Annotated in this window: 59 protein-coding genes, 1 rRNA gene and 1 pseudogene (1 of these 61 running past the window's edge); 20 read left to right on the top strand and 41 right to left on the bottom strand. The window is 39.6% G+C overall.

Annotated elements, in window-relative coordinates; all coding sequences use genetic code 11:
- The 4 genes in view from I6F44_RS12885 to speA are tightly spaced (at most 60 nt apart) and all read right to left on the bottom strand, a layout consistent with a single transcriptional unit that may run on beyond the window.
- A protein-coding gene (locus I6F44_RS12885) for a mechanosensitive ion channel family protein (RefSeq protein ID WP_121955064.1) crosses the window boundary here: on the bottom strand, positions 1-536 show its start. It extends 721 nt beyond the left edge of the window; 536 of the gene's 1,257 nt are visible here — the first part of the coding sequence; the start codon lies at positions 534-536; its stop codon lies off the left edge, out of view.
- Positions 533-1,453 carry an acetyltransferase gene (locus I6F44_RS12880; RefSeq protein WP_197173909.1) on the bottom strand — a complete coding sequence of 307 codons (921 nt, stop codon included), beginning with the start codon at positions 1,451-1,453 and terminating at the stop codon, positions 533-535. Before I6F44_RS12880 ends, I6F44_RS12885 begins: the two co-directional genes overlap by 4 nt.
- Before the next feature lie 25 nt (positions 1,454-1,478).
- Entirely contained in the window at positions 1,479-2,357 is an 879-nt protein-coding gene (locus I6F44_RS12875) for an acyltransferase (RefSeq protein ID WP_007584592.1), read from the bottom strand.
- Positions 2,358-2,417: 60 nt separating this feature from the next.
- Positions 2,418-4,298 (bottom strand): biosynthetic arginine decarboxylase, encoded by a 1,881-nt coding sequence (gene speA / locus I6F44_RS12870; protein ID WP_007584591.1) that lies wholly within the window; start codon positions 4,296-4,298, stop codon positions 2,418-2,420.
- A 198-nt stretch (positions 4,299-4,496) separates the two neighbouring features.
- Here speA and speE point away from each other — a divergent pair, with 198 nt between their 5' ends.
- Positions 4,497-5,360: a polyamine aminopropyltransferase gene (gene speE, locus I6F44_RS12865; protein WP_007584590.1), complete on the top strand. Its 864-nt coding sequence runs from the start codon at positions 4,497-4,499 to the stop codon at positions 5,358-5,360.
- Between the two features lie 221 nt (positions 5,361-5,581).
- Here speE and I6F44_RS12860 read toward each other — a convergent pair whose 3' ends face one another.
- Entirely contained in the window at positions 5,582-6,814 is a 1,233-nt protein-coding gene (locus I6F44_RS12860) for a hypothetical protein (protein ID WP_197173908.1), read from the bottom strand.
- Positions 6,804-7,427: a methylamine utilization protein gene (locus I6F44_RS12855; protein ID WP_197173907.1), complete on the bottom strand. Its 624-nt coding sequence runs from the start codon at positions 7,425-7,427 to the stop codon at positions 6,804-6,806. The genes I6F44_RS12860 and I6F44_RS12855 overlap by 11 nt, the downstream gene beginning before the upstream one ends.
- Before the next feature lie 158 nt (positions 7,428-7,585).
- Here I6F44_RS12855 and I6F44_RS12850 point away from each other — a divergent pair, with 158 nt between their 5' ends.
- Positions 7,586-9,628, top strand: a complete 2,043-nt coding sequence (locus tag I6F44_RS12850; RefSeq protein WP_197173906.1) for a glycoside hydrolase family 97 protein — start codon at positions 7,586-7,588, stop codon at positions 9,626-9,628.
- Between the two features lie 22 nt (positions 9,629-9,650).
- On the opposite strand, the gene envZ is transcribed toward I6F44_RS12850, so the two are convergent.
- Both envZ and ompR read right to left on the bottom strand, forming a co-directional pair.
- Complete coding sequence (envZ, locus tag I6F44_RS12845) at positions 9,651-10,964, bottom strand: two-component system sensor histidine kinase EnvZ (RefSeq protein ID WP_024607434.1); 1,314 nt, start codon at positions 10,962-10,964, stop codon at positions 9,651-9,653.
- Positions 10,965-10,969: 5 nt separating this feature from the next.
- Positions 10,970-11,689 carry an osmolarity response regulator transcription factor OmpR gene (ompR, locus tag I6F44_RS12840; protein ID WP_002959552.1) on the bottom strand — a complete coding sequence of 240 codons (720 nt, stop codon included), beginning with the start codon at positions 11,687-11,689 and terminating at the stop codon, positions 10,970-10,972.
- A gap of 195 nt (positions 11,690-11,884) precedes the next feature.
- On the opposite strand from ompR, the gene greB reads away from it, so the two are divergent.
- From greB to I6F44_RS12820, 4 genes are all read left to right on the top strand, one after another.
- The gene (gene greB, locus I6F44_RS12835; RefSeq protein WP_076925836.1) at positions 11,885-12,364 is read left to right on the top strand and encodes a transcription elongation factor GreB; all 480 of its coding nucleotides are present in this window, start codon (positions 11,885-11,887) and stop codon (positions 12,362-12,364) included.
- Positions 12,365-12,480: 116 nt separating this feature from the next.
- Positions 12,481-12,792 (top strand): hypothetical protein, encoded by a 312-nt coding sequence (locus tag I6F44_RS12830; RefSeq protein ID WP_170072830.1) that lies wholly within the window; start codon positions 12,481-12,483, stop codon positions 12,790-12,792.
- Positions 12,793-12,842: 50 nt separating this feature from the next.
- Positions 12,843-13,424 carry a CBS domain-containing protein gene (locus I6F44_RS12825; RefSeq protein WP_024599663.1) on the top strand — a complete coding sequence of 194 codons (582 nt, stop codon included), beginning with the start codon at positions 12,843-12,845 and terminating at the stop codon, positions 13,422-13,424.
- Positions 13,425-13,592: 168 nt separating this feature from the next.
- Positions 13,593-15,920, top strand: coding sequence for a Tex family protein (locus I6F44_RS12820; RefSeq protein ID WP_121955225.1), 2,328 nt, complete (start codon positions 13,593-13,595; stop codon positions 15,918-15,920).
- Between the two features lie 70 nt (positions 15,921-15,990).
- Here I6F44_RS12820 and I6F44_RS12815 read toward each other — a convergent pair whose 3' ends face one another.
- From I6F44_RS12815 to bioH, 3 genes are all read right to left on the bottom strand, one after another.
- The gene (locus I6F44_RS12815; protein WP_197173905.1) at positions 15,991-16,851 is read right to left on the bottom strand and encodes a putative metalloprotease CJM1_0395 family protein; all 861 of its coding nucleotides are present in this window, start codon (positions 16,849-16,851) and stop codon (positions 15,991-15,993) included.
- A gap of 4 nt (positions 16,852-16,855) precedes the next feature.
- Positions 16,856-17,164 carry a hypothetical protein gene (locus tag I6F44_RS12810; protein ID WP_149594701.1) on the bottom strand — a complete coding sequence of 103 codons (309 nt, stop codon included), beginning with the start codon at positions 17,162-17,164 and terminating at the stop codon, positions 16,856-16,858.
- A 90-nt stretch (positions 17,165-17,254) separates the two neighbouring features.
- Positions 17,255-17,992: a pimeloyl-ACP methyl ester esterase BioH gene (bioH, locus tag I6F44_RS12805; RefSeq protein WP_010554945.1), complete on the bottom strand. Its 738-nt coding sequence runs from the start codon at positions 17,990-17,992 to the stop codon at positions 17,255-17,257.
- A gap of 74 nt (positions 17,993-18,066) precedes the next feature.
- Between bioH and I6F44_RS12800 the strand changes: the two genes are divergently transcribed.
- Positions 18,067-18,744, top strand: a complete 678-nt coding sequence (locus I6F44_RS12800; protein WP_197173904.1) for a ComF family protein — start codon at positions 18,067-18,069, stop codon at positions 18,742-18,744.
- 223 nt (positions 18,745-18,967) lie between these two features.
- Here the strand turns inward: I6F44_RS12800 and I6F44_RS12795 are convergent, their stop codons facing one another.
- Positions 18,968-21,517, bottom strand: a complete 2,550-nt coding sequence (locus I6F44_RS12795) for a M14 family zinc carboxypeptidase (RefSeq protein ID WP_197173903.1) — start codon at positions 21,515-21,517, stop codon at positions 18,968-18,970.
- A gap of 146 nt (positions 21,518-21,663) precedes the next feature.
- Between I6F44_RS12795 and nfuA the strand changes: the two genes are divergently transcribed.
- A complete protein-coding gene (nfuA, locus tag I6F44_RS12790) occupies positions 21,664-22,239 on the top strand; it encodes a Fe-S biogenesis protein NfuA (protein WP_007584966.1) in 576 nt (191 codons plus the stop codon).
- A 9-nt stretch (positions 22,240-22,248) separates the two neighbouring features.
- Positions 22,249-22,518 (top strand): hypothetical protein, encoded by a 270-nt coding sequence (locus tag I6F44_RS12785; protein WP_002959572.1) that lies wholly within the window; start codon positions 22,249-22,251, stop codon positions 22,516-22,518.
- A gap of 14 nt (positions 22,519-22,532) precedes the next feature.
- On the opposite strand, the gene I6F44_RS12780 is transcribed toward I6F44_RS12785, so the two are convergent.
- Positions 22,533-23,804 carry an MATE family efflux transporter gene (locus tag I6F44_RS12780; protein WP_024591683.1) on the bottom strand — a complete coding sequence of 424 codons (1,272 nt, stop codon included), beginning with the start codon at positions 23,802-23,804 and terminating at the stop codon, positions 22,533-22,535.
- 42 nt (positions 23,805-23,846) lie between these two features.
- Between I6F44_RS12780 and I6F44_RS12775 the strand changes: the two genes are divergently transcribed.
- Positions 23,847-24,884, top strand: coding sequence for a polysaccharide deacetylase family protein (locus I6F44_RS12775; protein WP_197173902.1), 1,038 nt, complete (start codon positions 23,847-23,849; stop codon positions 24,882-24,884).
- Here I6F44_RS12775 and I6F44_RS12770 read toward each other — a convergent pair.
- From I6F44_RS12770 to I6F44_RS12710, 13 genes are all read right to left on the bottom strand, one after another.
- Positions 24,874-25,905 (bottom strand): protein-glutamate methylesterase/protein-glutamine glutaminase, encoded by a 1,032-nt coding sequence (locus I6F44_RS12770; RefSeq protein WP_197173901.1) that lies wholly within the window; start codon positions 25,903-25,905, stop codon positions 24,874-24,876. The two genes, I6F44_RS12775 and I6F44_RS12770, sit on opposite strands and share 11 nt — an antisense overlap.
- An 8-nt stretch (positions 25,906-25,913) precedes the next feature.
- Positions 25,914-26,531 (bottom strand): chemoreceptor glutamine deamidase CheD, encoded by a 618-nt coding sequence (gene cheD / locus I6F44_RS12765; protein WP_197173900.1) that lies wholly within the window; start codon positions 26,529-26,531, stop codon positions 25,914-25,916.
- Positions 26,515-27,345 (bottom strand): CheR family methyltransferase, encoded by an 831-nt coding sequence (locus I6F44_RS12760; RefSeq protein ID WP_197173899.1) that lies wholly within the window; start codon positions 27,343-27,345, stop codon positions 26,515-26,517. Before I6F44_RS12760 ends, cheD begins: the two co-directional genes overlap by 17 nt.
- 80 nt (positions 27,346-27,425) lie before the next feature.
- The gene (locus tag I6F44_RS12755) at positions 27,426-29,732 is read right to left on the bottom strand and encodes a methyl-accepting chemotaxis protein (protein ID WP_197173898.1); all 2,307 of its coding nucleotides are present in this window, start codon (positions 29,730-29,732) and stop codon (positions 27,426-27,428) included.
- Between the two features lie 45 nt (positions 29,733-29,777).
- Positions 29,778-30,263, bottom strand: a complete 486-nt coding sequence (locus I6F44_RS12750; RefSeq protein WP_007584959.1) for a chemotaxis protein CheW — start codon at positions 30,261-30,263, stop codon at positions 29,778-29,780.
- The gene (locus I6F44_RS12745) at positions 30,260-32,350 is read right to left on the bottom strand and encodes a chemotaxis protein CheA (protein ID WP_197173897.1); all 2,091 of its coding nucleotides are present in this window, start codon (positions 32,348-32,350) and stop codon (positions 30,260-30,262) included. The genes I6F44_RS12750 and I6F44_RS12745 overlap by 4 nt, the downstream gene beginning before the upstream one ends.
- A gap of 10 nt (positions 32,351-32,360) precedes the next feature.
- The gene (locus I6F44_RS12740; protein WP_007584956.1) at positions 32,361-32,723 is read right to left on the bottom strand and encodes a response regulator; all 363 of its coding nucleotides are present in this window, start codon (positions 32,721-32,723) and stop codon (positions 32,361-32,363) included.
- A gap of 8 nt (positions 32,724-32,731) precedes the next feature.
- Positions 32,732-33,004 carry an STAS domain-containing protein gene (locus I6F44_RS12735; protein ID WP_002959595.1) on the bottom strand — a complete coding sequence of 91 codons (273 nt, stop codon included), beginning with the start codon at positions 33,002-33,004 and terminating at the stop codon, positions 32,732-32,734.
- A gap of 152 nt (positions 33,005-33,156) precedes the next feature.
- Positions 33,157-33,774 carry an SCO family protein gene (locus I6F44_RS12730; protein ID WP_197173896.1) on the bottom strand — a complete coding sequence of 206 codons (618 nt, stop codon included), beginning with the start codon at positions 33,772-33,774 and terminating at the stop codon, positions 33,157-33,159.
- Positions 33,771-34,700, bottom strand: coding sequence for a heme o synthase (gene cyoE / locus I6F44_RS12725; RefSeq protein ID WP_002959598.1), 930 nt, complete (start codon positions 34,698-34,700; stop codon positions 33,771-33,773). Before cyoE ends, I6F44_RS12730 begins: the two co-directional genes overlap by 4 nt.
- 12 nt (positions 34,701-34,712) lie before the next feature.
- Positions 34,713-35,702, bottom strand: a complete 990-nt coding sequence (locus I6F44_RS12720; RefSeq protein ID WP_197173895.1) for a COX15/CtaA family protein — start codon at positions 35,700-35,702, stop codon at positions 34,713-34,715.
- 28 nt (positions 35,703-35,730) lie between these two features.
- Positions 35,731-36,225 carry a hypothetical protein gene (locus I6F44_RS12715; RefSeq protein ID WP_007584950.1) on the bottom strand — a complete coding sequence of 165 codons (495 nt, stop codon included), beginning with the start codon at positions 36,223-36,225 and terminating at the stop codon, positions 35,731-35,733.
- On the bottom strand, positions 36,215-36,955 hold the full coding sequence (locus I6F44_RS12710; protein WP_197173894.1) for an SURF1 family protein: 741 nt from the start codon (positions 36,953-36,955) through the stop codon (positions 36,215-36,217). The genes I6F44_RS12715 and I6F44_RS12710 overlap by 11 nt, the downstream gene beginning before the upstream one ends.
- A gap of 14 nt (positions 36,956-36,969) precedes the next feature.
- Here I6F44_RS12710 and I6F44_RS19730 point away from each other — a divergent pair, with 14 nt between their 5' ends.
- Positions 36,970-37,278, top strand: coding sequence for a DUF2909 family protein (locus I6F44_RS19730; RefSeq protein WP_076916441.1), 309 nt, complete (start codon positions 36,970-36,972; stop codon positions 37,276-37,278).
- On the opposite strand, the gene I6F44_RS12700 is transcribed toward I6F44_RS19730, so the two are convergent.
- The 5 genes from I6F44_RS12700 to lexA form a co-directional block, all read right to left on the bottom strand.
- Positions 37,181-38,056 carry a cytochrome c oxidase subunit 3 gene (locus I6F44_RS12700; protein WP_024594298.1) on the bottom strand — a complete coding sequence of 292 codons (876 nt, stop codon included), beginning with the start codon at positions 38,054-38,056 and terminating at the stop codon, positions 37,181-37,183. The two genes, I6F44_RS19730 and I6F44_RS12700, sit on opposite strands and share 98 nt — an antisense overlap.
- A 35-nt stretch (positions 38,057-38,091) precedes the next feature.
- Entirely contained in the window at positions 38,092-38,622 is a 531-nt protein-coding gene (locus I6F44_RS12695) for a cytochrome c oxidase assembly protein (RefSeq protein WP_002959612.1), read from the bottom strand.
- The gene (gene ctaD, locus I6F44_RS12690; protein WP_007584944.1) at positions 38,622-40,214 is read right to left on the bottom strand and encodes a cytochrome c oxidase subunit I; all 1,593 of its coding nucleotides are present in this window, start codon (positions 40,212-40,214) and stop codon (positions 38,622-38,624) included. Before ctaD ends, I6F44_RS12695 begins: the two co-directional genes overlap by 1 nt.
- Positions 40,214-41,356 (bottom strand): cytochrome c oxidase subunit II, encoded by a 1,143-nt coding sequence (gene coxB, locus I6F44_RS12685; RefSeq protein WP_024591690.1) that lies wholly within the window; start codon positions 41,354-41,356, stop codon positions 40,214-40,216. Before coxB ends, ctaD begins: the two co-directional genes overlap by 1 nt.
- A 483-nt stretch (positions 41,357-41,839) precedes the next feature.
- Complete coding sequence (lexA, locus tag I6F44_RS12680; RefSeq protein ID WP_007584941.1) at positions 41,840-42,457, bottom strand: transcriptional repressor LexA; 618 nt, start codon at positions 42,455-42,457, stop codon at positions 41,840-41,842.
- 167 nt (positions 42,458-42,624) lie between these two features.
- Here lexA and I6F44_RS12675 point away from each other — a divergent pair, with 167 nt between their 5' ends.
- Positions 42,625-43,065, top strand: coding sequence for a PaaI family thioesterase (locus I6F44_RS12675; protein WP_007584940.1), 441 nt, complete (start codon positions 42,625-42,627; stop codon positions 43,063-43,065).
- Here the strand turns inward: I6F44_RS12675 and I6F44_RS12670 are convergent, their stop codons facing one another.
- Complete coding sequence (locus I6F44_RS12670) at positions 43,066-43,446, bottom strand: hypothetical protein (protein ID WP_008138697.1); 381 nt, start codon at positions 43,444-43,446, stop codon at positions 43,066-43,068.
- 313 nt (positions 43,447-43,759) lie between these two features.
- Here I6F44_RS12670 and I6F44_RS12665 point away from each other — a divergent pair, with 313 nt between their 5' ends.
- Positions 43,760-44,485 carry a hypothetical protein gene (locus I6F44_RS12665; RefSeq protein ID WP_165722799.1) on the top strand — a complete coding sequence of 242 codons (726 nt, stop codon included), beginning with the start codon at positions 43,760-43,762 and terminating at the stop codon, positions 44,483-44,485.
- A gap of 75 nt (positions 44,486-44,560) precedes the next feature.
- Here I6F44_RS12665 and I6F44_RS12660 read toward each other — a convergent pair whose 3' ends face one another.
- The gene (locus I6F44_RS12660) at positions 44,561-44,881 is read right to left on the bottom strand and encodes a chaperone modulator CbpM (RefSeq protein ID WP_007584937.1); all 321 of its coding nucleotides are present in this window, start codon (positions 44,879-44,881) and stop codon (positions 44,561-44,563) included.
- Positions 44,881-45,849, bottom strand: a complete 969-nt coding sequence (locus I6F44_RS12655; protein WP_007584935.1) for a DnaJ C-terminal domain-containing protein — start codon at positions 45,847-45,849, stop codon at positions 44,881-44,883. Before I6F44_RS12655 ends, I6F44_RS12660 begins: the two co-directional genes overlap by 1 nt.
- Before the next feature lie 231 nt (positions 45,850-46,080).
- On the opposite strand from I6F44_RS12655, the gene I6F44_RS12650 reads away from it, so the two are divergent.
- The 3 genes from I6F44_RS12650 (at position 46,081) to I6F44_RS12640 (ending at position 48,824) form a co-directional block, all read left to right on the top strand.
- Positions 46,081-46,734: an endonuclease gene (locus I6F44_RS12650; protein ID WP_029751433.1), complete on the top strand. Its 654-nt coding sequence runs from the start codon at positions 46,081-46,083 to the stop codon at positions 46,732-46,734.
- 99 nt (positions 46,735-46,833) lie between these two features.
- Complete coding sequence (locus tag I6F44_RS12645; RefSeq protein ID WP_101163181.1) at positions 46,834-48,453, top strand: S41 family peptidase; 1,620 nt, start codon at positions 46,834-46,836, stop codon at positions 48,451-48,453.
- A complete protein-coding gene (locus I6F44_RS12640; RefSeq protein ID WP_002959634.1) occupies positions 48,453-48,824 on the top strand; it encodes a hypothetical protein in 372 nt (123 codons plus the stop codon). The genes I6F44_RS12645 and I6F44_RS12640 overlap by 1 nt, the downstream gene beginning before the upstream one ends.
- A gap of 80 nt (positions 48,825-48,904) precedes the next feature.
- Here I6F44_RS12640 and hmpA read toward each other — a convergent pair whose 3' ends face one another.
- From hmpA to I6F44_RS12625, 3 genes are read right to left on the bottom strand one after another with little or no spacing between them, the layout of a single operon-like run.
- On the bottom strand, positions 48,905-50,086 hold the full coding sequence (gene hmpA / locus I6F44_RS12635; RefSeq protein ID WP_101163180.1) for an NO-inducible flavohemoprotein: 1,182 nt from the start codon (positions 50,084-50,086) through the stop codon (positions 48,905-48,907).
- A 20-nt stretch (positions 50,087-50,106) separates the two neighbouring features.
- Positions 50,107-51,339: an NnrS family protein gene (locus tag I6F44_RS12630; RefSeq protein ID WP_010555391.1), complete on the bottom strand. Its 1,233-nt coding sequence runs from the start codon at positions 51,337-51,339 to the stop codon at positions 50,107-50,109.
- A 17-nt stretch (positions 51,340-51,356) separates the two neighbouring features.
- Complete coding sequence (locus I6F44_RS12625; RefSeq protein ID WP_197173893.1) at positions 51,357-51,608, bottom strand: hypothetical protein; 252 nt, start codon at positions 51,606-51,608, stop codon at positions 51,357-51,359.
- A gap of 160 nt (positions 51,609-51,768) precedes the next feature.
- Here I6F44_RS12625 and norR point away from each other — a divergent pair, with 160 nt between their 5' ends.
- Positions 51,769-53,325 (top strand): nitric oxide reductase transcriptional regulator NorR, encoded by a 1,557-nt coding sequence (gene norR, locus I6F44_RS12620; RefSeq protein ID WP_197173892.1) that lies wholly within the window; start codon positions 51,769-51,771, stop codon positions 53,323-53,325.
- Between the two features lie 32 nt (positions 53,326-53,357).
- Here norR and I6F44_RS12615 read toward each other — a convergent pair whose 3' ends face one another.
- Entirely contained in the window at positions 53,358-54,257 is a 900-nt protein-coding gene (locus tag I6F44_RS12615) for a LysR family transcriptional regulator (protein WP_024591698.1), read from the bottom strand.
- 119 nt (positions 54,258-54,376) lie between these two features.
- Here I6F44_RS12615 and I6F44_RS12610 point away from each other — a divergent pair, with 119 nt between their 5' ends.
- Positions 54,377-54,943, top strand: coding sequence for an NADPH-dependent FMN reductase (locus I6F44_RS12610; protein WP_007584922.1), 567 nt, complete (start codon positions 54,377-54,379; stop codon positions 54,941-54,943).
- A gap of 21 nt (positions 54,944-54,964) precedes the next feature.
- Here I6F44_RS12610 and I6F44_RS12605 read toward each other — a convergent pair whose 3' ends face one another.
- Positions 54,965-55,405, bottom strand: coding sequence for a tellurite resistance TerB family protein (locus I6F44_RS12605; protein ID WP_101216100.1), 441 nt, complete (start codon positions 55,403-55,405; stop codon positions 54,965-54,967).
- Between the two features lie 99 nt (positions 55,406-55,504).
- Here I6F44_RS12605 and I6F44_RS12600 point away from each other — a divergent pair, with 99 nt between their 5' ends.
- On the top strand, positions 55,505-55,885 hold the full coding sequence (locus I6F44_RS12600; RefSeq protein WP_024591701.1) for a hypothetical protein: 381 nt from the start codon (positions 55,505-55,507) through the stop codon (positions 55,883-55,885).
- A 2-nt stretch (positions 55,886-55,887) separates the two neighbouring features.
- On the opposite strand, the gene I6F44_RS12595 is transcribed toward I6F44_RS12600, so the two are convergent.
- The gene (locus I6F44_RS12595) at positions 55,888-56,481 is read right to left on the bottom strand and encodes a hypothetical protein (protein ID WP_197173891.1); all 594 of its coding nucleotides are present in this window, start codon (positions 56,479-56,481) and stop codon (positions 55,888-55,890) included.
- A 189-nt stretch (positions 56,482-56,670) separates the two neighbouring features.
- On the opposite strand from I6F44_RS12595, the pseudogene I6F44_RS12590 reads away from it, so the two are divergent.
- Positions 56,671-56,961: pseudogene (locus I6F44_RS12590) on the top strand (DapH/DapD/GlmU-related protein); the annotation flags it as partial.
- A gap of 376 nt (positions 56,962-57,337) precedes the next feature.
- Here I6F44_RS12590 and rrf read toward each other — a convergent pair.
- Positions 57,338-57,452, bottom strand: a 5S ribosomal RNA gene (gene rrf, locus I6F44_RS12585).
- Between the last annotated feature and the right edge of the window lie 219 nt (positions 57,453-57,671).

Here is a 57,671-nt window from a genome sequence, read left to right as displayed (position 1 = left end):
GCACCAAAGCCAGAGAGAATATAAGTAGGTGACTTCTCAAGAAAAATGCTCACAATTAAAATTGCACACACAATAAAGGTTATTAGCTTAACAACCTGAATTAAGCCCTGAATAGGGACCTCGCGGGCAAACTCTAACTGGTTATAAATAGTACCCGCAATGCTCACAATACTGCTAAAAATAAAACCAGCATAAATAATAAGCAAAGCTTGTCCTATCGTTTTTAGTATTTCTCCTGCAATTTCATTAACTGGGTATACGCTATCAAACGTAGCTAAAAACAATACGCAGCACAGCATTCCGGCAATACGCTTATTTAGCTTATTAAGCATAGGAGAAAGCGCACCAATTCGCTCAGGAGAAAGCCTCGTCACTATTTTTTGAATGCCAGGTAACATTAATCTACGAGTAAATAAGTAAACAATTAATAAAGAGAATATTCCTATTGAGACTGCGGTAATTGAGCTAAGAAAATCCGCGTCGGGTACTTTTTCAAACCAAGGAGCAATTAATTCCTGAAGATGGGTGTTGGTCATAGTGTTTCAATTTCCTTACTGATTTGTTGTTCAGGTAAATCTTGTTGAGCATAAATGTCGGCAAGCTGCTGATCTTTAGCAACCCATAGCTCATTCACATAATGTTGAAAATTAACTTTAAATACGTCATCGCTTTGATAGCTGCCCTGCATATTGTCATTAATGGGCGTTACGTCTATTGAAACATAAATAGAATCTAGCTCACCTTTTAGCAAGTTACGACAAACGTGATCTGTCTTACCGCTATATACTAAACTTGTATTAAGCATGGCATCAAATTGATCGGCTAATACTTCAAGCGCAAAAGCAATGCCGCCCGCTTTGGGCTTTAATAAATATTTAAAAGGACTTTGTTGCAGATTATGTTTGGCTGGCGTATAGCGTGTACCTTCAACAAAATTAATGATGGTAGTAGGATGATGACGAAAATTACGACAGCTACGCTTCGTGCGCTCTACATCCAACCCTTTCAACTTTGGATTTTTAGCAAGCTGCGCTTTGCTTACCCGTTTCATAAACGGCATACCCATGGCCCACGCACCAGTGCCAATAAAAGGCATGTATTTTAACCCGTCTTTTAAAAAGAACTTAGGGGCAGGCAATGCATGTAATGAGCTAAGTACAGTTATATCTAACCAACTCGCGTGGTTACAAATAAGTAAATACCAACTTTTTGAGTTTAAGTCGCCACTTATATCAACCACAATGTTAGGGCAACCTAACCAAAGCCCTAAACGGTTGCCGTTACACCAACCTCGGTAAGCGCTGTGTAATATAGAGTTAACCACAGGCAAAGGCAGTAATAACTTAATAAGGCCCAGTACAAATACTAGCGAGCCAAAAAGCATTACATTAGAAAACAATACGCAGCCTACAATTAAGCCGTTAAGCCAATTTGGTAACCACTTTTTTAGCATAACTGTAAGCTCATATTTTTACCTTTTACTTATGGTTTTTTTCGAGCGATTGTAGTGTTTGCTCTTTGTTTTCCCATAAGCGGTTTAACTCGCTTTGAAAGCGAACTCTAAATTCAGAATCACCTGTGTAGTCACCAATAAGCTCTTCGCTTACCGGCCTTACTTCCACGTGTACGTTGATATTTTTTACCTTACCACCAGCAAAATCCATAAAAGTAGGAATACCATCTGGGTAATGAATGGTGACGTTAACCACTTTAGTAATTTGCTCGCCCATTGCTTGCATTACAAAAGCAATACCGCCCGCTTTTGGTTTTAATAAATGTGGGAACGGGCTATTTTGGCGCTCATGCTTTTGCGTAGTAAAACGAGTGCCTTCTACAAAGTTAACCACACTTACTGGCATCTCTTTAAATTTTTCGCAGGCTTTACGTGTGGTTTCTAAGTCTTTGCCACGCAGCTTTGGATTCTTTTTTAATTGGCTTTTACTCGTGCGAGTCATAAACGGAAAATCAAGCGCCCACCAACATAAACCTAAAATAGGCACGTAAATAAGCTCTTTTTTCAAAAAGAAGTTTAAAAATGGAATTTTACGATTAAACACGCGCTGTAATACTAAAATATCGACCCAGCTTTGGTGATTTGCAATTACTAGGTACCAATCTTTTAGTTTAAGGTCTTCAAGGCCAGTTACATTAAGTTTAGTTGGCGTAAATAACGCTTGATTTAAGCTATTAAAGGTAACCCAAATAGTTGCAAATTGCTTAGCTGCCCAGCTCATAAGCTTTTGTAGAGGCTTAATAGGGATAAGCTTTATAAGCCCACAAACAAAAATAGGCACAAACCAAAAAAGTGTGTTTATTGTGTAAAAAACAATACTAAATACACTGCGAATAACTGACATTACTTCCATTCCTTTAAACATTGCGCAGCCACTAATACTGCGCTTTCAGTTGCTTACAAATTAATCTTCAAAATAGGTATAGCCTTCAAGGCCTGCATTAAGCTCAGCTAAATAACCTTCTTTACACTGCGTCGATACATCAAGTTTATTAACTTGGTACGCAAAGTTGTCAGCTAAAATGGCGCTATCATAGTCAACAAACTTTAATACATCCTTAACGCTATCACCTTTTATGGCATTGGTTAACACGTAGCCATCGTCGTTAAGCTCTACGTGTACCGAATCAGTGTCACCAAATAGGTTATGTAAATCACCTAAAATCTCTTGATACGCGCCTACCATAAACATAGCGATGTGGTATTGCTCGCCATGCTTATATTCTGGTATTGGTAGGCTGGTTTCGATACCAGCGCCTTCAACGTATTCACGAATCTGCCCGTCAGAATCGCAGGTAATATCTTGAATAATCGCGCGCTGAGTAAGTGGCTGAGTTAAGTTTTCGATTGGCATAACCGGAAACAACTGCTGAATACCCCATACATCAGGCAACGACTGAAATAATGAAAAGTTAACAAAGAGTTTATCAGCAAGCTTTTCGTTTAAATCGTCGAGTACTTCACGGTGCGCGCGCGCATTATTACTAAGCGATGCACGTACACGATGTAAAATAGTAAAGTAAAGCTGCTCTATTTTCGCCCACTCTAGCATGCTTACTAAGCCATGCACGTACTGATCGTGCGCTTCGCTAAATAAGTGCATAGCGTCGTGATAAATCTCTAATGCCATACGCGGGTTTAAACGCTGTAAACACTGCCACATTTCATCAAGCACTAATGCGCTATTTTCAAGCGGTGGCTCTGGATTTAAATGATTAGGCGCTTTTTCTACGTCAATTACATCGGTAATTAATACCGCATGGTGAGCAGTTAAAGCACGCCCCGACTCGGTGATAATGGCCGGATGCGTAAGGTTATGCTGATCGCACACTTCTGCAAATGCATTCACTACGTTACGCGCATACTCTTCTACGGTGTAATTCATTGAACACGCACTACGCGAGCCAGAGCCCTCGTAATCAACGCCTAAGCCGCCGCCCACATCAACGGTATTTAACGGTACGTTTAATTGTGTAAGCTCAGCAAAGTGGCGTGCACATTCACGTAAAGCACGGTGAATATCACGAATGTTGGCAATTTGAGAACCAATATGAAAATGCACCATTTGCATTAAGTGCAGCTTATTATGCTTTTTAAGCACTTCAACAGCACTTAGTACTTGGCCTGCTGTTAAACCAAACTTGCCTTTTTCGCCGCCCGTGTTTTGCCACTTGCCTTTGCCTACTGAGTTTAGGCGAATGCGAATACCAATAGCCGGTTCAATGCCTAGGTTGTCTATTTCTTCAAGTAGTGTGGTCAGTTCTGAAAGCTTTTCTACCACAATTTTTACGCTGTGGCCCATTGCTTGACCAATACACGCTAGGCGTAAAAACTCACTGTCTTTATAGCCGTTACACACTATTGTGATTGGCTCTTTTGCTACACCCAAAATAGCCATAAGTTCTGGCTTTGAGCCTGCTTCTAGGCCAACAAGCCCGCTTGGATGCGCTAATAGTTTACTTACTACAGAACGTTGCTGATTTACTTTAATTGGGTAAACACAGGTGTATTTTCCGTTATATTCGCGATTTGCTCGCGCCTGCGTAAACGCGTTAGTAAGTGTGTCTACACGATTTTTTAAAATATCAGTAAAGCGTACTAAAACCGGCAACGTTAAACCTTGTTGCTTAAACTGCTCAGTTAATTGCGTTAAAGAAATGGCCGGTTTTGTTTGGTCGCCATCTGGGTAAGCCACCAGTTCGCCTTGTGCGTTAATATCAAAATAACCATCACTCCAATGAGCAACGTTATAAGTGGCGCGTGCTGTTTCTAAACCCCAGGTCATGGCAACTCTTCTTTAGTCAATTAGGTATAAAGGCGCATTTTAATACGTCACTATCCACTAGGCTAACAAAAATTGAACTTTCACTCATTCCTAACTAACTTTATTCGTCAAATCAGTTAAAATGTCATTGAGCAAAACGCCAAGCACTGGCAGAATTGCCCCTTTTTCATACTCAACCTAAAAAGTGTAATAGTAACTATGGCAAATTTAGATCAAAGTAAGTGGTTTACTGAAATTAGCGACCGCGATGGCAGCGCATTTTCATTACGTATTAATAAAAAGTTAGATGAAAAACAGTCTCCTTTTCAAAAGGTAGAAATGTTTGAAACCACAGACTTTGGTAATTTAATGATCATCGACGGGTGTACTATGGTAACAACCCGCGAAAACTTCTTTTATCATGAGATGATCAGCCACCCTGCACTTTTAGCGCATCCAAACCCTAAAAACGTCGTTATTATTGGCGGCGGCGACTGCGGTACTTTACGCGAAGTATTAAAACACCCAGGCGTAGAAACTGTAACGCAAATAGATATCGACGAAGTAGTAACGCAAATGTCGTTAAAATACTTCCCAGAGCTTTGTGAATCTAATAACGACGCCCGTGCAACTGTTATGTTTGACGACGGTATTAAATACATGCGCGAAGCCGCTGGCGAATCTATCGACGTAGTGATTGTTGATGGCACAGATCCGGTAGGTCCAGGTGAGGGTTTATTTAACCATGCGTTTTACACAAGCTGTTTAGATGCACTGCGCCCAGGTGGTATTTTAGTACAACAAAGTGAATCACCACTTATGCACATGCCACTATTAGTTGAAATGCGCGAAGCAATGTTAAGCGTAGGCTTTAACGATTTACAAACATTACCATTTCCACAACCAATTTACCCAAGCGGTTTATGGTCAGTAACACTTGCACGTAAATCACAAGCATTTGACGGTTTTAGAGAAGATGCAGCTGCAAATATTGCACAGCACAGCGAGTACTATAACAACGGTATTCACCATGGTGCACTCGCTACACCTAACTACATGAAACGCGCATTCGATAAAAAATAATACCAATCTGCTTATATATGGGGTCTATTTAACGTTAAGAAAATTACGCTAGAACTAGGCAAAAATTTTTGTATCTAGTTGTTCTAAATAAAAAATTTTTAACGACGTTATAGTGCAATTTAATTCGTTAAATTGATCAAAAATTTATGCAGGTTGGTATAATCTATACCAATTTTATAAAACTAAAAAGGGAGCATTTAAATGCTCCCTTTTTTATACTTTTAAAAACGCCATTGCGCATTTAGCATTATTTGCTGCTGCGAGATTCGTTCATTAAATCCAATTGGCTCTCTATTTTTTGCAACACTTTTAAGTGCAGAACCTTCAACCCCTATTTGTAGTTTATTAGTGAGCTGGTAGCGCCATGTTGCGGTTAAGCCTTCCCCATTACTTGCATTAGGGTCAAACGCGGTTGTGTCGTTGTCAGTAACTTTAAAATAATCATAACGTACTGAAACGCGATGTTTGCCTTCTTTATGGCTCAGCATTAAATAATGGCTATAAAAAGCATTATCAATTAATGCATTACTGCCCATTTCAGTCTTCCCATTGAGTGCCTGGGCAATAAAACGTGTTTTACTGTTAAATTTATAAAGCCAAGCGGCGCTCGTGAATCGAGTATTCCAAGCATATTGCCCAGAACTATAATTAACAGTATTTGGATCGCCATTATTATCATAATAGTAGATTCTAAATTGAGACTGCTTTAAGTAATCCCAATGTATACCGGCGTAATAACCAAAGCGCCCGTCTACTTCCTCAAACGGTAAAACCTGATTAGCTTGCCAGCGTAATTCGTATTCGTTTAACGCCGCTACAGGCGCAAATTGCACGCTTTCGTTAAACGTTGTTTGTCTATCGTGTAATGCAAAGCCACGCCATGCGAGTAAAGTACCTGCGGGGTCATTGCCTTTAAATGTCGCACCTACAAAGCTAAAGCTATGTCTGCTGTTAAAACGTTTTGCTGGGCGCTTAATAGTTACCTCTGCGCCAACAGTGCGTACTTCCTCGCCTATCCAGCTATTAATAGCTGAGTTTGTATAGTTATAAGGAGAAGTCCACCCTATATCAGGATTTTCAAGCGACATAAGTGGGTAAAAGCCCCCCACGCGCATGTGCCATTTATAGTTGCTGTTAGATAGCGGCTGATACTTTATATAAGCCTGTGTAAAACCAAGGCCAACATCAGGATCTTGATTCGCATTTAACACCCCATGAGCCGACCAACTAGATGCTAAATCAACATTAAAATCTAAAATACCTTGGGATAAAATAAGTTCGTCGCTTTTAGTATCGTGCCGATATAGCCCAAGGCCGCCCTCTTGGAAGCTACGTATATCGTCCCCCTGCACGGCTCTAATTTGTATCAAGCCTTTTACTTGTGCATACAATGCATTACTAAAACATAAAGCACCGGCTAAAAATGCCAGCCTCATTAAGCGATTAATAATCATCAAATTCATCCGTAGCAAAGTCAATTTGCTCCGCAATTTCCTGCTTTACTTTATAAGTGATAGGGTTAGTAGCCACAGTAATAGTTTGAGATTCAACCTTACTAATATCACTAAACCCAGAATGCCAAACACTTAACGTGTATTCGCCTGCATTGGCATTTAAATCAACATTCCCGTTTTCATCGGTGATTGCAAAAATAGTACTATCTACCACCACAATATAACCTAACATCCAATCATGAATATTACAGCCAAGCTCAACAACACCCGTTTGATCAAAAGTAATGGGCGCTTTTGGGTGCTCCTTATATAGCTTTAATTCGAACGTTTTGGCTTTAGAAAATGAATAAACATGATGCATGATTGAGTCCGCATTCGGAAACTCTACCTTTGCATTTTGTGGGACAACTAAAATACGCGGCTTAAATTCTCGATTTTGCTGGGTCATCGCATAAGGTGCTTCTGGAGGAATAACGCTAGAGAGGTCTCCTGCAGTTAGCCATACAACAGCATTAGGTAATGGGTCATTATTAGCATTTTTAATTGTAATATTTGCTGCAAAAACTCCAGTATTAACACTTAGTAAAAATACACAAAGTAAGCTTTTTATCATTTTCTTGTCGCTATTATCAATTTGTTTACATTATAGACCGATTAAGCCACCAAATTCTTTCTATTTTTTAAAACATTGAATACGTATGTAAGCAGTCGTATTAATCATCAACAGTCATTATCCTTAAATGTCACCACCGACTCATCTAAGGACACACCATGAGAATACCAGCACTTGTGCTTTTAGCCTTTGCTAGTAATAGCTACGGACAAACCGTAGAGCTAAAATCGCCAGACACACAAATAACAGTAAGCATCTCTGACGAAAACAACACGCCAAGCTACGCAATAAAATTTAAAAACAAAGCGGTTATAAACAAATCTTTACTGGGGTTTGAATTTAAAACACAAGCAGCTTTTAGCGACGGCTTTAAAATTAAAAGCATTGAACAACAAAGCGTTAACTCGCAGTGGCAACAACCTTGGGGCGAACGCCAAAACGTTGTTGACGAATATAACGAAGTAGCCGTTACCTTTACAAAAAATGAGCCAAATAAAGGTACCTACACCATTCGATTTAAAGCATTTGATAGTGGTGTAGGTTTTAGATACGAAGTACCACAACAAGCCGGGTTCGAACATACAGAAATAACCAAAGAGTTAACTGAATTTGCAATAAACAATAGCCATGATGCAACAGCATGGTGGATACCTGCTCGTGGCTGGAACCGCTACGAATATGTTTACAACACTACTCCACTTAACGAAGCTCCACTAGCTCACACACCATTTACGTTTAAAACAAGTGACGGTACTCATATTAGTATTCATGAAGCCGCACTTGTTGATTACGCAGGCATGGTACTTAATCAACGCCGCTCTGGTACGTTCACTGCCGATTTAACGCCGTGGTCAGATGGTGTTGCCGTTAAAAAACAAGGTGCTTTTAAAACGCCATGGCGCACCATTCAAATAGCCGACAGCGCTGTTGGCTTAGTTAATTCAGATATAATACTAAACCTAAACGAGCCTAATAAACTCGGTGACGTGTCGTGGGTTAAGCCTGGTAAATATGTCGGTATTTGGTGGGGTATGCATATAAATACACAAACTTGGGGTAGCGGTAAAAAACACGGCGCCACTACGCAAACCACAAAATACTATATGGATTTTGCAGCGCAGTATGGTTTTGATGGCGTACTCGTTGAAGGCTGGAATATTGGTTGGGATGGCGATTGGTATTTTAATGGCGATGTATTTAACTTTACCAAACCGTACGACGACTTTGATATAGCAGCGCTTGCTCAATACGGTAAAGAAAAAGGCGTACAGCTCATTGGCCACCATGAAACATCAGGCAATGTAAGCAACTACCGTGACCAAATGGAAGATGCTTTTGCCCTTTACGAAAAATCAAACGTAAGCCAAGTAAAAACAGGTTATGTAGCCGATGGCGGAAATATAAAACGTATAGACAAAAACGGTATTGCTCGCCACGAATGGCATGACGGCCAGTTTATGGTTAACGAATACCTTTATAACGTAAAACTTGCAGCTAAACATAAAATTAGCATTAATACTCACGAGCCAATTAAAGATACAGGCCTGCGTCGTACTTATCCAAACTGGATTGCGCGCGAAGGCGCACGCGGACAAGAATACAATGCATGGGGTTCACCTCCTAATCCACCAGAGCATGTACCAATGCTTGCTTTTACCCGCATGCTTGCAGGACCAATGGACTTTACGCCAGGTATTTTTGATATGAGCTTTAATGGTTTAGGAGGCGATACAAACCGCCCACAAACTACACTTGCCAAACAACTTGCACTTTATGTTGTTTTGTATAGCCCCATTCAAATGGCTGCCGACTTACCTAAAAACTACTTGGCTAAGCCCGATGCGTTTCAATTCATTCAAGACGTACCAACAGATTGGCAGCAAAGTATTGCTATTGATGGTGAAGTAGGCGACTTTATTGTATTCGCTCGTAAAGAACGTAAAAGCACTAAATACTCAGGAAACGATTGGTACCTAGGTGCTGTTACTGACGAAAGAGCCCGAACTATTGAGGTAAAACTCGACTTTTTAGAGCAAGGCAAAAAGTTTGAAGCACAAATTTATAAAGATGGTAAAAGCGCAGAGTGGAAAAACAATCCGTACGATCTAGCTATCGAAAAACGTGTTGTAACTGCAAGCGATAAACTAACGCTTAAATTAGCCACTAGTGGCGGTACAGCTATTCGTTTTAAAGCACTTTAATATAATGGGCCCCCTGCATTTACTATGCAGGGGTTGATACCTTTATTGGCAAGTATACTTGTGCACTTAAACCGCCTTCTGGGCGGTTTTCTAGCTTTACTTTACCGTCGTGCATATCAACAATGCGTTTAATAATAGCAAGGCCTAAACCACTGCCTTCACTGCCACGTGCAGCATCGCCTTGTTTAAAGGGCTCAAACACAGACTCTAATTCGTTTTCAGGAATGCCGGGGCCACTATCGTTTACAGCAATAACCACGTATTTTTTGTTTGAATTAAAGTAGCTAAGTACTTCAATATCGCCCTCAGAATAACGCAGTGCATTACCAATCATATTGGTAATTACACGCTTAATAGCCACAGAGCTTAACGGTATATTGCCTATATTAGGATTACTTTTAAACGTAATAGTACGTTGATGTTGAAGCTCAGAATTGACAACCTCGGCAACTAAAGCATTTATATCTTCGCAACTTAGTTCTTCACGTTTATGGTGGCGTAAATACTCAATAAACTGATCAATAATCCCGTTCATGTCTTCTATATCGTAAATTATACCTTCACGAAGATAATCATCTTCATCAACCATCATTTCGGTAGCTAAACGAATACGCGTAAGCGGCGTACGTAAATCATGAGATACACCGGCCATTAGTAAACGGCGGTCGTTTTCGAGTGCGGCAATTCCGCGCGACATTTGGTTAAACGCACGCGTTACTTCTATTACCTCTGTTGAGCCTTGTTCTTCTAACTTAGTAGAAAAATCGCCTTTACCCACTTTCACAGCAGCTTGTTGCAGTGCTTTTAATGGCCTATTAAGGTGCCTTGCAAACAACCACCCGCCCAGCACACTTAAAAAACCAATACTTGATAAGTAAAACGTTAAAAACTCTAAGTTGTTCTCTTTAAAGCCTTTAAGCGGTACTTTCACCCAATAACCTGGCGCTTGCGGTGCTTCCACCCAATAAATCAACGGATCAGTTTGGCTAATACGTACACGAGAATAACCACCAAGTTGCTCAGTCATGCTGCGCGATAGCATAGAATATTCGCGGCTTTGCCCAAGCCCTTGACGCATCGCTTCTCGCTGAGTCATCACTTCAATGCCAGTAATTTCAAAAAACTTTGCAGATACTTCGTCGTTTATTTCAACGCCATCTTCCCAGTCAATAAATACTGTTTTAATTTGCTTAGCAAGCATCAAGTTAACTTGCTCAATGGTTGGTTTTACAACATAAAAACTAACCGTAACATAAGACACTATTTGATTTATGAGCAGCAGAGCCGCCACTAAAAAAACAGTTTGTCCAAAAGCACTGCGCGGAAACATGCCCATAAATATTACTTTTCACCGTCGGGAACAAACACATACCCCAAACCCCAAACGGTTTGAATATAACGTGGATTGGCAGCATCTACTTCAATCATGCGGCGAAGTCGCGACACTTGCACATCAATACTTCGCTCAAGCGCACTGTAATCACGCCCACGCGCTAAGTTCATTAGCTTATCGCGGCTAAGTGGCTCACGCGGATGCGAAACAAGCGCTTTTAGCACTGCAAACTCACCACTGGTAAGCGATATTGTTTTATCCCCTTCACTCATTTCGCGCGTTGCTAAATTAAGCGTAAATTTACCAAAAGCGATTAAGTTTTCTTCAGCAGCAGGTGCGCCTGGCACTTCTTTTGCGCGGCGACGTAAGATTGCTTTTATGCGAGCGAGTAGCTCACGTGGATTAAATGGTTTTGGAATGTAATCGTCAGCGCCAAGTTCAAGGCCAATAATGCGGTCTACTTCGTCGCCCTTTGCAGTAAGCATAACAATAGGAATTTCATTTTCTTTTTGGCGTAGACGGCGGCAAATCGATAAGCCATCCTCGCCCGGGAGCATTAAATCGAGAACCATTAAGTGAAAGTTTTCTCGCTCTAGGAGTCTATCCATTTGCTCCGAGTTTCCTGCGGTTCTAACAATAAAGCCTTGCTCTACTAAGTAACGTTCAAGCAAACTGCGTAAGCGCATATCGTCATCAACAACTAATACTTTTGTGGTTTCGTGTCCCATGATCTCTTTCTTATTTTTATATCCAATTACTAGTTAATATAAATGAAAAACTTAATAATCAAAAACTAATTACTTGCTTAGATTGTTACTGAACATTTCAAAGCTTACTTACTCGCACTTTATTATATTTTACGCTCGACAAGTTTTGACAAATTTAATAACGTGCACACCATTAGAGCTAATAAAGAATTCACCATGAAAACAAATTTAGTTACCCGCGAAGGTTACTTACAATTACAACAAGAACACGACCAACTATGGAACGTTAAACGCCCAGAAGTAACAAAAATAGTAAGCTGGGCAGCCAGCCTCGGAGATCGCTCTGAGAACGCAGACTATCAATATAACAAGCGTTTGCTACGCCAAATTGACCGTCGGGTACGCTATTTACGCAAACGCATACCTGATTTAAAAATCATCGACTACTCTCCCGTGCAAGATGGAAAAGTGTTTTTTGGTGCGTGGGTCGAAATTGAAAACGAAGAAGGTGAAGTTAAAAAGTTCAGAATTGTAGGTCCTGATGAGATTTACGACCGTAAAGATTACATATCAATAGACTCACCTATGGCGCGGGCGCTGATTAAAAAACAAGTGGACGACGATTTTGAAGTACCTACTCCTCAGGGTAAAAAGCAGTGGTATGTAAACAGTATCGATTACCAAAAAAAGAAATAAAAAGTTTTGATTCAGATCATGTTAACTTTTGATTGTGTAAATTAAAGCAATAAGCTATAACTGAATTATTCAAGTTGATTTGTTTAATTTGAAAGCAGTTAATTAAGGTCGTGGTTATGTCAAACATAGTACAGCGCATATTTAGTAATGCCGTATTGTTTGCACTTTTAATGAGTGTAAGTTTGACGCTGCATGCCAGCAACACTGACGTAAACCTTGATAACGCTAAACTATCTAATCACTTTATTGCTTGTGACATTCCTGACCAAGCAAACCTCGATTTTGACGTAGACTCTCACGTTAATACTATTACCTTTAGGTCGCCTCAACCACTTCCTAATGTCGTAGATTCTTTTTATAAGAGCACCAATCTAAACAGACCTTTTAGCACTGCATACCAACGCGGACCACCTAGCTATTTAATTTAATTTATTATTTTACAACTTAATTAAATTTTATAACTACTAAGGTGACTACTATGTCTAACTTTAAAGAATTGCGTACTCAGAATGTTTCTCACGGCGTTATAGCAAGCACATTTGCAGATGACCAACCATTGATTGATTTATCATCTCCAGCGCTAAAAATGGTAAATAACTTTACTCAAAAAACGCCTATTCGTGCAGAACATACAACAACGATTACAGATGCACTTAAACAAGTTAGTGCACAACAATCTGATTTTGTTTTAGTAACCGACGAGAACCAAAAATTAATTGGCCTAGTTTCTAGCGCCGATTTACAAAGCTCTAAAATTACTATTATTGCAGAGCGCTTAAATATGCAACGAAGCGAAGTAAGCTTGCGCGATATTATGACACCAGTTAACCGTCTTACCGGTGTAAGCATGCAAAGCTTAAGCTATGCATGCATTGGTGATGCGCTTCAAACGATGGAGCATCAGGGCACAATGTTTTTATTAGTTACAACAGCAAGTAGCGAAATTTGTGGTCTAATTTCAGCTCGCCAAATAGCTAAAACATTACATATTCCACTGCATATTAGCCCTATTGCTCACTCTTTCAGTGAAGTATTAGAAAACATTGAGCATCCTCACTAGGGCGCTCTTTTAGTTGAATTGATTTACTCCCCTCCCAACCATCTTAAAGCAAGTGAAATAGCTTGCTTTAAGAGCTTTTTATTACTACCTCCTGTGATATTATTCAAGCAATTAACGGCGCCAGTAACACGCTTCTGGTCTTATTTTATTGTATAAAAAGGTTTTTGCATGAGCGATATCTCTGCACGTTTAGCCGGTGAGTTAAACGCACAGCAGCAACAGGTTGTTGCAGCTACAAAATTACTTGATGAAGGCGCAACTGTTCCTTTTATTGCCCGCTACAGAAAAGAAGTTACCGGCGGCCTAGACGACACCCAATTACGCCTTTTAGAGCAGCGTTTATCGTATTTACGTGAACTAGAAGAGCGCCGCAGTTTTATTTTATCGACCATCGAATCGCAAAATAAATTAACGCCAGAGCTAAGTGCCGATATAACTAATGCACAAAGTAAAACTGAACTTGAAGATTTATACCTACCTTATAAAGCTAAGCGCCGTACTAAAGGCCAAATAGCAATTGAAGCTGGTTTAGAGCCACTTGCAGATGCACTATTTAAAGATGCTAACCTTGACCCAGAGCAACAAGCAGATCAATTTGTAAGTGCTGAAAAAGGCTTTGCAGATACAAAAGCTGTACTCGAAGGCGCTAAATTTATCTTGATGGAGCGCTTTGCTGAAGACGCAAAATTACTTGCTAAATTTAGAAGTCACATAAGCCAAAACGGCGCAATTGAAAGCACTGTAATTAAAGGCCAAGAGCAAGCGGGTGCAAAATACCGTGACTACTTTGAGCATCAAGAACTTCTCAAAAAAGTACCTTCTCACCGCGCGCTTGCTATGCTTAGAGCCCGAAATGAAGGTGTACTTCAGTTAAATGTTAATCCAGAGCCTAGCGCTGAAAATTCAGCGCAACTATGTGCCAACATGATTGCTGACCATTACCGTTTAGATATTAAATATAAAGCGGCAAGTCCTTGGTTATTAAACGTTGTGCAATGGGCGTGGAAAATTAAGTTAGGATTACACCTAGAGAATGAATTTTTTGCAGCAATGCGCGAAAAAGCAGAAGCTGGTGCAATCGACGTATTTGCTAAAAACTTAAAAGATTTATTAATGGCAGCACCTGCAGGCCCCCGTACTACTTTAGGTCTTGATCCAGGCCTTCGTACTGGCTGTAAGATTGCCGTTGTTGATAGCACAGGTAAATTACTAGCTACACAAACTATTTTCCCTCATGCACCACAAAATCATTGGGATAAATCAGTGCGTACGTTAGAGCAACTTTGTCGTCAGCATAAAGTTGAGCTAATTGCAATTGGTAACGGTACTGCATCACGCGAATCAGATAAGTTGGTTGCTGAGCTTATGAAAGCAAACAGCGAACTTAAGCTTAGTAAAATTATGGTTAGCGAAGCGGGTGCATCGGTTTACTCAGCTTCTGAATTTGCAGCTAATGAATTCCCAGATTTAGATGTTTCTATACGAGGGGCTGTCTCTATTGCGCGCCGCCTTCAAGACCCTCTTGCTGAACTTGTTAAAATTGAGCCAAAATCAATTGGTGTTGGCCAATACCAACACGATGTATCGCAAAGCCAATTAGGCCAAAGCCTTATTTCAGTAGTTGAAGACTGTGTAAACTCAGTAGGCGTAGATTTAAACATGGCATCGGTACCGCTACTTACACGCGTATCTGGTTTAAACAAAACATTAGCGCAAAATATCGTTAATTATCGCGATGCTAACGGCACATTTACTAAACGTAGTGAGCTTAAAAAGGTTGAGCGTTTAGGGCCAAAAGCATTTGAACAAGCGGCTGGTTTTTTACGTATTAACAATGGTAGCGATCCTCTAGATAACTCATCAGTTCACCCTGAAGCTTATCCTGTTGTTAAACGTATTTGTGAACGCAATAGCGTCGATGTCAGTAACCTAATTGGTAACAGCGACTTTTTAACTAAACTTGCTGCAAACGATTACACTGACGAAAAATTTGGCTTACCAACCGTTACCGACATTATTACTGAGCTTGATAAACCAGGCCGAGATCCTCGTCCTGAATTTAAAACAGCTGAGTTTAAAGCCGGTGTTGAAAAAATTAGTGACCTAAAACCAGGTATGATTTTAGAAGGCGTGGTTTCAAACGTTGCTAATTTTGGTGCGTTTGTTGATGTAGGTGTTCACCAAGATGGTTTAGTGCATATTTCAGCAATCACGAATAAATTTATATCAGATCCGCGTGAAGTTGTTAAAGCTGGTGATATTGTAAAGGTTAAAGTTGTTGAAGTAGACGCTGCACGTAAACGTATAAGCTTTACTATGCGCTTAGATGACGACATTGACACAAGTAATAAGTCAGCAGCGCCAGCTACGCAAAAGCCACAAGCACGTGCTAATAATTCGCAACCTCGCGCTGCAAAGCCTAAACGTGACAACGGTAATGCGTTAATGGGTAATGCATTTGCCGATGCGTTCGCTAATGCTAAAGTGAAAAAATAATACTTGTACAGCTAAGCTAAAACGAAAAAAACCGCGTAAGCGGTTTTTTTGTGTTCATTTTACGAAGTTATTAACCATACGCCGAAAAGCCACTTTCACTTTGTGGTGAACTCGTCATTTGATAAAAATTGGCAATGCGCCCAGCTCGAGCTTCCACATCGGCATCGCGAGATTGCTCTGTATTCGTGTCGCTTTCTGATTCTGCAGTGCTGGTTTCGTTGGCTGAAAGCTTATTACTTTGCTCATCGTCTTCGCTTTGCTCTTCTTCTGGCATCGCAAGTTCAGCTTGAGCAGCTGCCATTTTTTGTGTTGCATCAGCTGCTATTGATCTATCAGCTCCCGATGGTTCTGCAGGCGCTAATGCGGCAGCCCGCACGGTTTGCATCTTATCGAGGGTGGCTTGCGGATCATTGGGGACTTCAGATACATCAATTTGTACCTCACCACTTACGGCATAGTTGGTGCCATCTGGACCACGCTCATAACCATAGCTAGGCGATCCTGCATGTTGCCCGCCAACAGCAGCATGAGCTTGTTCGTGTACACGTACTTCTGTATCACGGGCTTTAAGTTCTTTAATTTGCTGTTGTTCTTGTTCGAGCTGTTGCTCTTCTTGCTCAGTTTCTTGTTGAGACGCTTCTTGTTCGGCATCTTGATCGGCACTCTCTGAATTTTCTGAGTTGCCTTCACGCTGCTCAATTGCTTTATCGTCAGCTAGTTTACCGGTAGCATCGTAAGTAGATACATCACTATTATTGCCTGGAAGTTTGGCTTTTTCAGCATCACTTTGCGCTTTGGTTTCTGTATTGCTTGCGCTACTAGATGCGGGAGCAGGAATAACTTCGCGTAGTTGGTTGTCACGCCGTGCAGTTTCCGTATAAACATTTGCTGTGTTTATATTGATAGACGGAAATGGCGTGACAATATTCATAATACTAAACTTTAATATCGATTAACGTGCCAAGTACATCATCGGCCGTTTGAATTGATTGCGTATTTGCCTTGGCATTAAACTCTTCAACTTTTAAGTTAACAAGCGCTTCATCAACACGAGCTGGCTGTGCTACAGGTGCAGTAATAGCTTCTTCAGGGCGTGCTGCGCTAAGCTGACGTTGCTGCGCTAATTGTGCGTCATCTTGCTGTTCTATACTGGCACGGTTAATCTCAGCACTGGCCTTTTCAATACCTTGGCTAGCTCGATTAAACCCTTCTACACCACTATTAAATACAGATCCGATTGGCATATTAAAACCTCCACCAAATAAACATTGTTTAATTATCGCTCAGGTTCTGCTCAAAATAAAGCTTTAAACAGCGCTATTCTTAGCTCTATTTTAAAGCATTGATTTAACGACAGATAAAAACTCACTTTTATGAGAAATAAATGGCGCGTGCGACGCTTTATCTAGCACCTCGTATTCAAACTCAGTATTTAGTACTGACATTTCACTAATTGCTTTATAAGGCACTAAGGCATCAAGTCGGCCAAATACTCCTTTGATAGGTACTGGGCAATGAGCAAATAAATCACGTAAATCGTCGTTTTGTAAAATATCTAAACCAGCACTCAGGGCGTCGCTTTGTGGTGCGCTGTACTGATTTAGTAATTGTTTAAGCAGCTTTATATCATCACGCGCCGACTCGCTACCCATCGCTTGAATAGCTAAAAAGCGCTCTATTGTTTTTTCTCGATGATTAACTAACTGCTCTTTAAACTGCGCCAATACATTCGCTTTTATTCCGGGCCAATTATCTGCCTCAGCAAAGAAAGGAGTCGATGCAATTAAAATAACTTTTGATACTTTTTCAGGCCAATGCTTAGCAATATAAAGTGCAAACAATCCACCTAACGACCACCCCATTAAAATGGTCTTCGGCTTTAACTGCTTACTTAAAGTTTCTGCTGCATCATGCAAAGTATAAGGGCTTGGGCAAACATGGCTATTACCAAACCCAGGTAGGTCAAGGCTACGTACACTTCCTGAATATAAAAACTCAAGTTCTGGCTGTACTAACTGCCATACGCCCTGATTCATTCCCCAACCATGTAATAACACTAACTCATTTTGCATATTTGCCTAACCTTTACCAAACTTAGGCTCATCATAACGTTTAAAAAGGCGATTGCAATGCAAGGAGCGAGTCAGTGAAACAAGCCATTTTAAATTGGTTATTTCCCTCTTATTGCGTGCAGTGTCAAAATACGATTACGACCTCCTTAGGGCTTTGTGATTATTGCCTTGAAGATTTACCATTGTTTGATTTTAGTAAGCATAATAATTTACTGCATCGACCCGATATTGTTGAGATGTTTCCTAATTGCGAGTTTGATAAATTATTTGCCTGTGCTTTTTATCAACCTCCCTTTGAACATTGGCTTAAAAGGCTAAAATTTAATAATCAAATTCATTATAAAAAGGCACTGCAGCAAGTTATACAAAAACAATTAACGCAGTTTTTTGAGCAAAGCCCTACTTTGCCCGATACCTTTATTATTTTACCTCTTCATAAAAGCCGATTCATTACTCGCGGGTTTAATCAGGTAAGCCAAGTTTGGCAACCATGTTTAGCTAATTACGCATCAGTGAGTAACGTACTTATTCGCAATAAAAAAACACAAGCCCAGTCGGAGCTATCTAAAGCAAAGCGTATTAAAAACTTAAAAAATGCCTTTATTTGTACACAGGATATGGGCGGTAAAACAGTCGCTATTGTTGATGATGTAATGACGACAGGGGCAACATTAAACGCAGCTACTAGTGCACTAAAACAAGCAGGCGCTAAACAAGTGTGGGCTTTTACAACTTGCTTAACGCCTATTTAATTATTAAAAAGTATTATACCAATCCGCAATAATACTTAATCATTTTGTTGGGCTAAACGTACCGCTACCGGCGTTAAAAAATTCTCATTTACGACTGCATGGATGCAGAAGGTAGAGCAATGCAGGAGCAATTGCCGAGACCAACTAAATAGCGAACTTTTTGCCTAGCTATCAACACGTTGTTCCATCATCAAAGTAGATCACTTAATTATGCAAATTGGTATTATTCGCCATTTGCACGAAACGTATGACCAAAAAATAAAGCATTGCTTAGTAGTCGACTAGTCCCATACCAGTAACCTCTAAATACAGGGTCGTCGGTCATGCCGATTACTGTACCTCGTCCGTACGAGTGTGCAATTAAGCCCGCACCACCAGCAACTTGTTCAACATTAACAGCATCGGTAAAGCCTGCCAATAATGGATTTTTAGTGTAGGTAAGCACATTTACAAACGGTGCATCGGAAGCTTCTAGCAACCAAGTACTGTTTTTGAATACAGGCAATGTATTGCGCTTAAGTGAAAATGTAAGCGGATGAGTTAAATCTACATTAGTATTAAAAATAGCACCTGCAATGCGCTGACGCCCTGCTAAATGATCTTTATCACCATAACTTAAACCTGTCGTTTTAAATGCACTCGCTAAATCTTGTCGTGATAGGTAGCTTGCTTTGAGTAATTGCTGATCAGCTAAAAATTTAGCGCCGCCTTTGTGACCCCAAATAACGCCGCCTTTTCTTACCCAGCTTTTAATAGCCACTTTGTCGGCATCAGATAAGCTATTGTAATTGCCATGAGCAAGCACAATATGGCTGTAGTCACTTAATTCGAGTGAGCTTAAGCGATTCATTTCAACAATTGTTGGTGCAACACCTACAAAGCGATCTAAGTAATACCACACTTCACCGACTTCGTACTGGCTTGCGCCTTGCCCGCCAATGAGCAGTACTTTTGGAGCATTAACAACCGCCATTGATCGCGACCCTAAATCGGCCCCTTTGCTTGTTAAGCCTGAGGTAATAGGTTTAATTGCAATACCAAACTCATTTTGTGCTTTATTTAGCAAGGTAATCCAATCTGTATTTGTTTGTAGTCCTGCCGGTATAATAATACTTCCAGGTTTAAAATTAATTTCTTCTGATGTTGATTTAGCCGTTAACGCTTTTAGCGCTACTCGTGCTTTTATACCTTGCTGTAATAGGCTATTTAACATTTTAGGTGCTAAATAATCATCCCACGAAAAACCAAATGCGTAACCCTCGGTGAGTGAAGAAAATGATGGAGTTGCTATTTTTTCCCATGCTTTATCAGCAACCTTTAATCCCCAACTACTTTTAACTTTAGAAAATGGCAGATTAAACGCATGCGCTAATGTCCAGCCTGATACATCGTAAAAAGTATTATCAGTAAAGTTTTTTTGCTCACTAAAAACCGCTTTTACCAAACGGTATTGTGGCTGCGCTAATGGTACAAAGTAGCTATGCGTACTGAAATTCTTACCATCTGCTTTTAATGATTTAGTAAGTGGGTAAGCGTTAACTTGATGCTGCTTTAACAATTCTAAAAAATGCTCAATACGGGTGTTGTCACTTGCACCTTCAACAACATAGCCTTCAAAGCTTTCATCACTGGCTAAATCAGCTGCCTGATTATAAAACTTAGCTTGGTAATCAAGTAAAGCAGTTCGGTTATCAACAGCCGCCTTAAAGGTTGATAAGCTCGTTAATAACTGATTTTTAATAGTAAAAGGAAAAGTCAGTGTACCGTTTATGGTTTCTTGCACATGTCCGCGAGAGCTGGCTTGCTCAAATAAAATACCGACACCACCATTTACATCAGGATAGGTTGAACCTTTACCGTAATAGAAGTCATCAAAGCTTTCTTCGGTAAAGTACAGTGCGTTGTTTTTATCTAACGTTTTTGCGTGATAGTTAGCAATCGCTTTGGTTAAAGTTACATTTTCATCCGGTGTTATTGGGTGTTTACGGCTTGGAATACCTGGTTGAAAAAAGTAACTGCTATTAGGCCCCATTTCATGAAAATCGGTTAAGATATTTGGTTTCCACTGATGAAATTTGGCAATACGCGCGCGCGATTCAGGATGTTGTAGTAATAACCAGTCACGATTTAAATCAAACCAGTAATGGTTAGTACGGCTACTTGGCCAGTTTTCAACATGCTCACGGGTTTTAGGGTCACTTGATAAGTTCATGCCTCGGTTACTGTTGGCCCAATTAGCAAAACGAGCGAGCCCGTCAGGATTAAGTGAAGGGTCAAGTAAAATAACAGTGTTGTTTAATAACTCATCAACTTCATCGCCTTGAGCTGCAGCTAAATAATAAGCCACCAGCAATGATGAGTTACTACCTGATGATTCATTACCATGAACGCTATAACCCATCCACACAACAGCGGGTTCATCTTGGGCTTTATCATTATTATTACTTAAACGTGCCAGATGAGCTTGGCGTGTTTGTTCTATGTTTGATAACTTATTAGCCGCAGTAATTGTTAGCATTACAAGCGGGCGTTGTTCATGCGTGCGGCCAATCACCTCAAAATTTATACGGTCGCTTTTATCAGCAAGTATTTCCATATAACGTACGAGCTGATCGTGTCTCACGTGCCACTCTCCTACTTCGTAACCGAGTACTTGCTTAGGAGTAGGAATTGAAGGGTCAAATTTTACATCTTGTTCAAAATAATACGAAAGTGGCTTAGCTACACTTGAAAAGCTAAGCAACACCACCATTAATGTTAATACCAAACGCATATAAATCACTCAAAAAATGTTCGTTGTTTGCACGCTACCATTGCTTAAAATAGATGCCAACTTTTTACGCTCAACACTAGCCGCAACACGATGAGCGGAGTATGATACGCAGTATCCGAGTAATTTAGTCAAGTATAGATGGTTTTATGATTTCTATTTCCGAAACAGCGCAAGCGCATTTTGCTAAACTATTAGCAGATCAATCACAACAAACCAATATTCGTGTGTTTGTTGTAAACCCTGGTTCATCACAAGCGGAATGTGGTGTGTCTTATTGTCCAGAAGACGCTGTAGAAGCGAGCGATATTCGCCTAAACTTTAACGGTTTTGATGCCGTTGTAGATGCAGAAAGTGCTCCATTTTTAGAAGAAGCTGAAATCGATTTTGTTACCGACAAAATGGGTACTCAGTTAACGCTAAAAGCACCAAATGCAAAGGCGCGTAAAATAGGTAACGATGCATCGTTAAACGAACGTGTACAGCACATGCTAGAAACCGAAGTAAATCCACAACTTGCTAACCACGGTGGTCAAGTAAGCCTTGTTGAAATTACAGCTGCAGGTATAGCTATACTTCAGTTTGGTGGTGGTTGTAACGGTTGTTCTATGATCGATGTAACGCTAAAAGAAGGCATTGAAAAAGAAATGATAGCTAAGTTTGAAGAAATCACCGGTGTTGCTGATATAACAGAGCACGAAGCGGGCGATCACTCTTACTATTAGGCCTTGTAAATGCTAAAGCAGCTTATTTATCGCTTAGGGAGCAACCCTAAGCTGAGCTTAAAGCGCTTTTTTCGCGGCTTAGCACTGTTTGTGCTAGCCGTGATATTCATATCTATTGGGTATTACACTCACTACAGCTTACAAATAATTGGCGTTATAATTTTACTCCCCGCATTATTTTTTGCCGGTTGGGGCTACTGCGGTATTTTTGCTAATCGTTTTTCACAAGTTTTAAAAGATATGGGCCCTAAACACCACGACCCCGATCTCTGGAAATAAACCATTTATTTAGTTTAATCTAATAGCTGATTATTTATTTTTAAGTGGTGATATTTAATTATTAATGTAACCCCGCGCATTAACATAAAACAGCTCATAGCCAGCCATAACCCGTTATTTTGCAAGTCTATAAACACCCAAAACACACCAAAAAAGCCAACTCCAGCTGAAAGTATCATACTGTTACGCATGTTCTTTGCTCGCGTAAGCCCTACAAAAACACCATCAAACAAAAAGCAACTCATGGCCAAAATAGGCAACACTATTAGCCATGGTAAATAGTGTGTTGCCTCTTGAATAACCTCTGGCACATTGGTTAAAAGCTTGATTATACCGCTGCCAAATAATGCAAAAAAAGCGCTATATAAGACGCCAAAAAGCATGCCCCAAAATACACTTATTTTAACCCAAAGCTCTATATTTTTAACGCTTCCTTGGCCTTTAGCTTGCCCTACTTTTGCCTCAGACGCGTAAGCAACGCCATCAAGAGCAAAACTCACCAACATTAGAAAGTTAAGTAAAACAGCATTAGCAGCTAATGTGGTTTCGCCTATACGCGCTGCGTAAAACGTCATAAAACTAAAGCATAATTGCAGTATTAAAGAGCGAATAAATATATCTCTATTCAAACTCAATAATTCAGCCATTTTGCTAATACTCAACCAATTCGGTACATTTAGATCAATGTCTTGTTTTTTAGCTAGTTTAACCACTAAAAACAGTGCAAATACTAAAGCCGTATAATCAGCAATAAGTGAAGCCCACGCAGCGCCTGCAACTGCCCAATCTAAATAAACAACAAAATAAATATCGAGTACTATATTAACGATATTAGTGACGAGTAATAAATAAAATGGGCCTCGACCATAATGTACACCAAGCATCCAACCCAGTAACACTAAATTACACAATGCTGCTGGAGCACTAAAAATACGAATGCTAAAATACTGATACGCTTGGATAAGTACATCGCTATTGGCGGCGGAGAGATAAGCAATAGCGTGCTTTATTAATGGGGATAACACAATTAATAGCACGGCCACTGCGCTTGCAAGCAATAGGCTTCGTTTAAGTAAAGCGGCAAGTTGGGTTAAATCGTTTTTTCCGTATGCTTGTGCCACGAGTCCCGTGGTGCTCATTCTTAAAAAACCAGCAAGCCAAAATAAAATAGATATAACTGCAGAGCCAAGGGCAATACCCGCTAAGTAATGAGCGCTTCCTAAGTGCCCAATTACAGCAGTATCAACAATTCCTAACAACGGCACTGTGATATTTGATAGTATCATCGGACCCGCTAACAACAGCAAGCTTTTATGGTGTGCCTTATTATGTATAAGAAATTGTTTCATTTAGTATTATTTATCCTCATTAGTGTATCTGTGCGGGCTCAAGCAGCCGTTATTTTACAGTATCATCATGTTAGTGAAACCCTACCCGCTGTAACAAGCGTTAGCGCCAATACATTCACTAAACATTTGAGCTATTTAAAAGAGCACAACTTTAACGTTATTCCTCTTAATGACTTAATAAACGCACTTCAGCAAGGTGAAACCTTACCTGATAAAACTGTCGCCATCACCTTTGATGATGGTTATAACAATAACTATGAACAAGCCGCGCCTATTTTAGAAAAGTTTGGCTACCCGTACACTATCTTTGTAAATCCTAAATTAATAGACGAGGGCATGAGCTACGTAATGGGGTGGGATAAGCTCAAAGAATTATCTAAAAAAGGGGCATTAATAGCCAATCATAGCGGACAACATGATTACTTACACCTTAAGCTTGAAAACGAAACCGATGCACAATGGCAATCACGTATTAAGCAAGATATTATTAGCTCTCAAAAGCGTATAAAAGAAGAAATAGGCCACGACTATAAATACTTAGCATACCCGTATGGTGAGTTTAATAACGAGCTGCAAGCACTTGTGACAGAGCTTGGTTTTGTGGGTATTGGTCAGCACTCCGGCGCTGCAAATAAAGACTCTAATTTTAGCCGCTTACCGCGTTTTCCTGCATCAGGCTTTTACAGCAAACTAGAAACTCTTATTACTAAACTTAACTCACGCGCGTTTAATATCACCAATTTAACTTATCAAGATAGCGTTACACAACAAAATCCACCCACGCTCACAATTGAATTTAAAATGGGTGACTTTCATAAAAGCCAATTTGCCTGTTACGTATCAAGCGTAGGCCAAGCAGATTTAAAATGGGTAAATAAAAATACAGTCGAAATAACCTCACCAAAGGTGCTTAATAAAGGGCGATCTCGTTTTAATTGTACGGCCCCTTCTATTTCTAGCCCTGGTGATTATTTTTGGTTTTCGCAGCCTTGGGTAATTGAAGCGCCTAAACTTTAACTGCCTGATGTAATAGTCGCTGGGTTATTTTATCCAGCGCAACTATCTCGTCCGCTGCATTTAACTCAGCGGCAGCCTTAGGCATACCCCATACCACCGATGAGTACTCATCTTGAGCCAAGGTATACGCACCGTTTTGTTTTAGTGCAAGTAACCCTTTTGCGCCATCACTCCCCATCCCTGTTAGTATGGCTGCAACTACGTTTTTAGCTCCTGTCTCAACTAATGAGTTAAACAGCACATCTACCGCAGGTTTATGTCTGTTGACCGGCTCGCCATCATCAAGCTGGCAATACAAGCTAACACCTCGCTTTTTAATACTTAAATGAAAACCACCTGGTGCTATATAAGCCCAGCCAGTGCTAAGCTTATCGCCATGTTCAGCCTCTTTCACATTTATCGTGCATGTACGATTCATTCGCTCAGCAAATGAGGCGCTAAACACAGGAGGAATATGCTGAGTAATTACAATGGGCGGGCAATTTTGTGGCATTTTAATAAGTACTTCTTTTATAGCCTCAGTTCCACCCGTTGAAGCACCTATCGCAATTACTTTATTAAGTAAAAACTGAAAATGAGTATTAATAGGCTCATTTGTGATGGCTACTTTTTTATAGCTTCTTACTCTTGCTCCAGCAGCTATTCGCACCTTTTGCTGGACAAGTGATGCATATTGGCTCAATTGCTCTCTTACGTTGTTAGTCGGCTTAGCTATAAAATCAACAGCCCCTAATTCGAGTGCTTCTAATGTGATAGGAGAGCCTTTTTGAGTTAGTGTTGAAATCATCACTACTGGCATTGGCCTTAATCGCATTAAGTTTTTTAAAAAACTAATACCATCCATTTTTGGCATTTCGACGTCGAGCGTTAATACATCAGGACTGAGCTTTTTTATCATTTCACGAGCTTCGTAGGGATCCTCAGCGCTACCCACTACTGTAATATCTTCAGCTTGTTGTAATATTTCAGTGAGTAAACGCCTTATTAAAGGAGAGTCATCAATTATTAATACTTTAATCATGCATACTCCTAAAACAGCTCTATATCAGTCACTACTTCTTGCTTTTTAAGATTTTGTAAATAACGGACTTCGCGTTTTTCAATCGTATTGTTGTGTAGGTTTTTAAGCTTTTTCATATGAACTTTACCGGTATTCGGATGAAAAAATATTTTCCGCGGCCATGGTCCACCCATATCGTGGGCAACTAGATTTAATGCCTCTTCTTTAATATACGCCGCTGCAAAACTAATATTACCTAGCCCTATATCCGTCATCGCACTAATAATTTTACCCCCGCCAAAAAGCTTTACTTTTAGGTTGCATCGAGACGCGCCATTTTTTAAAACTTCATTTATAAGATACTCCATAGCCCAGTTGCCGTAACGACAACTTAAACTATGCGCATTTTTAAGGTCTGCCCCTTTTTGAATTGGCAACATAAAATGATTCATGCCCCCAATTCCTAGCACTTCATCATAAACGCAAGCCGCAATACACGAGCCCAAAACAGTAGAAATCAGCTCATTATTTTTAGAAACATAAAACTCACCCGGAAGCACTTTAGCAACAACGCTACCTCGGCCCGAGTCCCAATATCGTTTAATATGTTCAAAGTTAGGTAATACCGGCCTAAACTCTGCGTGCATTTTGTCCCTTTTGGTACATAGTTTTCCCTAAATTTTTAAATTGCGTATGCTCTTTTCCCATACTTTCTGAGTGACCTAAAAACAAATAACCTTGTTCATTTAATATATTGGCGTAACGTTTAAAAAGCTGATCTTTTGTTTCTTTATCAAAGTAAATAACAACATTACGACATAAAATAAGATCAAATGATCCTTTCATTGGCCAATCTTGCAATAAGTTTAAACGCTTGAATGAAATAGACTCTTTTAGTCTATCTTTAACTTTATAGTTTTCACCGTCTTTACTTTTTAAAAACCAACGCTTAAGTTGCACGTCATCTAAGCCGTTAACATTCGCTGCGGTGTAAATACCCTTTTGTGCTTTTGCCAATACATTAGAATCTAAATCGGTTGCTAGTATTTTTACATCCCAATTGCTCGGAAATGCATTATTTAAAGTCATCGCCAAACTGTAGGGCTCTTCTCCTGTTGAGCAACCTGCAGACCAGATTCTTACTCGCTTACTATTTTTATTTGCCTTTAAGAGAGCAGGTACAAGCTCAGATTTTATAAATTCAAAGTGGTGTATTTCACGAAAAAAAGACGTTAAGTTAGTTGTTATTGCATTAATAAAGGCATCAAACTCCTGATCTTTATGGCTATTTAAATACTCTAAATAGGCTTTAAAGTCAGTTAGTTTTCGCTCTCTAATACGTCTTGCTAAGCGTGAATAAACCATCTCTCTCTTATGTTCACCTAATACAATTCCACACGCGTTATAAACTAAGTTAGCAATTTCTTTAAAGTCGCGTTCGGTACACAAAAACTCTTTCATTGGTCGCTCTCAATTAAGCCTACCGAATAACACCTCGCTGTGATTATGTATCCAGCGAGGTATATTAAGAAGATTGGTTATTAAAACTCTTCCCATTCATCAGCAGAGTCTACAAAGTTATCGCCTCTGGGCTTATTACTCACAAAGCTACTTTGCGATCTATGAGATAATTTAGGCGTGTGCATAGTCGGCGAAATCATTGCCATCTCTTGCTGGCCTATTGAGAAAAAATTGAGTAGTCGACGCATCTCATTAGCTTGCTCAGCCATAGACTCGCCTGCTGCAGAAGCTTGCTCTACTAAGGCAGCATTTTGTTGCGTCATTTCGTCCATTTGGGAAATGGCTTTATTAACTTGCTCTATACCCGCACTTTGCTCTTCAGATGCCTCTGTAATATCAGAAATCATTTGTGTCACTCTTTGCACCGACACAACAATTTCTTTAAGTGTAGCGCCCGACTCATTAACTAATTGAGAGCCATCGGCTACTTTGCCTACGCTATCTCTTATTAACTCTTTAATCTCTTTAGCTGCACCTGCAGAGCGCTGTGCTAAATTACGCACTTCACCTGCCACGACGGCAAAGCCTCGACCTTGTTCACCCGCTCTTGCAGCTTCTACTGCAGCATTAAGCGCTAATAAATTAGTTTGAAATGCTATTTCATCAATGACACCAATAATGTCTGCAATTTTCTTGCTCGACTCATTAATTGCCGACATGCTCGTAACGGCTCTATTAACAACCTCACCACCTTGAATCGCTTTTTCGCATGTTTCTTCTGCTAGATCGTTCGCTACTTTTGCGTTATCAGCATTTTGACGAACGGTACTGGTCATTTCTTCCATACTTGACGCTGTTTCTTCAAGTGACGAGGCTTGCTCTTCTGTACGTTGGCTTAAATCAGCATTACCTTGAGAGATTTCTTCTGCACCACTGGCTACTAGCGTTGCCGATGAGTTTATGCGATTAATCACTTCCGTTAACTTATCTGCCGTAGCATTTGCGTCGCGTTTAAGCTTATCAAATGAACCTTTATATTCTTTTTCAATACGTTTTGATAGATCACCACTTGCCATCGCATCGAGCATATTGCCAGTGTCGGCAACTGCATCATCAACTATTTTAACTAAGCTGTTTAGCCCTTGAGCCAAACGTAAAAAGAACCCTTCCTTCCCATCTTCCGCTACTCTTGTATCTAATTCGCCATTACCTGCAGCACCAATAAGCTCAGCAATTTCTTTTTCAAGCGCAACTTCATTGGTCCTATCTTCCCACTCAACAATAGTGCCTAAATGCTTTCCGTCTTGACTAATCCAAGGTGAAGCAATCAAGGTGAAAGTGACACCCGCTAAAAGTAATTCGGCTTTATGAGGCTTATCGAGATTTTTTAATAAATCGCGCTGATGGTTAGGGTGTTTATGAAAATCATCAACACAGGTGCCAATTAAATTATCAACAGAAAAGCTTGGTAATACAGTTTGTAATTCTTTCTCACGTACTTTTAGCATTTTCTGAACACGGTCGTTCACAAATACTATATTGAGATCTTTATCAGCAATCATTACATTAGCTTGGCAAACTTTAAGCGCATTTGCTAAATCGGCTGCTTTGCGAGATGCTTTTTCAAGCTCTTTTTGTTCAGTAATATCAGATGCATATTTGATCACTTTAAACGGCTTACCGTTCATATCATAAATTGGGTTATAAGAAGCCTGGATCCAAACCTCCTGACCCTGTTTCCCTATTCTTAAATATTCCCCTGAATCAAATTCACCGCGACCTAGTTTGGCCCAAAACTCTTTATACTCGATACTATTTGCATGTTCGGGGTCAATAAAAAGCCTATGGTGCTGACCTTTAATCTCACTGAGTTGATAGCCTAGCGCATTTAAAAAGTTATCATTGGCATCAATAATGGTGCCATCTAAATTAAATTCGATAACCGCTTGGGATTTACTTATAGCGCTAATTTGTCCAGAAGCTTCTGCTGAAATTAACTTTTGTTCAGTCACGTCGGTGGCAAATTTAACGACTTTTAATACTTGCCCTTGCTCATCAACAATTGGATTATAAGTTGCTTGAATCCATACCTCAGTTCCACCTTTTGCATTACGCTTAAACTCATCTGAGATAAACTCGCCGTCACGCAAGCGTTGCCAAAAGTTTTTATAGTCGTTGCCCTGAGCTTCATCTGGGTCCACAAACATAGAGTGATGCTGGCCTTGAACCTCTTCAAGACGATAGCCCATCGCGTTTAGAAAGTTCATATTTGCAGTAATTATCTTACCGTTAGGTTCAAACTCAATCACCGCTAATGATTTATTTAATGCGTCTACAATTAAATCATTACTTGATTTTGACTGCTTTGGATTACTAAACCATCCCATGCTCATCACCACCTTTAAGTTTATTATTCATTTAGTTTCTGTTTGCTAAATATTCATTGTTTTTTGCAGGTCAATTAGCGCTACCATTTTTTCACCAACATTCACCAACCCAGCTACATATTCACAATTATTCGACTCAGATAAACTAGGAACCGCTTTCGCATCTTGCTCCGCAATACTGTAAACATCAGAAACGGCATCAACAGCAACACCTATAATTTTGCTACCTAGTTCAAATTCTATTTTAACAACGATAACAACCGTTAATGGCCCATAGTCGACACTTGGTAATCCAAAGCGCAACCGTAAATCAATAATTGGCACTATTGTTCCACGTAAATTAATAACGCCTTTTACAAATTCAGGCGCATTGGGCAGTACTGTAATTTCTTCCCAACTGCGAATTTCTTGTACTGTTAAAATATCAACGCCGTATTCTTCATCAGCCATAATAAAAGTTAAAAACTGTTTTACACCTTGCTGTTGCTGAAGATTTAATTGATTACTTAACTGGCTTTGCTCTGAGCTCATAACGCCTCCAAAGTGGCTTGCGTTTCAATCGTTAGTTCTTGGCTACCTGGTTTTTTTAAACCTGAGAGCTTTATTAAGCCGCTAACGTCAACAATCAGTGATACACGCCCATCGCCTAAAATAGTGGCTCCTGATACGCCATCAACTTTGTGATAGTTAGCCTCTAAACTTTTAATAACAACCTGTTGTTGAGACAGTAAATCATCAACTAATAAACCGACCTTTTGATTATCTGTTTCTACAACAACAAGTAGCGTTTTATCGAGTGATTCAATGGCATTTTTATGATTAAAAATATCGTAGAGCCTTAAAATAGGAATGTATTCGTCCCGAAGCCTCAATACATCAAGGTTTTTACCCACTCGACTCACTTTAGCAATATCAATTTGCAGAGATTCCACAATAGAAATGAGCGGAATAATATAAGTATGCTGAGCCACCTTAACTAATTGCCCATCTAAAATAGCGAGAGTAAGTGGTAATCTAATAGTAAACGTAGAACCAACACCGGGCTCTGAGGTTACCTCTACTGAGCCATTTAAAGATTGAATATTTCTCTTAACTACATCCATCCCAACTCCACGACCAGATAAATCACTTACCTCATCCATTGTTGAAAAGCCGGGCATAAAAATAAGCTCATTTATTTCATCGTTATTGAGGTGGTTATCAGCTGGGATTAATTGGTTAGCGATGGCTTTTTCTTTTATTTTTTTTGTATTTAACCCCTGCCCATCATCCATTATTTCAATAACAATGTTTCCACCCTGATGAAATGCATTTAAGGTTACTGTGCCAACGGGATCTTTACCTGCCGCCAGCCTTTGCTCAACAGTCTCTAATCCATGATCAAGTGAGTTCCTCACTAAATGGACCATAGGGTCGGATATTTTTTCCATTACTGTTTTATCAAGCTCGGTTTGCTCTCCAATCAACTTTAGCTCAACCTGCTTGTTTAGCTTTTGTGCTATATCTCGCACTAATCGAGGAAAACGGCTAAATACAAAGTTTATCGGGAGCATACGAATGCGCATCACATTTTCTTGTAAATCACGCGTATTATGGGCAAGTTGCGCTAGGCCTTCTTGTAGTAAAGTGATTGTGGCTGGTGTGATTTCTTGTTCGCTAAGCTGATTTAGCATAGCTTGTGTAATAACAAGTTCACCAACCATATTTATTAACGAATCCACTTTATCAATGCCAACACGAATGGAGGTGGATTCTGGTGTACTTGCAGGTTTTTTTTCTTTATTAGCAGCCGGTTGCTGAGGCTTACTTGGTAACTCAGCTACTTTTATTGAATCGGATTCTTCAAGCTCAACAGCTTTAGATATCTCACCTTGATTAGGTTGTATTTGCTCATCATTGCCAAATAGGCCTCCGCATAATTCAATTTTTATGTCGGCATCGTCTTCTACCCATTCAAATACTTCTTTTATGGTTTTTTCATCATGGCTAGTATCTAAAAAAAAGCGCCAATGTAAAAAACATTCATCACTACTTAAATCGGTGATTTCTGGAACTTCATCGTAAAATACTGTGGTTTCTAACTCACCTAGCTCTTCAAGCTCACTGATCATATACAGTGGCTCGTTTCCTGTTTTAAATAAATGATGATGGGGTTTAAAGTCTATTTGATAGGTGTTACTACTTGTTTGCTCGCCAAAGCTTTGAGGTTTATTTTCTTGTGTTTCGTTTTTCATTCCAAGTACATGTTCAAATTGTACTTTTAACAAATCTGCCTCAGTTAAATCTGGCTCTTGCTCACCTTGAAGTGCAGCAAGTAAAGCGCGCAAGCAATCCACAGCTTTGAGTAATAAATTGACATGCTCGGTACTAAGCTCTCGTTCACCTTGGCGAATTTGATCCAGTAGTGTTTCAAGTACATGAGTAAAGTCAGCAACGGAGCTAAAGCCAAAAGTGCCACTGCCTCCTTTTATTGAGTGAGCAGCTCTAAAAATAGTGTTGATAGTTTCTAAATCTTCCTCACCTGGCACTAAGTTTAATAGCTCAGCCTCCATGGTATCTAGGCCTTCAAAACTCTCTTCAAAGAAAACTTCAAAAAATTGACTTAAATCTATACTCACACTGCGCTCCTTAGCGAATAACTTTTTTAATTACCGCTAGTAGCTGATCGGGATTAAATGGTTTTACAATCCAGCCTGTTGCACCAGCAGCTTTACCCTCTATCTTTTTTTCTAAGCCCGACTCTGTAGTAAGCATTAGTAATGGTGTAAATTTATAACTCGGTAAAGTACGCAGCTCTCGTATTAATGTAATTCCATCCATTATTGGCATGTTTACATCTGAGATCACGGCATCAAAATCTTGTTGCTTGGCAATAGCGAGAGCTTCACTGCCATCTTTAGCTTCGGTTACATCAAACCCGGCAGTTTTTAATGTAAAGCTCACCATTTGACGCATCGATGCTGAATCATCAACCGCTAAAATTCTTTTCATATATACCCCTAACTTTTACTTTCGGTTGTTAAGTATTGGCTTAAGCCAAGTTTATTAATTGTATGCGTTAAGGCCTCGCTACTGCCTACCCATATTATTTTGTGCTGTATAGTAAGTAGGTGTTTTTGTAAGGCGCATAAAAGTTGAATTGAGGCAGTATCAGCAGAAATCACATCGTTAATATCAAGACAGATATCATCGTTGCTATTGAGTTCGTGTAGTAAGTCTTGATGTAGTGTTTCAACTTGCGTAATAGCAAGTTCGCTCGGAAGTTTTAGCATTTAGTAAGTGCATTCCCTGTCAATTCAATTCATAACAAAAGCTTAGCCCTAGTTATTAAAATTGCCATAAAATGCTTAATTAAATTTAACCTGTCGTTAAAATACAAAAAAAGGAGCCTAAAGCTCCTTTAAAATTGGTAAAAAGTAAAAAACTAGTTTTTATAGTAATCAGCTATTTTTTTAAACTCTTCGGTTAAAGTCGTCGCATTAATTAATGGCACACTACCTTGTTTAAATTCTGGTTTAAAAATAGCTCTAACGGCTCCATTTTGATCAACCATAGCGACCGAGGCACTATGATCAACAGCATATTCTGATTCACTACTATCGCTAATGGCGTAAATTAAACCAAGCTCACGAACAACAGGAAAAAGGTGTTTATGCTCTCCCGACACAGCTAAAAAGTCTGGGTTAAAGTAATCTATATATTGCTTTCGTTTAGCTGGTGTATCGCGTTTTGGATCAACCGATAAAAACCAAACTTGTAGCGGATAATCTGCTTGTAAGTTTTTATAAACAGCATTTAACTTAGCAAGTGTTAATGGACAAATATCTGGGCAGCTTGTGTAGCCTAAAAATACTAAATTCCACTGTCCTAAAAATTGTTGCTTAGTCACTAATTCGCCGCGCTGATCGTTTAGCGTAAAATCAGACAGTGGCTTTGCATTTTCGTAAACTAATGCATCTACATCTGGTGGACTATTTTCATTTGAACATGCTGATAAAAACAAAACTAAAATAACAATTAATCCAAGCCATAACTGCTTCATAAAGGGAGCCATTTATCTATAAATAAGATTACAAAGAGTACCATTAAATGAATAATCGAAAAACGAAATAAGTCCATTGCAGTCTCATCATTTCCAGCAATTTTTAAATTGACCGCCTTATATATAAACACGGCATTTAATACACATGCACCTATCAAATAGATTAATCCAGACATACCGATTAAATAAGGTAATACGCAAACAACAGCGAGTAAAACAGAGTAAGCAACAACGCAGGTTTTACAAAAATCGATACCATGGGTTACTGGTAACATAGGGATTTTAGCGCGTTCATAATCACTTTTTCGCGCTATAGCCAGCGCCCAAAAGTGTGGTGGGGTCCAGGTAAATATTATCATTACGAGTAACCAAGGGGCTGCTGCCATTTGGTTTGTTTCTGACACCCAACCTAATAATGGAGGCATTGCGCCAGCCAACCCACCTATAACAATATTTTGCGGCGTTGCACGCTTTAAAAATGATGTATAAACAAATGCATAACCTACCAATGCAAATAACGTTAATATAGCGGTTAAGGTATTGGCCCACACCATCAGCATAATAAAACCAGCAACCCCAATAACAGCTGCAAAACTAAGCGCATGTGTTTTACTTAAACGCCCTTTAGCCACAGGGCGATGACGAGTCCGCGCCATTTTTGAGTCTATCTCGCTATCAACCACATGATTAATAACCGCTGCAGCAGCAGAAAGTAGCCCTATACCTAACAAGCTAATAAACTGTACGACCATACCGCGCCCTACATCAGGAGCCAGCGCTAAACCAACCCAAGCTGTTAGCACCAGCATGGCTACCACTTTAAATTTACTAATTGCTAAGTAGTCTTGCAGCAAACTATGAGTACGCGAAATTAGCGATTGAGTATTAACGGGTAGCAGTATTTTTTTATCAATTATAAGTGCCATCATATTTCCCCTTTATGTGCGTGATTTTAGGTAATAACACAACCTAACCATGCTTAATAACAGTATGGCTGCCATCAAGTTATGCGCCAGTGCAACTCCCAACGGAATATGCCAATGTACTAAAATAAGCCCTAAGCTAATTTGGCAAAGCAGAACAAGTAATACACTCACAACGCAATTTTTAATTTTTTTAGAGTACGCTTGGCTGTATATTTTCCACATAATTAACGCCAGAACAATGCAAGTAACGAGTGCCCAAATGCGATGTAATAAATGAATAGACATACGCGCTTGCTGCGATAACACACCAAACTCATAATTACTGTGCTCAAGTGGTAATTGAAATACGCTACTCAATGAAAACGGTTGTGCGTAATTACACAATGGCAAACCACTACAATGTGGAGCGGCGTAATTTGCAGCCAGCCAACCACCAAGTGCAATTTGGATAATTAATACACTGAGCGCTACTAAACTTAAACCGAAATAGCGTTTTGCGCCGCTATCGCCACCCATAATAGGTTTTGCGGTTAGCCGTAAATATAAAAGCGTTATAAGTGACAAAATACTAAAGCCACCTAATAAGTGGCCCATTACAATAAGCGGCTGAAGGTTCATGGTTACTGTCCACATACCAAGGGCAGCCTGAAACACCACTAGTAGAAGTAAAGCCAAAGGCAATTTAACTGGCGTAGTTGGATATTGGCGTTTTAAAAAAGCCAACACAAATAAACCTAAAATAAGTACGCCTAAAGCACCTGCAAAGTAGCGATGAATCATTTCTTTCCACGCTTTTGCGGTTTCGAACATCATATCGGGGTAGCTTTGAGTTGCTAAGGCTATGTCAGCCTCATGCTTAGGTACCGTTAAAAAACCATAACAACCAGGCCAATCGGGGCACCCTAAACCTGCATCACTTAAGCGGGTGTACGCACCTAAAGCAACTACAATCAAAGCGAGTAATCCTGTTATTAATACTAAGTTTTTATAATTTTTATACATCAGATACTCCAACTTAAGCTCAACTTAGTTAGCTAGAACGAGAATAGTTAAGTAATTTTTTTAGATCTTTTAATAACCCTTTTTGTACTAAACGGTTTTCTTGTGGCTCGACCTTAAAGGGATATTCAAGTACCACTAACCCCATATGATCAATCAAATACAAACTTGCAGGATTTAAACTCTGTTGCTCGGTAATAATTTTCCATGGTAGATTTTTATTGTCAGGGCTTCCCATTACAGCCATATCAACCTTGCCTTGGTTTTTACCAAGTGCCACATATAAATTATTAAGTGCATTGAGTTGTTCGCTGCATGGGGTGTTACATTCGTTTGAATAATTAAGTGCGATAGTCCATTGCTTGGGATTATTTTGCGGCCAATTTTTAAGTTTTATTTCTTGGCTTAAAAACTCGCCATTATTAGTAATTGCAGTAGGCAACCAATCAAACTTTAATGCGCCATATGCCAAAATTAATGGGATAGCGCAGCAGCCCACAAACAACACAAGGGGGTTATTTTTCATTATGTGTCCTTTTTTTACTCGCAAAAATAGCCACAACAGCACATGCAATAGCAATTAAAAACCATTGCACAGCATAGGCATTATGCTTTTGAGGGCTCATAACAACTGCCTCATAATGAGGTGTTGCAATCTCATCACCAGTACCTTGTCTGTAAGCCATAAAATTAATTAATGATTGCTGGCTTTGAGTGCTCAGCATATTCAAGTCGATAGATTGGATTCTTGTAGGTAAGTCGTTATTTGTAGTTTTATCTTCAAGCGTAAAGCTACTTAGGTTATTTTCTTTTATTTGCGCTTTAAGAATAAAAACACCTGTAGGCAGAGTAACCTTTGGCAGTGTATCTCTAGATATAGGCGCTTTTACCCATCCTAAATTAACTAAAATCACTTTTTCTTCGCTGGCTGGCTTTAGTAAAGCAAGTAGGTCGTACCCTACTTGTCCGTTATAAACTTGATTATCTAAAAGCCAATATTGGTTTTGTACAAACCGCCCTTTTAACTCAACCAATACACCTGTTTTGTTCCAGCTATCAGGCAGGTTATGTAATTGAGACCAACTCATCACACCCCGATTCTGTTGCTTAGCAATAGCGGTTAGTTGCTGCTGTTTTTGCTCACCCCGCTCCAACTGCCAAAATCCTAGTCGCACACACACAAGTACAACAACCACAACCATACAAAGTGTGATTAGTGAACTAAGCTTTTGTTTGTGCCATAAAACTAACTGCATAAAGGGTCAACTCAGTGATTATTAAAATTATTATCGTACTGTTGTTAATATTTATACTTTTTAACTTATTTAGAGCATTGTTTATTATGGTGTCAGGGAAAACTGGGGGACGACCTATGTCTCACTTTTTAGGTCGTCGCGTATTGTTTTCGGTCGTTGTTTTAGTTGTTGTTATTGCAGCGCTTAAACTTGGTTTTATTAAAGCAAATAATTCGCCAATAAACGCTACAGCACATATACAAATACAAACAAACACAGCCACACCACATCAACAAAGTGCCAATACCAAGCAGCTGCTTGAAAAGCAAAATGCTTATCTTTAGTAAAGTGCCCTTTTAATATCCGTAAAAATATTACAAATAAAAGTACGGTTCCTAACGTTACATGCATGCCATGAAAACCAGTCAATAAAAAGAACGTATTACCGTAAATGCCCGCATCTAGCGTTAGGTTAAGGTCATTATATGCATGCATGTACTCCTCAACTTGCAGCCCTAAAAAGCAAACGCCCAATAAAATAGTAGCGCCTAAAAAAACTTTAAGTGGAGTGCGTTTATTGTTTTCCATCGCTACGTGGGCAAAATGTAAAGTAACTGAGGAAGTAAGCAGTATTAAGGTATTTATAAGCGGTAAGCCTTGCCAGCCCATAGCTTGAGTAGTTTCACCAGCAGGTGTTGAAACTAGCGGCCAAACAGCTTCGAAAGTTGGCCATAAAACCTCGTTAGTCATTGCATTATTGCCTGCGCCTCCAAGCCAAGGTACCGACAATACGCGTGCATAAAAAAGCGCACCAAAAAAAGCCATAAAAAACATAACTTCAGAAAAAATAAACCAGCTCATACCTTGTCTAAAAGAGCGATCCATTTGTGCTGAGTACAAACCTTGGTCCGATTCATTAATTACATTTTTAAACCAGCTAAACAACATATACACAAGTACAGCAATACCGGCATAAAGCAGATAAACCCCGCTACCACCTTCTTTACCTACACTCATAACAGTCAAGCCTGCCCCTACTGCAATAAAAAACAATGCAACAGCACCTACAATAGGCCATGGGCTTTGCTCAGGTACGTAATAATGCTCATATTCTTGATTCATTTTATTTACTCCTAGTTTCACACTAGTTTAAAAAGCTAGTTGTTACTTGCCACCAGCTGTTCACTAATATCAAATACGGTATAAGATAAAGTTAATTCTTCAATATCGCTCGGCAGTGCGGTATCAACATAAAAAAGTAATTTAAATTCAAGTTCTTCCCCTGCTTTTAGAGGTTGCTGATCAAAGCAAAAACAGGCTATTTTGTGTAAATACTTTGCCGCTTTACCTGGTGAGACTGATGGTACAGCCTGCATTACTTTATCTAGGTTGCTGTTATTTTTAGCACTAAACATTACTTCACGCATTGCACCGGGTTTTACCACTACACTGTATTCTTTTGATTTAACTTCAAACGGTGCACCACTTTGTGCGTGAGTAGTAAAGCTAACGCCGACTTCTCGGTTTTGTACTATTTGTGTACTTTGCTCTGCCTGCTCAAGCGAAGGTTTTCCATTAAGCCCTGTTACATCACAAAACACGTCATACAAAGGTACTAAAGCAAAGGCAAAGGCAAACATGCCTATGCAAATAAGTACCAAACGTTTGAGTAGCGGTGCGTGTGTCATTACTTAATTACCGGCGGCGTAGAAAAAGTATGATATGGCGCTGGAGAGTCAACTTCCCACTCAAGCCCTTCTGCCCCTTCCCATACTTTTGCAGGCACTTTATCACCGCCACGCGCGCATTTAATTACCACAGCTACAAACAACAATTGCGATAAACCAAAGGCAAATCCACCAATACTTATGATTGCGTTAAAGTCGGCAAATTGAAGTGCATAATCGGGAATTCGACGCGGCATACCGGCAAGCCCTACAAAATGCATAGGAAAAAACAATACGTTCACACTCACCAGCGATAGCCAAAAATGCCATTTAGCTAGCGTGATATTAAACATATTGCCCGTCCACTTGGGCAGCCAGTAATAGGCCCCCGCCATTATCGAAAATACAGCCCCTGTTACTAATACATAATGAAAATGCGCCACTACAAAATAAGTATCGTGGTACTGAAAGTCAGCAGGTGTAATTGCCAGCATCAACCCAGAAAAGCCACCTAAGGTAAACAGCACAATAAACGCAATACTAAAAAGCATTGGCACTTCAAAAGTTATTGAGCCTTTCCACATTGTGGCAACCCAATTAAATACTTTTACTCCTGTAGGTACCGATATAAGCATGGTCGCGTACATAAAAAACAACTCGCCAGCGACCGGCATCCCAGTGGTAAACATATGATGAGCCCATACAATAAAGCTCAATAGTGCTATGGAGGATGTGGCGTATACCATTGAGGCATAGCCAAAAAGTTTTTTACGAGAAAAGGTAGGTACTATTGTAGATATAATGCCAAAGGCAGGAAGAATCATTATGTATACTTCGGGATGGCCAAAAAACCAAAAAATGTGTTGGAACATCACCGGGTCGCCACCGCCTGCGGCATCAAAAAAGCTGGTCGCAAAATACTTATCGGTAAGTACCATAGTGACAGCCCCTGCAAGCACTGGCATTACCGCTATTAATAAAAAGGCAGTAATTAACCACGTCCATACAAATAAGGGCAACTTCATCCATGTCATGCCGGGAGCACGTAAGTTCACTATAGTTACAATCACATTGATTGCGCCCATTATTGAACTAATCCCCATAATATGTACGGCAAATACAAACAATGCAGTATTATCATTACTGTATGTTGTAGACAGTGGTGCATAAAAAGTCCAACCAAATGCAGGACCCCCACCAGGCATAAATAACGATGCCAATAGGATTAAAAACGCAAACGGTAAAATCCAAAAGCTCCAGTTATTCATTCTTGGCAATGCCATATCTGGCGCGCCAATCATGAGTGGTATCATCCAGTTAGCAAGACCAGTAAAGGCCGGCATAACCGCACCAAACACCATAATTAAACCATGCACGGTGGTCATTTGATTAAAAAAGTGAGGGTCGACCAACTGTAAACCTGGTTGAAATAATTCAGCTCTGATCACCATGGCCATTCCACCACCAATTAAGAACATGGTCAGCGAAAAAATTAAATATAAACTACCTATATCTTTATGATTAGTTGTGTAAAGCCAGCGTTTAAAACCTTTAGCTGGGTGATGAGCATGATGAGCTTCATTGGCGTTAGGTTGTTCTACTATGCTACTCATTAGTTCGCCTCCACTTTGGCATCAAGTGCTGCCTGTATTTGACTCGGTTGAATAACATCACCCGTATCATTACCCCACACATTACGTTTATAAGTAATAACCGCTGCTAATTGCTTTATAGATAACTGTTTGGCAAATGCTTGCATTGCCGTACCGGGTCGCCCATGGATAACTACATCAATGTGATCTTTTATATCGCCAAGCACTATAGGGCTGCCTTTAAGTGCAGGAAATACACCCGGTAACCCCATGCCAGTAGGCTGATGACATGCAGCACAATTGGCCATATATACTTGTTCGCCTAAAGTCATTAATTCTTCTTTTGGGAGGGTTTTATCAAGTAATGCGGCATCTGCTAATGCTGCTTTTTGTTTAGCCTGCTTTGCATCTGCAAGCCATGTTTTAAAATCAGCCTCAGATTTAGCGACCACCACAACAGGCATAAAGCCATGATCTTTACCACACAACTCAGCACATTGGCCTCGGTAAGTACCTTCTTCGTTTATGTTCGTCCATGTTTCGTTTATAAAGCCGGGATTCGCATCTTTTTTAACTGCAAAATCAGGTACCCACCAAGAGTGAATAACATCGTCAGAAGTCATTAAAAATCGTACTTTTTGATTTATTGGCAGTACGAGAGGTTTATCAACCTCAAGTAAGTAGTTAGGATTTTTATCTGCAAGATTCGCTATTTCATCTTGCGGGGTAGATAAAATAGAGTAGAACTCTACATCTTCACCCATATATTCATAATGCCATTTCCATTGCGAGCCTGTAATTTTAATAGTGAGATCAGCTTTGCTGGCATCTTCCATTGCAATTAGGGTTTTAGTGGCTGGTACTGCCATAGCAATTAAAATAACAAACGGGATTGCAGTCCAAAGTATTTCTACTTTAGTGCTTTCGTGAAATTGGGCAGGTACAGCCCCTTTAGATTTGCGGTGATGAATAAGTGCCCAAAACATAATTGCGAACACTATCACCCCAATCACACAACATATTATAAATATGGTCATGTGCAGCTGATATACATTATTGCTTATATCGGTTACGCCTTTGCGCATATTGTATTGGCTGTTAGCCAAAACTGGGTGCGAAAAAACACATAATATAAGCCACAAGGTAGAGGTCAGTTTACCCATGTGACGGCTCCTTTGATGCTATTGCGAATGCAAAGCGAAGAGGCATACGGCTTAAACGCCAATTCGTTATTTTTATTTTTTTAGTCAATCTCATTTAATATTGATTGGTTTTGCTGCGCCAACAACGTGTTTGTGTATATTGTGTGTTCTCAAAACTAAAAAGCTGTGAGTTATTATTAGCTCAGCACATTAATAATTAGCTAAAAAATGAACAACAAGCAAGTTTTAGTATAAAAAACAATCAGGTGATATTGAGTAATTAATAAAAAATCAGTAACCAACTAGGTAACAGGAAGTTCAAAAGATGAGCAAAACAAAGGGGTTTAACGCATTCGAAGGGGGAAAATATAAGTGCAAAAAAATTTACAGCTTAAATTGTCAGTGAGCTATTTATGCCCTATTTTTAGTGCGAATTTAAAACAAAAAATGCGTACTAATTAGTACGCATTTATAAAACTGCTTGTTTAAAAGCTATTTTTAAAGTCACATCCAATCAGCGTTTCTTATAACGCCAACGGCTAAGCCTTCAATATTAAAAGACTCATTCTCAAGATCTACTTCAATAGATTCAAAATCGTCGTTTTCAGCATGAAGTAATACTTTACGACCCGCTTTCTCAAGACGTTTTACAGTTACGTCTTCATCTAGGCGGGCAACAACAACTTGCCCGTTTTCAGCGGTTTGAGTACGATGTACAGCAAGTAAATCACCATCCATAATACCAATATCTTTCATGCTCATACCGTTAACGCGTAGTAAAAAATCTGCAGCCGGTTTAAACATTAATGGATCGATTTTGCAGTGACTTTCAACGTGCTCTTGCGCCAAAATAGGTGAACCAGCAGCAACACGCCCTATAAGCGGTAAACCTAATTGTTCTGGCTCTTCTTCTTCAATTAACTGAATACCACGGCTTGCACCTGGTTTCATTTTAATTGCGCCTTTTTTAGCAAGTGCTTTTAAATGTTCTTCAGCAGCATTGGCACTTTTAAAACCTAATGTTTGCGCTATTTCAGCACGTGTAGGAGGCATACCAGTGTCTTTAATAAAAACTTTAATTAGTTCGAGTATTTGAGCTTGGCGGTTCGTTAATGGTCGCATACAACTGGTTTTCCATACAGTACATTTAACTGTGAGTATATACAGTTAAATAAAAATCGCAAATTTAAATTAAGCCTTAAAATAGCCAAAGTAATTTCACTTGTGTACATTTTAGGGATATAACTAAAGCTAGATTTATAAATGATTAAAAAAGCAAAGGAGTCATTATGAGTATTTGGTACCAGCCCATCACTTTAGAGCTGTGCAAGCAGTTAGAACAAGGCATTGATGGCCAAGGAACATTAATGAAAACCATGGGAATAGAAGTCACTGAAATTGGTGATGATTACTTAGTAGCCACTATGCCGGCAATTCCTGAGCATCATAATCCAATGGGAATGGTTCACGGCGGTGCTAACGTTGTACTTGCCGAAACAGTTGCCAGCTATGCAGCTAACTTTGTTGTCGATTTTACAAAATTTTACTGCGTGGGGCAGGAAATTAGCGCAAGTCATTTAAAAGCATCTCGCAACGGCACTTTAACAGCAACGGCAAGAGCGTTTCATATTGGCAAACGTAGTTCAGTGTGGGAAATAAAAATTACAAATAGCCGCAATGAGCTGTGCTGCGTATCAAAAATGACCGCAGCAGTCGTAGAGCGAAGATAGTTACTTTTCGATTGGGTAAATTGTAATTTCCATACCCGCACCAATCGCAGATATACGTAGTAATGTATCTGCATCTAAGGCTTGATTAAAGCACTTAGGTGAAGTGCCTGATTCAAAACCAATATCAAACGTTCTACGTGAACAGCTTAACCATTGTTTTAGCGCGTTACGCGAACACGATTCAATAAGCTCACATATATGGTTTATTGCTTTGTCAGGCGTGTTTACTACACCTGTTGCTTCAATACGCGCTAATTGACGGTATTCGTCTTTGTCATAATGTAAAATCGTCGCGACTTTTTTCAAGTCTGCCACTAGCAAACTAATATCTTGCTTTGATTCAAGCTCAAGATCTACATTTAAAAATTGAATTTCCGACATCGTTTCGTATTTATCCTCTAATAATTTCATTGCAAACTTTAACGCAGTTTTACCGTTATACCAAATCAACTATGCTCTATTAACCACTTTATATAGATATTTCGCAGCTTTTAAGTATTTTTTAGCGTTTAAAGCTAGCTGGATATCAAACACTCAGCTCAATTAAACAAATAAGTCATGTTAGCAATTTAAGTGTAATCTTTTTTATTTTTAAATGATTACAGTAAGCTATAGTTTAAACTGCGACAAAATGTCGCAGTAACTAATCCCATTAATGTAATAAACTAGCCTCTAAAAATAATAAGACTAAAACATGAATAAAAAAATATTTAAGTATGCTCGCAAGTTACATAAATGGCTCGGTTATTTGCTCGCATTACAAATTTTAGCTTGGCTATTAGGTGGTTTAGTCATGAGCGCTATCCCTCTTGATAAAGTTCATGGGGAGCATCTTGCAACACGTACTCTTAATAACCCATTTACGCAGGCTGATTATGTTGCCTCCCTTGACGATATTGCATCTCAGGTGGTTAATCCAACACAAATAATTTTTGAGAACTTTTTAACCACACCTATAATTACAGTAATAAATAAAGATGAACAGCAAAGCTTTAACGGTATAACAGGCCGGCCTTTTGAGCCGCCAACTAAAATACAAATTACCGCAAATGCTAAAGCACACTTACTTATTGATGCTCAAGTGACAAGCGCTGTACTGCTAAAGCAAGGTATGCGAGAAGTTGGATATAAAACCAATGTTTGGCAGGTACAATTTGACGACACATTTAACACAACACTGTACTTGTCAGAAAATAACGGCAGAGTTGTCACCGTTCGCAGCACACTATGGCGAATTTTCGACTTTTTTTGGATGTTACATATTATGGATTACGATGAGCGAGAGGATTTTAATAATCCGCTGCTTATTAGTTTTGCAGCAACCAGCGTACTTTTTTGCCTAAGTGGAATATTACTACTTATGCAAAACATACGACTAAAACGATTTATCCGAATTAAAAGTAAGAATAAATCAAAGTAGTCATATTGGTTTTTAAGAACTAGCGCACTCTCACCAAAGACTAAATAAGCCCTAGGAAGTACCCAAGGGCAGATTTTATTCCAAGTGTTTAAATCGACTCAAATGTCGCTTTAACATTTCGTTTTCGAAAATCAACTCATCACGCTCATCCAGCAATTGTAAAACTAAAGCTATTGCCGACCAATCTAACGAAAAGTCATGTTGAATACGGGCCGCTTTTTTAACTAAGGTCACTGCAGATACCGTAAATTGCCACTGCGTAACATGCTTCCCCTCAATTGGAACCGCAATATTGTGCTCAACTAGCTCATATAAAATTGCTTCGCTAATATCACTACTCAAACATAGCTCTTTGCTAGTAAGTAAATCATCTTTTTGTGTCACGATAATTTGCATTATGGCTTGCTCCAGTTATTACGGGGATCAAAGTGAGCTTTTTCGGCTAATTCTTCCCAAAGTTTTTTACTGGTATCATCAACAGATGTTGGATTAACAATTTTAAGCACAGCAAATAAATCACCTTTGGCTTTTTTACTCATTAATCCCTTACCTTTAATACGCAAGCGTTGACCAGACTGACTATTAGATGGAATAGTTAATTGGATTTTGCCTGCCAACGTAGGTAAATTTATTTTTGTACCAAGAGCCGCTTCCCATGGTGCAAGAGGGACGACTATATTTAGGTTATGACCTTCAACATCAAATAATGGGTGGGGCACTAAACTAATTTGTAAGTACAAATCGCCATTTTGCCCGTTCGCTGACCCTAATCCGCCTTGCCCTTTTAGTCGAATTCGTTCGCCATTTACTGAACCTGCGGGAATTTTCACTTTAAGTGATTTTTTAATTTCAGAGACACGACCACTACTATCTCGCTGCGGTAACATAAACTCAACAGGCTTAACGGTATCAACTAAAGTCTCTTCAAGAAAAATCGGGAACTCTATTTCCACATCTTGTCCTTTTTGCGCGCGAGCGGCGTTACTTCTGCTCTGCCCGGAACGATTGAATCCACCGGCGCCGCCAAACATTGAATTAACAAAATCAGAAAACTCTTGATCGGTTTGAGGATCGCTTTGCTGATAATTACTTTGCGATGAGGCATTGTTACCACCATAATTACCTTGCTGTTGACGAGCACGATTTTGTTGATGACGACGTAACTCGTCGTATTTAGTGCGTTCTTCTTTGTTATGAATGACTTCGTAAGCTTCTGCTATTTCTTTAAACTTATCTTCTGCTTGAGGCTCTTTGCTTACATCTGGGTGATATTTTCTGGCTAATTTTTTATAAGCTACTTTAACCGCTTTATCGTCTGCATCAGGCGATATTCCGAGCACTGCATAATAATCAACAAATTTCATTTGCAATCCAAATCCCCATATTGAGTAAGCTTTAAGCATACTCCTTAACGTATAATCTTGTGTGGTTAAAATACGATAAATAGTAAGAAATAAATGAATAGTGAAAATAACTTTGAATAAAAAATTAATCGGACACTTTTTAGTAATATAAGTGCAGGCCTTAAGTTAACTTTATCTTTTATCTTCAAGGCTTTAAACTGCCTGTTCCTGTAGTTCACATTTGTGATGGATATGACTCGATTTATTCTGGCCTTACTGGCTTGCTGTGTGTGTTTTTCGGTATCTGCCGAACAATTTACCCGTTTTTCAACGGCTAAAAGACATTTAATTAAAACCCTCCCTGACAACGCCAAAAGTATTTACTGCGGTTGTGATATTAAAAAAGAAGGCAAAAAACTCATTCCTGATCCTTCTAACTGTGGTTACATTCCTCGAAATACACTTACCCGCTCAGGCAAAGTAAATGTGCGAGCACTACGCATTGAGTGGGAACATATTGTTCCGGCGTGGGAATTTGGTCATCAGCTACAATGTTGGCAAGATGGCGGACGTAAAAACTGCCGTAAAGTAAGTGCTAAATTTAGAAAAATGGAAGCTGATATAAATAACTTAGCGCCAGCTATTGGCGAAATTAATGCCGATCGCTCTAATTATCGTTTTGGCATGCTTAGCGAAAACGCCACACAGTATGGTCGCTGCGAAGTAAAAGTAAACTTTAAGCAACGTGTAGTTGAACCGCCTGTCTATGCACGTAAACGTATAGCCGACACTTACGCTTACATGCAGAAAACATACGGTTTAAAAATCTCTGATAAACAGCAAAAGTTATTTAATGCGTGGAAAAAGCAAGCATTTGCAGATACAAGTAGTGCGAGCAAGCTCTAAGCTTTAACACTCATTTACATAAATCAAAGTTATAAATGTTGAATAAACGAGCGAGTGTTGTAATATTTTAAACAACTTATTTACAGAAAGTCCTTAACTATGTTTAAAAATAATAAAACCTCGCTTGCCATTTTTGCAGCACTTTCGGGCTTTGCTTTAACAGGTTGTGGCGGCGGAGGCGGTATCGACTCTGCTCCTGTAGTTACCACGCCTATAGTTACAACACCTGTTAGTAGCAGCCCAACATGGACAGCGGCGGTATTTGAGCCCTCTAACGATTTAAAAAACTTTTGCGAAATCCCTCGTACGGGTAACGATCCCTTTAATAACAACAACCCCTACCCAGATCAAGCGGGTTCTGCCCTTTATGAAAAGCTTTGGCTTCGCTCTTGGAGCGACGAAACATACCTTTGGTATGATGAGATTGCCGATAACGACCCTGAAAGCTTTGCCACAGTAGCCGATTATTTTGCCCAATTAAAAACAGAGCAGCTTACCGACTCAGGTGCAAAAAAAGATAACTTTCATTTTTCAGAACCTACTGAAGATTACTTTCAAGAAGCGCAATCGGGCGTTACTTCTGGTTACGGTATAAATTGGGCGTTTATTGGCGATACAGCCGATCGTATTTTACGCGTTGCTTATCTTGAAGATGATTCGCCTGCAAGCCAAATAGGCTTTCAACGTGGTGATACCGTACTTTCAGTTGACGGTGTTAGCATTAATACCAATACAGAGTCGGGTGTAGATACGCTTAACGAAGGTTTATTTAGTCCTACTAACGGCGACTCACATACTATTGTTGTACGCAGTAACGATGGCGCCGAAAAAACATTTAATGTAACCGCTGGTAATATTGAACAAACACCTGTTCAAAATGTTAAAACGATTACAACCGCAAATGGTTCAAGCGTGGGTTACATGCAATTTAATAGCCATATAAGCATTGCCCAAGAAGGGCTTATTGATGCGGTAAATAAGTTTAAAACCGATGGTATTGATGAGCTTGTAATCGACTTTAGATATAACGGTGGTGGTTTATTAGCACTGTCGGCACAATTAGCTTATATGGTTGCCGGTAATGCCAACGTTAACAACCGCTTTTATTATCAAACTCAACAAAACGATAAACAACCCGTTGATTCGCCCTTCCCATTTATTGATGAAGAAATAGATTACTCTACTTTTTTTAGCACAGGTGAAAACCTACCTGATTTAAACCTATCAAAGGTTTATGTATTAAGCACATCAGGCACCTGTTCGGCATCAGAAGCTTTTATTAATGGTTTAAAAGGTATAGACGCAGAAGTTATTTTAATTGGCGACACAACCTGCGGTAAGCCCTATGGCTTTACCCCAACTCATAACTGCGCAACAACCTATTACACTATTCAGTTTAGTGGCGTAAATAGCAAAGGATTTGGCGAATACGCTGCGGGGTTTACACCAACCCCTACTCCACAATTTGATGCTGATGTTCAAGGTTGTGAAATTGAGGACGACTTTGATCATCAGTTAGGCGACAGTGACGAGGCCGTTTTAGCCACCGCATTATTTCATGTTGAAAATGGCAGTTGTCCAGTTAGAACGGCTGCTGCAAAAGCAGAACCAGCTAATTTTTCAAGCTCTCGTGAATCTCTCATTCCTTTAAATATGCCGGTACAATTTACCCAGCGTAATATGGACTTAACTTGGCCAACGCTGGGTGAGGAAAGGTAATGGCTAAATTATTACTCCCATTAGCCACCTTGCTCGCTTTAGGCGGATGCCAAAGTGTAGATAGTGAGCCTGCTAAACCCGCTATATTAACGAGCGTTAATCCCAGCGTTATTACAACACTACAACAGGCAATTCAACAAGCTAAGGGAGGCACATTAGTAACACTTGCCGATTCGGTATTTACTAAACGTAGCGAACTGCTAATTGATCATGCAATGAGTAAAGGGTCTGATGGCAGAGTAATTATGGGCGCGCATAATATAAAATCTGAGAAGTTTATTTTGCAACTACGTAATAACCAATGCGAGCTTTACTATCCTAAAAAAGAGCTTACTACAGTACTTGAAGGTGTTACCTGTAAAGAGTTATAAGGCACTTTATTAATGTTTATAAATTAATAAAAAAGGCGCGCAGCATATCGCTGCGCGCCTTTTTCTATTTTAAAGCGTTATTACAAGTCTTGATGCGGACCAAACACTTCATAATGAATCTGCTCGTTTTTAACACCTAACTCAAGTAACTGGTTTTTTATAAATGCCATAAAACCGGCAGGACCACATAAGTAAAAGTCACCATTACTCAATGGTAGCTGTGCTTGTACTGCGTTTAGGTTCATTAACCCAGTAAAGTCAGCGCCCTCTGTCGCTTGGTTAAACCACGTCATTGTTTGTAAGCGGTTATAAACTGCATTTAACTCATTTAAATATTTTGAAAACGAATGCTGCTGAGTATTTTCGCAGGCATGTAAATACATAATCTCTTGATTAGAGTTGTCACTTAATAACGTTTCAAGCATAGCCAGCATTGGCGTTTGCCCAACACCTGCTGAAATGAGTACCGCTGGACTTGTATTATTACGTAAAAAGAAGTCTCCTGCCGGCGGGTATAGCTCAACAATAGTGCCTTGCTCTAATGAGTGTAAATAATTAGACACCATGCCAGGCTTTGGCTGTAGCTCTTTTTTAACACTAATACGGTAGTTTTTAGCGTTACTTTTTTGTGAAATAGAATACTGGCGAATTTCTTCATATTCAGCGCCCTCTGGCTTAACTTTAATACCTAAATACTGCCCTGGTTTATGTGTAATAACAGCTTCGCCATCAACTGGCGTAAGTGTAAAACTCGTTACTAGTTCTGATTCAGCCTGTTTGTTGGTTATTTCAAATTGGCGAGTTCCCGCCCAACCACCGTGTTTATTTTTACTGTGCTCATACAAAGCAGCTTCTTCGGTTATACAAATATCAGCAAGTACGCCGTAAGCTTCGCGCCAAGCGTATTCAACATCGGGAGTAAATTGCTCAGGAAGAAGCTCTTTAAGCGTACCAATTAAGTGTGCACCTACAATAGGGTAATGCTCAGGTAAAATATTCAAGCTTGTATGCTTATGATTAATACGTGTTAGCGCTTCTTTTAATACGGCTAAATTATCAATATTTTGTGCATACGCAGCCAATGCATTAAAAAGTGCAAATTGCTGACGACCTGTATCTTGATTCGCCATATTAAAAATATTTTTAAGCTCAGGATTATGGCTAAATAAACGCTTATAAAAATGATCGGTAACAACCGTACCCGCCTCTGCTAATAACGGAACTGTGCTTTTTACAATCTCAATGGTTTTATCAGATAACATATGTGTTTCCTATGGATGAACTAACCACGACGCCCATCAACACGACGCCGCGTTAATATAGGTGTGCAGTGAATTAAAAATAATGAAAAAGCCACTAACCACAGCAAAGCACTTATTTGCCAAGCAAGGTGAGGCCCAATAATAAAAGGGAGTAATGAACGAGTAATAGCGGCCACAAGCAAAAACGCAAAAGCAACAGCCATGTAATGAGGAATAGCGAGTGTACGCCCTGTATGACCATGTGATACACGCGTCATCATTGCTAAAATCATCATACCTATTGTGCCAATAGTGATTAAGTGCAGCGCATCTTTAAATTGTATTGCACTGCTATAAAAGCTAAATGCAACCATCATTAACCCTACGCCTAACGCTAAGTAGGAAAAATGTAAAGACCATAACAACGGCACTCTCAATACCTTGCTATCCCACCAAAAACCAGCCCTGACCAGGTGAAGCGCAGCAACAGTTGCAACAACTAACGCAGGATTAATCGTGTTCAAAAACAACTTGTTGATGAAAAATAAAGTGATAGCCAAAATAGATAAATACATCACCGCTTTATCTATTTTAGGAGTGCGAACTTGTGCGGTTAAACCTAGACCTTTAGCGGTAAAAAATGGTAGAACGCGACCCGCAACAATGCCAACTAGTAAAGTAATTACCAGTACTGCGGTATCAACCACACCAAGTGCAAGCTGCATGTTTTGTTTTAAAACAAGTATTAAATACAATACATTGAGCCCACAAAGCACAGCTAAAATAGCTAAAAACGGATAGTTACTTTTGCTATTGGCTTTTAATAACATATTAGCCAGTACTGCTATGGCGCCTAGCCACCAAATAACTTGTAATGTAAGTGCAGCATATAAATTAAAATGAGCAATATCAGGCAATATCACAAAAAAGGCTAAGCGCGCTGCAAGCCATATAAACGTAAGCCACATAAGGGCTTTCCCACTTATGCTCGGTACGCCTGTCCATGTTTGTGCAGCGGTAAGTAAAAAGCCAACAGCTACAACTCCTGCAAAGCCAAACAGCATTTCGTGCGCGTGCCATAATGTCGCAGGTATCGATGAGTGCCAACTTGCATGGCCTGTTAAAATAAGTAGCCAATACCCCACCGACAAAAATGCCAATAAGCCACCGCCTAAAAAGAAAGGTCTAAAAGCGAGCATCCATAATGGCCATTGAGATACTTGATGAATAGCAACGCGTGCTGGCATTGGCTCAGTTAAGTTTATAGGGCGCATTATCGTACCTCCTGCCCTCAACCATGTTGTGCAACACAGCGCAGCACGTAACTTACTTTTAAAATAGCAGCAATAACAATAGTGCCAATATGAGCTGATACTTGCACCGCAATAGAAAAGTACTCAGCAAACGGGTAGCTAATTAAAATACTTGCCGTAGTACACACTAAACTCACAGCTAATGCAGTATTGGCAGCAAATAATACTGTTTCGTATAGTGAACTAAACTGTGTTTGATTATTTAAATTATTCAGCATTAGTGTGTTCATGGCGATCTCTGTAACTAACTACGTTACTTAGCTATTACACATACTGTGCCAACAAATTTAATTAATTAAATTCAATAAGTTAAATTAAACCACTTTACAGTATGAGTCTTTATGACCTACTATAAATTAACTCACAAAAACACAAATAGGTCATTTTGACGTGAACCAGCAATTCAACCTTACACAAGTTGCTCTAGAGCTTGCTCAAAGTACACTACACGAGCATAGCTTTGATCAATTACTAGCAACGGTTGAGCGGGTTATTCCAAGTGATGCAAGTGCGTTATTAGTGCTTCAGGGCGAGCAATTAAAACCACTGGCAATTAAAGGGTTAATGCCCGACAGCCGTGGCAGACGATTTAAAATAGCAGAGCACCCTCGCCTAGAAGCTATTTGCAAAAGCACACTCGCGCTACAATTTGCGCACGACTGCCCACTACCCGATCCATACGACGGATTACTATTAGCTAAAACCGGCGACATACCGGTACATGCATGTTTAGGCTTACCTCTTTATGATAAAAACGCGCTACTTGGCGTACTTACGTTTGATAGCCTTAACGCCAATGCATTTAACAGCATAAGCGCTGATACACTCAATACCTTACAAACGCTGTGTAGTGCGCACTTTAAAACAGCTTTAGAGCTTGCCCATTACAAACAGCATGCACAGCACTCAAGTGCATTAGTGCAAGAACTAAATCGTGAAGCGTTAACACGGGACGGCGGTGAAATTATTGGTCAAAGTCCGCTAATGCAAACACTTAAAAACGAAATTAAACTCGTTGCAGCATCTAATTTTAGCGTGCTTATATTAGGTGAAACAGGGGTAGGGAAAGAACTTGTTGCGCGTAATATTCACTTAAATTCAGCTCGCAAAGATCAACCGCTTATTCACTTAAATTGTGCATCGCTTCCTGAAAATCTTGCTGAAAGTGAATTTTTTGGTCATGCGAAAGGGGCTTTTACAGGCGCACAAAATTCGCGCCAAGGTAAATTTCAATTAGCTGATGGCGGCACGTTATTTTTAGATGAAATTGGCGAACTGCCCCTTGCCATGCAAAGTAAATTATTACGAGTGCTACAAAGCGGCGAAATACAAACGGTAGGAGAAGACACACCAAAGTACGTAGATGTACGCGTCGTTGCCGCAACCAACAGAAATTTAAAAGAAGAAGTAGCTCAAGGTCGCTTTAGAGCCGATTTATACCATCGCCTCAGTGTCTACCCTATTACTGTGCCACCACTTAGTAAACGCGAGCACGACATAACACTCTTAGCTGGTTATTTTATTGAGCAAACAGCCCGTAAATTAGGGATAAAACAATTAAAACTAAGCCCTGAAGCGCAAGTACTGCTTAATCAGTACAACTGGCCAGGTAACGTTCGCGAGCTTGAACATGTTATTAGTCGCAGCGCCCTAAAAGCAAAACAAAGCCAATGGCAAAATCCAATAATAACCATTACAAGCGAGCACTGTGATTTAACCCCGAGTGCGCCGCAAAACTCTCTAGTAGCAAGTCAAAGTACAACCAACACCTTAATCAACCAACCTTTAAAGCAAGCTGTAGAATCGTTGCAATACAACGTAATTACCGAGCAATTAAAGAAGCATAACTACAACTGGTCAGCAGCAGCAAGAGTACTTGAATTAGATAGAGCTAACTTAGTACGCTTGGCTAAACGCCTAGGCATAGAAGTAAAAAAAACACTATAATCATTTAAAACACAGCTAAAATGCTGCTAAAACTATTGATTAGCAGCTAACTTACTAAAGTGTGTTTTTAACAACCCTGCAAAAGCTTGTACTTTAGCAGTGCGATGCACTAAGTGATGCGTGACTAACCACACATCGGTAGGCCAGCTTAACTCACTGTGTAATATAGGTACTAAATCAGAATATTGCGCCGCTACGTCATGCTGTAATCCGCCAATGCCAAGCCCTTTAATTATTGCACGAGTCGCTTCTGCGGTTTCAGATACTCGCAGCTTAATTTGCGATGCAGGAATATTTTCATCAGCCCATGCAAAATAAGGCACGCGGGCATTAAAACCCGCCACACCCGATACAAAATTATGTTGTTGTAAATCACTTAATAATCTAGGCATGCCGTATTTATTAATGTAACGTTTATTAGCGTATAAACCCGATGAAAGCTGCGCCAAATGCTGAGCAATATAATCGCCCTCATCAGGTCTTGGGCCTGCACGCACTGCAATATGTGCTTGTCCGTGATCGAGCCTTAATCTTTTTTGTTCTAAAATAACTTCTAACTGCACTTGTGGATGTAGCGCCTGAAATTGCTCACATACATCACCAAGTACATCCATAAAACCACTTACCGTCGTTAGTAATAAACTCCCTCTAAGGGTGCTATCGGCTGCTGCTATATCGTTATGTAACTGCTCTAAGGAGCTATGGATAGTTTGTGCTGTTGCAAATAACTTGGTGCCAATTTCAGTAACCTTGTAACCACGGGCATGGCGATGAAAAAGGCGTGCATTTAAGTTTTTTTCAAGATTATTAATTCGCCTAAGTACTGTGCTGTGGTGCACATTAAGCTCTTCTGCTGCCGCCGTTAACGTGCCTAATCGTGCTACTTCAAACGCTACTTTAACGTCTTGCCAATCTTCAAATTTTATCGCCATGCTGTTTACCTTATACTTATGTGCATTTACGCACATAAGTGTTGCGTTTATTGGGGTTTTCTACAAGTAAAATTTTGCTACATTAGCGTTGTAAGTTTAAACACTAAAAGGTCACTAGCATGTCAGCACCAAAAATTATCGCCCTAGCAGGAAGTCTTCGACAAGAAAGCTTTAATCAAAAAATTATTAATGAGGCAGCACGTTTTGCTCTACAAACAGGTGCTGAAGTAGAAGTAATAAAACTAAACGAATTAAACATCCCACTATTTAACGAAGATATTGAAGCGCAAGGTACACCAAGCGATGTACAGCTTTTAAAAGACAAGCTACGTGCAGCTGACGGTATTTTACTAGCAAGCCCAGAGTACAACGGCTCTATAACTGCAGCACTTAAAAATGCGATTGATTGGGCATCGCGCACAGAGCAAGGTGCTGTTCCTGCTTTTCGTAATAAAGTAGTGGCGCTGTTTTCAGCATCACCAGGTGGACTTGGTGGGTTACGCGGTTTAAATCATGTACGTGATATATTAAGTGGTATTGGATCGTTAGTGCTTGCCGATCAACTTGCAGTACCCGCTGTACACACATTGTTTGATGAAAATGGGCAAATTAATGAACCTGTTACTGCAGAGCGAGTATCGGCGCTTGCTCATCAGTTAGTAAGCGTTGCAAGTAAGTTAAGATAACTTGCACGCCTAAATAACTAATTACTTTGTCGCCGCGAGTTTTGCGGCGATAAAATCGGTATGCGTTACATATAAAAGCCCTGCTACTTTACGTATTACGTAGTCTTCTTGGGGATCTATTTCTCCATCGGCATACGCTAAGCGCCATAATAATTCTATTATTTCTATTCGCTGCGCCGCGCTGCAATGCTCATTAATCTGTTTTGAAAACTGAAAGTAATCTATCGAATCATCTAAGCTACTTTCCGCGTTATTAGTAAGCTCATTAACCTCAATATCTGTTAAATTAAAATACTTTTTTAAGGTTACAGTCAGGGTTCGTTGTTCATCATGTTCAAGCTTGGTATCTGCACGCATAACTTCAATTAATAATGCAGCAACAGCTGTTTTTAAATCGTGCTCTTGCATACTTGGCTGCTGTTCATCGAATACAGCAAAAAGTTGTTTTATTTGTTTGAACATCACACTTTCCCTTTTTGGGTGTTAGACTAATACGTAAAGAAATCGACCTTATTACTTTTATTAATGGGTATAAAGTTCGCAAATTAAAGGATATATTTTATGAAAGGAATAAACGCACCACGCTTATTTATAGGCGCTACACTGGTGGCCCTTTCAAGTGCAAATACTGCACTTGCTGAAAAAGCCGAAACAGAGAAGCTCTACGACTTTGACAACAAAGTGCATTACTACCAAACAAAAATTGGCGAAGACAACTATAAAATAGAAATCCAGTCAGACGATTACAAACACTTTACCAATCAAAGTGTATTTTTATTACGCCATGCTGACCGTCTATGCCGCGGCAATACCTTTATGTTGAAAATACTTGAAGGCGTGCAAGAGTACGAGCGCTTTCCAACAAAACCACGTGCTTACCAACCAGATTTAAGTGTTTTACTACAATGCGAAACTAAAGAAGATACAAACAAGGGTAAGTAACCTTAGTCTTTATAACCCCAAGGTGCTGATGGTGGAGTAATCGGTTTAGTTAAATCAAAATCCACCTTAAACTCACGTCCTTGGCGAATTAATCGATAAGTAAATACTTCTGAGTAAATATACATTTGCCATGTATTACCTACAGACTGTGCAATGCCTTGTTTTACGAATAACTCTTTAGAGTATTGGTCTGCTGGAAACGACTGCATTTGCGCAAACCCTGCATCAAGCGTATGGCCACCATACATAGTTGATGCGTCGTCTGTTCCATCTTTATGACGATGATCGTGCTTTAAACTCAAGCCACTACCCGTTTTCGTTATGATCCACGTACGTGATGCATCGTCTCCTACATGAAACGGTACTTGTAACTCAGCCTCGCTACATTTACGTACATGCATAACCAGCTTTTTATCTGTAAATGAGCTTGGCCCTTTCGCGTTATCTACCGCTACTTCACCTTCAAAAGCTTTACCGCAATGCGCTGCAATACTATTAAAAAAGGCATCATGAGTAGGAATAGACACTAACGGTGCAGGGCGTGCAAAAGCTGTCGATGAAGCAACTATTAAAGTTGCTGCAGTTAATAATTTCATATGTTTCTCGTTATAGTTATTTTAAAACACCTGTAATAGTACAGTTTTCTTAAGTACTTTATTAGAAGTATCTATATAAAATTTAGAACAAGACAACTAGGTAAAACTTCTAAATAGCGATTAACGACTAAATATCTCAGCCTTCATTAACAATCCTACTTTTATAAATATTAATTACACCTCAACTAGCCACTGGCCAATTACTTAATCACCATGGGTGATGACTGCTTAATAGGCCCGAACGTTCAGCTTTTAGCTGTGTCACATGCTACTAATCCAGCAAAAAAGCTTAATAAGGAAAACTTTGCAGCGCCTATCGCGTTAGGCAATAACATATGGGTTGGCGCAGGTGTAATTATTTTAGCGGGTGTAAGCATTGGTGAAAATAGTATTGTGGGTGCGGGTGCTGTGGTTACTAAAAATGTAATGCCTAATACTGTAGTAGCAGGTAACCCAGCTCGTGAAATAAGAACACTGTAGCTATTCTCGATGTGATTTTAGCGTCGGGAGTCGCTACGCTCGCATCAGCGAGCACTTTAACTCGTTAAATTAAGTGAATTATTCACTAAGAGACGCTCCGCTATAGAGGAATACCTGAATCACTTTTTCTACAAGCATAAAAAAGCTCGAATCGTTAGATCCGGGCTTTCTACAATGTGAAGCTTGTGTAATGTCATAGTGCCCACAGCGGTAGAAAGTCACGTAGCAAATGCTACTTTATTGGCCGACTGAGATATTGAGGGGTTTTGTTGTGATTTTAACGTCGGGAGTCGCTACGCTCGCCCTACGTGCTAGGTGTTGATGTGGGTGTGTNAAAAAGCCCGAATCGTTAGATTCGGGCTTTCTACAATTTGAAGCCTGGTAATGTCCTACTTTCACATAGCAAATGCTACACTATCATCGGCGCTGTTTCGTTTCACTACTGAGTTCGGCATGGGATCAGGTGGGTCCAAAACGCTATTGTCACCAAGCAAATTTGGGCGTTAATTCGTATCGCTACGCACTAACTGAATTTGGAAAATATCTGATAATATTTTTTAAGTCTTTCTAAGTAATATCTACTTTAGTTATATTAACTTCTTCGCTTGTTTCACTATCACATAAAACGCGTTTGGCGTTGTATGGTTAAGCCTCACGGGTAATTAGTACAAGTTAGCTTAATGGCTCACACCACTTCCACATCTTGCCTA

It is taken from the genome of Pseudoalteromonas sp. NZS11_1 (genome assembly GCF_015864275.1).
Classification (GTDB): Bacteria; Pseudomonadota; Gammaproteobacteria; order Enterobacterales; family Alteromonadaceae; genus Pseudoalteromonas; species Pseudoalteromonas arctica.
The sequence above is the reverse complement of the archived record's forward strand: the minus strand, read 5'-3'. Positions and strand labels throughout refer to the sequence as shown.

Coding starts and splice junctions, on each gene's coding strand:
- I6F44_RS12630 (WP_010555391.1), bottom strand. CDS start 51,339: ATGCGCCCTATAAACTTAACTGAGCCAATGCCAGCACGCGTTGCTATT.
- I6F44_RS12615 (WP_024591698.1), bottom strand. CDS start 54,257: ATGGCGATAAAATTTGAAGATTGGCAAGACGTTAAAGTAGCGTTTGAA.
- I6F44_RS12785 (WP_002959572.1), top strand. CDS start 22,249: ATGCTAAAGCAGCTTATTTATCGCTTAGGGAGCAACCCTAAGCTGAGC.
- I6F44_RS12825 (WP_024599663.1), top strand. CDS start 12,843: ATGTCTAACTTTAAAGAATTGCGTACTCAGAATGTTTCTCACGGCGTT.
- I6F44_RS12595 (WP_197173891.1), bottom strand. CDS start 56,481: ATGAAATTATTAACTGCAGCAACTTTAATAGTTGCTTCATCGACAGCT.
- I6F44_RS12675 (WP_007584940.1), top strand. CDS start 42,625: ATGAGTATTTGGTACCAGCCCATCACTTTAGAGCTGTGCAAGCAGTTA.
- I6F44_RS12855 (WP_197173907.1), bottom strand. CDS start 7,427: ATGATAAAAAGCTTACTTTGTGTATTTTTACTAAGTGTTAATACTGGA.
- I6F44_RS12830 (WP_170072830.1), top strand. CDS start 12,481: ATGTCAAACATAGTACAGCGCATATTTAGTAATGCCGTATTGTTTGCA.
- I6F44_RS12875 (WP_007584592.1), bottom strand. CDS start 2,357: ATGTCAGTTATTCGCAGTGTATTTAGTATTGTTTTTTACACAATAAAC.
- I6F44_RS12650 (WP_029751433.1), top strand. CDS start 46,081: ATGACTCGATTTATTCTGGCCTTACTGGCTTGCTGTGTGTGTTTTTCG.
- I6F44_RS12820 (WP_121955225.1), top strand. CDS start 13,593: ATGAGCGATATCTCTGCACGTTTAGCCGGTGAGTTAAACGCACAGCAG.
- I6F44_RS12775 (WP_197173902.1), top strand. CDS start 23,847: ATGTATAAGAAATTGTTTCATTTAGTATTATTTATCCTCATTAGTGTA.
- I6F44_RS12795 (WP_197173903.1), bottom strand. CDS start 21,517: ATGCGTTTGGTATTAACATTAATGGTGGTGTTGCTTAGCTTTTCAAGT.
- ompR (WP_002959552.1), bottom strand. CDS start 11,689: ATGGGACACGAAACCACAAAAGTATTAGTTGTTGATGACGATATGCGC.
- I6F44_RS12720 (WP_197173895.1), bottom strand. CDS start 35,702: ATGTATAAAAATTATAAAAACTTAGTATTAATAACAGGATTACTCGCT.
- I6F44_RS12880 (WP_197173909.1), bottom strand. CDS start 1,453: ATGCTAAAAAAGTGGTTACCAAATTGGCTTAACGGCTTAATTGTAGGC.
- I6F44_RS12640 (WP_002959634.1), top strand. CDS start 48,453: ATGGCTAAATTATTACTCCCATTAGCCACCTTGCTCGCTTTAGGCGGA.
- I6F44_RS12645 (WP_101163181.1), top strand. CDS start 46,834: ATGTTTAAAAATAATAAAACCTCGCTTGCCATTTTTGCAGCACTTTCG.
- nfuA (WP_007584966.1), top strand. CDS start 21,664: ATGATTTCTATTTCCGAAACAGCGCAAGCGCATTTTGCTAAACTATTA.
- I6F44_RS12740 (WP_007584956.1), bottom strand. CDS start 32,723: ATGAAAAGAATTTTAGCGGTTGATGATTCAGCATCGATGCGTCAAATG.
- I6F44_RS12605 (WP_101216100.1), bottom strand. CDS start 55,405: ATGTTCAAACAAATAAAACAACTTTTTGCTGTATTCGATGAACAGCAG.
- I6F44_RS12810 (WP_149594701.1), bottom strand. CDS start 17,164: ATGCCAATCGGATCTGTATTTAATAGTGGTGTAGAAGGGTTTAATCGA.
- greB (WP_076925836.1), top strand. CDS start 11,885: ATGAAAACAAATTTAGTTACCCGCGAAGGTTACTTACAATTACAACAA.
- speE (WP_007584590.1), top strand. CDS start 4,497: ATGGCAAATTTAGATCAAAGTAAGTGGTTTACTGAAATTAGCGACCGC.
- I6F44_RS12735 (WP_002959595.1), bottom strand. CDS start 33,004: ATGCTAAAACTTCCGAGCGAACTTGCTATTACGCAAGTTGAAACACTA.
- ctaD (WP_007584944.1), bottom strand. CDS start 40,214: ATGAGTAGCATAGTAGAACAACCTAACGCCAATGAAGCTCATCATGCT.
- coxB (WP_024591690.1), bottom strand. CDS start 41,356: ATGGGTAAACTGACCTCTACCTTGTGGCTTATATTATGTGTTTTTTCG.
- I6F44_RS12625 (WP_197173893.1), bottom strand. CDS start 51,608: ATGAACACACTAATGCTGAATAATTTAAATAATCAAACACAGTTTAGT.
- speA (WP_007584591.1), bottom strand. CDS start 4,298: ATGACCTGGGGTTTAGAAACAGCACGCGCCACTTATAACGTTGCTCAT.
- envZ (WP_024607434.1), bottom strand. CDS start 10,964: ATGGGCATGTTTCCGCGCAGTGCTTTTGGACAAACTGTTTTTTTAGTG.
- I6F44_RS12695 (WP_002959612.1), bottom strand. CDS start 38,622: ATGACACACGCACCGCTACTCAAACGTTTGGTACTTATTTGCATAGGC.
- I6F44_RS12710 (WP_197173894.1), bottom strand. CDS start 36,955: ATGCAGTTAGTTTTATGGCACAAACAAAAGCTTAGTTCACTAATCACA.
- I6F44_RS12670 (WP_008138697.1), bottom strand. CDS start 43,446: ATGTCGGAAATTCAATTTTTAAATGTAGATCTTGAGCTTGAATCAAAG.
- I6F44_RS12600 (WP_024591701.1), top strand. CDS start 55,505: ATGAAAGGAATAAACGCACCACGCTTATTTATAGGCGCTACACTGGTG.
- I6F44_RS12665 (WP_165722799.1), top strand. CDS start 43,760: ATGAATAAAAAAATATTTAAGTATGCTCGCAAGTTACATAAATGGCTC.
- I6F44_RS12780 (WP_024591683.1), bottom strand. CDS start 23,804: ATGATACTATCAAATATCACAGTGCCGTTGTTAGGAATTGTTGATACT.
- I6F44_RS12730 (WP_197173896.1), bottom strand. CDS start 33,774: ATGAAGCAGTTATGGCTTGGATTAATTGTTATTTTAGTTTTGTTTTTA.
- I6F44_RS12655 (WP_007584935.1), bottom strand. CDS start 45,849: ATGAAATTTGTTGATTATTATGCAGTGCTCGGAATATCGCCTGATGCA.
- I6F44_RS12610 (WP_007584922.1), top strand. CDS start 54,377: ATGTCAGCACCAAAAATTATCGCCCTAGCAGGAAGTCTTCGACAAGAA.
- I6F44_RS12770 (WP_197173901.1), bottom strand. CDS start 25,905: ATGATTAAAGTATTAATAATTGATGACTCTCCTTTAATAAGGCGTTTA.
- lexA (WP_007584941.1), bottom strand. CDS start 42,457: ATGCGACCATTAACGAACCGCCAAGCTCAAATACTCGAACTAATTAAA.
- I6F44_RS12760 (WP_197173899.1), bottom strand. CDS start 27,345: ATGAAAGAGTTTTTGTGTACCGAACGCGACTTTAAAGAAATTGCTAAC.
- I6F44_RS12700 (WP_024594298.1), bottom strand. CDS start 38,056: ATGAATCAAGAATATGAGCATTATTACGTACCTGAGCAAAGCCCATGG.
- I6F44_RS12860 (WP_197173908.1), bottom strand. CDS start 6,814: ATGATTATTAATCGCTTAATGAGGCTGGCATTTTTAGCCGGTGCTTTA.
- hmpA (WP_101163180.1), bottom strand. CDS start 50,086: ATGTTATCTGATAAAACCATTGAGATTGTAAAAAGCACAGTTCCGTTA.
- I6F44_RS12850 (WP_197173906.1), top strand. CDS start 7,586: ATGAGAATACCAGCACTTGTGCTTTTAGCCTTTGCTAGTAATAGCTAC.
- I6F44_RS12750 (WP_007584959.1), bottom strand. CDS start 30,263: ATGAGCTCAGAGCAAAGCCAGTTAAGTAATCAATTAAATCTTCAGCAA.
- bioH (WP_010554945.1), bottom strand. CDS start 17,992: ATGCAAAATGAGTTAGTGTTATTACATGGTTGGGGAATGAATCAGGGC.
- I6F44_RS12815 (WP_197173905.1), bottom strand. CDS start 16,851: ATGAATATTGTCACGCCATTTCCGTCTATCAATATAAACACAGCAAAT.
- I6F44_RS12660 (WP_007584937.1), bottom strand. CDS start 44,881: ATGCAAATTATCGTGACACAAAAAGATGATTTACTTACTAGCAAAGAG.
- I6F44_RS12755 (WP_197173898.1), bottom strand. CDS start 29,732: ATGGGATGGTTTAGTAATCCAAAGCAGTCAAAATCAAGTAATGATTTA.
- I6F44_RS12715 (WP_007584950.1), bottom strand. CDS start 36,225: ATGAAAAATAACCCCCTTGTGTTGTTTGTGGGCTGCTGCGCTATCCCA.
- cyoE (WP_002959598.1), bottom strand. CDS start 34,700: ATGGCACTTATAATTGATAAAAAAATACTGCTACCCGTTAATACTCAA.
- cheD (WP_197173900.1), bottom strand. CDS start 26,531: ATGCACGCAGAGTTTAGGCCGGTATTACCTAACTTTGAACATATTAAA.